This is a genomic window from Aurantimonas sp. C2-5-R2, assembly GCF_036549495.1.
Classification (GTDB): domain Bacteria; phylum Pseudomonadota; class Alphaproteobacteria; order Rhizobiales; family Rhizobiaceae; genus Aurantimonas; species Aurantimonas coralicida_A.
Window position 1 is genome coordinate 56,670 of record NZ_JAZHLJ010000001.1, and the last position, 55,414, is coordinate 112,083.

At 65.2% G+C, this 55,414-nt stretch carries 56 protein-coding genes and 2 pseudogenes (2 of these 58 only partly in view); 21 read left to right on the forward strand and 37 right to left on the reverse strand.

From position 1 onward, the window contains the following. Positions 1-124: the 5' portion of a BrnA antitoxin family protein gene (locus VQ044_RS00280; protein ID WP_327622340.1), read on the reverse strand. The gene continues 116 nt to the left of window position 1, outside the view; 124 of the gene's 240 nt are visible here — the first part of the coding sequence; its start codon is at positions 122-124; its stop codon lies beyond the left edge, outside the window. Next, positions 90-401 carry a BrnT family toxin gene (locus VQ044_RS00285; RefSeq protein WP_327644949.1) on the reverse strand — a complete coding sequence of 104 codons (312 nt, stop codon included), beginning with the start codon at positions 399-401 and terminating at the stop codon, positions 90-92. Before VQ044_RS00285 ends, VQ044_RS00280 begins: the two co-directional genes overlap by 35 nt. A 147-nt stretch (positions 402-548) precedes the next feature. Here VQ044_RS00285 and VQ044_RS00290 point away from each other — a divergent pair, with 147 nt between their 5' ends. The 3 genes from VQ044_RS00290 to VQ044_RS00300 all read left to right on the forward strand — a co-directional run bounded on the left by VQ044_RS00290 (position 549) and on the right by VQ044_RS00300 (position 3,254). After that, positions 549-1,313: a TlyA family RNA methyltransferase gene (locus VQ044_RS00290; RefSeq protein ID WP_327644952.1), complete on the forward strand. Its 765-nt coding sequence runs from the start codon at positions 549-551 to the stop codon at positions 1,311-1,313. After that, on the forward strand, positions 1,310-2,536 hold the full coding sequence (locus VQ044_RS00295) for a class I SAM-dependent RNA methyltransferase (protein WP_327644953.1): 1,227 nt from the start codon (positions 1,310-1,312) through the stop codon (positions 2,534-2,536). Before VQ044_RS00290 ends, VQ044_RS00295 begins: the two co-directional genes overlap by 4 nt. Positions 2,537-2,621: 85 nt before the next feature. Further along, positions 2,622-3,254 carry a DedA family protein gene (locus VQ044_RS00300; protein ID WP_327622344.1) on the forward strand — a complete coding sequence of 211 codons (633 nt, stop codon included), beginning with the start codon at positions 2,622-2,624 and terminating at the stop codon, positions 3,252-3,254. A 19-nt stretch (positions 3,255-3,273) separates the two neighbouring features. Here VQ044_RS00300 and VQ044_RS00305 read toward each other — a convergent pair whose 3' ends face one another. After that, entirely contained in the window at positions 3,274-4,014 is a 741-nt protein-coding gene (locus tag VQ044_RS00305) for a crotonase/enoyl-CoA hydratase family protein (RefSeq protein WP_327644956.1), read from the reverse strand. Positions 4,015-4,022: 8 nt separating this feature from the next. Next, on the reverse strand, positions 4,023-5,819 hold the full coding sequence (locus VQ044_RS00310; protein ID WP_327644957.1) for an acyl-CoA dehydrogenase: 1,797 nt from the start codon (positions 5,817-5,819) through the stop codon (positions 4,023-4,025). A gap of 151 nt (positions 5,820-5,970) precedes the next feature. Between VQ044_RS00310 and VQ044_RS00315 the strand changes: the two genes are divergently transcribed. Next, a complete protein-coding gene (locus tag VQ044_RS00315) occupies positions 5,971-6,813 on the forward strand; it encodes a fumarylacetoacetate hydrolase family protein (RefSeq protein WP_327644959.1) in 843 nt (280 codons plus the stop codon). Here VQ044_RS00315 and VQ044_RS00320 read toward each other — a convergent pair. The 4 genes from VQ044_RS00320 to purD form a co-directional block, all read right to left on the reverse strand. Next, on the reverse strand, positions 6,803-8,923 hold the full coding sequence (locus tag VQ044_RS00320; protein ID WP_327644961.1) for a 3-hydroxyacyl-CoA dehydrogenase NAD-binding domain-containing protein: 2,121 nt from the start codon (positions 8,921-8,923) through the stop codon (positions 6,803-6,805). The two genes, VQ044_RS00315 and VQ044_RS00320, sit on opposite strands and share 11 nt — an antisense overlap. A gap of 124 nt (positions 8,924-9,047) precedes the next feature. Next, a complete protein-coding gene (locus tag VQ044_RS00325) occupies positions 9,048-10,331 on the reverse strand; it encodes an acetyl-CoA C-acetyltransferase (RefSeq protein ID WP_327644963.1) in 1,284 nt (427 codons plus the stop codon). Further along, the gene (locus VQ044_RS00330; RefSeq protein WP_327644964.1) at positions 10,331-12,604 is read right to left on the reverse strand and encodes an acyl-CoA dehydrogenase; all 2,274 of its coding nucleotides are present in this window, start codon (positions 12,602-12,604) and stop codon (positions 10,331-10,333) included. Before VQ044_RS00330 ends, VQ044_RS00325 begins: the two co-directional genes overlap by 1 nt. Before the next feature lie 164 nt (positions 12,605-12,768). Then, complete coding sequence (purD, locus tag VQ044_RS00335) at positions 12,769-14,040, reverse strand: phosphoribosylamine--glycine ligase (protein ID WP_327645140.1); 1,272 nt, start codon at positions 14,038-14,040, stop codon at positions 12,769-12,771. A 165-nt stretch (positions 14,041-14,205) separates the two neighbouring features. On the opposite strand from purD, the gene ubiA reads away from it, so the two are divergent. After that, a complete protein-coding gene (gene ubiA, locus VQ044_RS00340) occupies positions 14,206-15,213 on the forward strand; it encodes a 4-hydroxybenzoate octaprenyltransferase (protein ID WP_327644965.1) in 1,008 nt (335 codons plus the stop codon). Positions 15,214-15,229: 16 nt separating this feature from the next. Here ubiA and VQ044_RS00345 read toward each other — a convergent pair whose 3' ends face one another. The 9 genes and pseudogenes from VQ044_RS00345 to ypfJ all read right to left on the reverse strand — a co-directional run bounded on the left by VQ044_RS00345 (position 15,230) and on the right by ypfJ (position 25,162). Next, positions 15,230-15,805 carry a DUF6101 family protein gene (locus tag VQ044_RS00345; RefSeq protein WP_327622353.1) on the reverse strand — a complete coding sequence of 192 codons (576 nt, stop codon included), beginning with the start codon at positions 15,803-15,805 and terminating at the stop codon, positions 15,230-15,232. Positions 15,806-15,983: 178 nt separating this feature from the next. Further along, positions 15,984-17,411, reverse strand: a complete 1,428-nt coding sequence (locus VQ044_RS00350) for an FAD-binding oxidoreductase (protein WP_327644966.1) — start codon at positions 17,409-17,411, stop codon at positions 15,984-15,986. 57 nt (positions 17,412-17,468) lie between these two features. Beyond that, positions 17,469-18,503, reverse strand: coding sequence for an L-threonylcarbamoyladenylate synthase (locus VQ044_RS00355; RefSeq protein WP_327644967.1), 1,035 nt, complete (start codon positions 18,501-18,503; stop codon positions 17,469-17,471). A 124-nt stretch (positions 18,504-18,627) separates the two neighbouring features. Further along, the gene (locus VQ044_RS00360) at positions 18,628-18,876 is read right to left on the reverse strand and encodes a hypothetical protein (RefSeq protein WP_327644968.1); all 249 of its coding nucleotides are present in this window, start codon (positions 18,874-18,876) and stop codon (positions 18,628-18,630) included. A gap of 125 nt (positions 18,877-19,001) precedes the next feature. Then, complete coding sequence (locus VQ044_RS00365) at positions 19,002-20,510, reverse strand: glycoside hydrolase family 25 protein (RefSeq protein ID WP_327644969.1); 1,509 nt, start codon at positions 20,508-20,510, stop codon at positions 19,002-19,004. Positions 20,511-20,856: 346 nt separating this feature from the next. Continuing rightward, a complete protein-coding gene (gene glyS, locus VQ044_RS00370; protein ID WP_327644970.1) occupies positions 20,857-23,148 on the reverse strand; it encodes a glycine--tRNA ligase subunit beta in 2,292 nt (763 codons plus the stop codon). Positions 23,149-23,441: 293 nt separating this feature from the next. Continuing rightward, positions 23,442-23,591: pseudogene (locus VQ044_RS00375) on the reverse strand (DUF559 domain-containing protein); the annotation flags it as partial. Between the two features lie 209 nt (positions 23,592-23,800). Beyond that, complete coding sequence (locus VQ044_RS00380) at positions 23,801-24,244, reverse strand: endonuclease domain-containing protein (protein WP_327644972.1); 444 nt, start codon at positions 24,242-24,244, stop codon at positions 23,801-23,803. Positions 24,245-24,265: 21 nt separating this feature from the next. Next, positions 24,266-25,162: a KPN_02809 family neutral zinc metallopeptidase gene (ypfJ, locus tag VQ044_RS00385; protein ID WP_327622360.1), complete on the reverse strand. Its 897-nt coding sequence runs from the start codon at positions 25,160-25,162 to the stop codon at positions 24,266-24,268. Positions 25,163-25,330: 168 nt separating this feature from the next. On the opposite strand from ypfJ, the gene VQ044_RS00390 reads away from it, so the two are divergent. Continuing rightward, complete coding sequence (locus VQ044_RS00390) at positions 25,331-25,993, forward strand: DUF433 domain-containing protein (RefSeq protein WP_327644974.1); 663 nt, start codon at positions 25,331-25,333, stop codon at positions 25,991-25,993. 2 nt (positions 25,994-25,995) lie between these two features. Next, positions 25,996-26,325, forward strand: a complete 330-nt coding sequence (locus VQ044_RS00395; RefSeq protein WP_327644976.1) for a DUF5615 family PIN-like protein — start codon at positions 25,996-25,998, stop codon at positions 26,323-26,325. Positions 26,326-26,328: 3 nt separating this feature from the next. On the opposite strand, the gene VQ044_RS00400 is transcribed toward VQ044_RS00395, so the two are convergent. Further along, positions 26,329-27,273: a glycine--tRNA ligase subunit alpha gene (locus VQ044_RS00400; RefSeq protein WP_327644978.1), complete on the reverse strand. Its 945-nt coding sequence runs from the start codon at positions 27,271-27,273 to the stop codon at positions 26,329-26,331. A 191-nt stretch (positions 27,274-27,464) separates the two neighbouring features. Then, positions 27,465-27,779: a YdeI/OmpD-associated family protein gene (locus tag VQ044_RS00405; protein WP_327644979.1), complete on the reverse strand. Its 315-nt coding sequence runs from the start codon at positions 27,777-27,779 to the stop codon at positions 27,465-27,467. 333 nt (positions 27,780-28,112) lie between these two features. On the opposite strand from VQ044_RS00405, the gene VQ044_RS25605 reads away from it, so the two are divergent. Together VQ044_RS25605 and VQ044_RS00415 are read left to right on the forward strand one after the other, a co-directional pair. Further along, complete coding sequence (locus tag VQ044_RS25605) at positions 28,113-28,373, forward strand: chlorhexidine efflux transporter (RefSeq protein WP_442873793.1); 261 nt, start codon at positions 28,113-28,115, stop codon at positions 28,371-28,373. Between the two features lie 175 nt (positions 28,374-28,548). Further along, a pseudogene (locus VQ044_RS00415) lies at positions 28,549-28,788 on the forward strand (PACE efflux transporter); the annotation flags it as partial. A 184-nt stretch (positions 28,789-28,972) separates the two neighbouring features. On the opposite strand, the gene VQ044_RS00420 reads toward VQ044_RS00415, so the two are convergent. From VQ044_RS00420 to VQ044_RS00435, 4 genes are all read right to left on the reverse strand, one after another. Next, positions 28,973-29,155 carry a hypothetical protein gene (locus VQ044_RS00420; protein WP_327644982.1) on the reverse strand — a complete coding sequence of 61 codons (183 nt, stop codon included), beginning with the start codon at positions 29,153-29,155 and terminating at the stop codon, positions 28,973-28,975. 94 nt (positions 29,156-29,249) lie between these two features. Next, positions 29,250-30,125: a S49 family peptidase gene (locus tag VQ044_RS00425; RefSeq protein ID WP_327622363.1), complete on the reverse strand. Its 876-nt coding sequence runs from the start codon at positions 30,123-30,125 to the stop codon at positions 29,250-29,252. Between the two features lie 90 nt (positions 30,126-30,215). Continuing rightward, complete coding sequence (locus VQ044_RS00430; RefSeq protein WP_327644984.1) at positions 30,216-31,028, reverse strand: tRNA1(Val) (adenine(37)-N6)-methyltransferase; 813 nt, start codon at positions 31,026-31,028, stop codon at positions 30,216-30,218. Beyond that, on the reverse strand, positions 31,015-31,233 hold the full coding sequence (locus VQ044_RS00435) for a putative signal transducing protein (protein ID WP_327622365.1): 219 nt from the start codon (positions 31,231-31,233) through the stop codon (positions 31,015-31,017). The genes VQ044_RS00430 and VQ044_RS00435 overlap by 14 nt, the downstream gene beginning before the upstream one ends. Positions 31,234-31,553: 320 nt before the next feature. On the opposite strand from VQ044_RS00435, the gene VQ044_RS00440 reads away from it, so the two are divergent. The 4 genes from VQ044_RS00440 to moaB all read left to right on the forward strand — a co-directional run bounded on the left by VQ044_RS00440 (position 31,554) and on the right by moaB (position 36,003). After that, positions 31,554-32,489 carry a polyprenyl synthetase family protein gene (locus VQ044_RS00440; RefSeq protein ID WP_442872839.1) on the forward strand — a complete coding sequence of 312 codons (936 nt, stop codon included), beginning with the start codon at positions 31,554-31,556 and terminating at the stop codon, positions 32,487-32,489. 200 nt (positions 32,490-32,689) lie between these two features. Beyond that, positions 32,690-34,534, forward strand: coding sequence for a tetratricopeptide repeat protein (locus VQ044_RS00445; RefSeq protein ID WP_327644987.1), 1,845 nt, complete (start codon positions 32,690-32,692; stop codon positions 34,532-34,534). Between the two features lie 17 nt (positions 34,535-34,551). Continuing rightward, a complete protein-coding gene (locus VQ044_RS00450; RefSeq protein ID WP_327644988.1) occupies positions 34,552-35,436 on the forward strand; it encodes a 4-(cytidine 5'-diphospho)-2-C-methyl-D-erythritol kinase in 885 nt (294 codons plus the stop codon). 18 nt (positions 35,437-35,454) lie between these two features. Continuing rightward, positions 35,455-36,003: a molybdenum cofactor biosynthesis protein B gene (moaB, locus tag VQ044_RS00455; RefSeq protein ID WP_327622370.1), complete on the forward strand. Its 549-nt coding sequence runs from the start codon at positions 35,455-35,457 to the stop codon at positions 36,001-36,003. Between the two features lie 3 nt (positions 36,004-36,006). On the opposite strand, the gene VQ044_RS00460 is transcribed toward moaB, so the two are convergent. Continuing rightward, positions 36,007-36,519: a glycosyl transferase family 2 gene (locus VQ044_RS00460; RefSeq protein WP_327622479.1), complete on the reverse strand. Its 513-nt coding sequence runs from the start codon at positions 36,517-36,519 to the stop codon at positions 36,007-36,009. A gap of 139 nt (positions 36,520-36,658) precedes the next feature. Here VQ044_RS00460 and VQ044_RS00465 point away from each other — a divergent pair, with 139 nt between their 5' ends. Together VQ044_RS00465 and VQ044_RS00470 are read left to right on the forward strand one after the other, a co-directional pair. Further along, on the forward strand, positions 36,659-37,816 hold the full coding sequence (locus VQ044_RS00465; protein WP_327644989.1) for a PA0069 family radical SAM protein: 1,158 nt from the start codon (positions 36,659-36,661) through the stop codon (positions 37,814-37,816). 116 nt (positions 37,817-37,932) lie between these two features. After that, positions 37,933-38,643, forward strand: a complete 711-nt coding sequence (locus tag VQ044_RS00470; RefSeq protein ID WP_327644990.1) for a ribonuclease HII — start codon at positions 37,933-37,935, stop codon at positions 38,641-38,643. 104 nt (positions 38,644-38,747) lie between these two features. Here VQ044_RS00470 and VQ044_RS00475 read toward each other — a convergent pair whose 3' ends face one another. The 6 genes from VQ044_RS00475 to VQ044_RS00500 form a co-directional block, all read right to left on the reverse strand. Further along, entirely contained in the window at positions 38,748-39,227 is a 480-nt protein-coding gene (locus VQ044_RS00475) for a F0F1 ATP synthase subunit B (protein WP_327644992.1), read from the reverse strand. Positions 39,228-39,237: 10 nt separating this feature from the next. Then, the gene (locus VQ044_RS00480; RefSeq protein WP_327644993.1) at positions 39,238-39,843 is read right to left on the reverse strand and encodes a F0F1 ATP synthase subunit B; all 606 of its coding nucleotides are present in this window, start codon (positions 39,841-39,843) and stop codon (positions 39,238-39,240) included. Between the two features lie 73 nt (positions 39,844-39,916). Continuing rightward, complete coding sequence (locus VQ044_RS00485) at positions 39,917-40,144, reverse strand: F0F1 ATP synthase subunit C (RefSeq protein WP_327622375.1); 228 nt, start codon at positions 40,142-40,144, stop codon at positions 39,917-39,919. An 81-nt stretch (positions 40,145-40,225) separates the two neighbouring features. Further along, on the reverse strand, positions 40,226-40,984 hold the full coding sequence (locus tag VQ044_RS00490; protein ID WP_327644995.1) for a F0F1 ATP synthase subunit A: 759 nt from the start codon (positions 40,982-40,984) through the stop codon (positions 40,226-40,228). 150 nt (positions 40,985-41,134) lie between these two features. Further along, positions 41,135-41,506 (reverse strand): AtpZ/AtpI family protein, encoded by a 372-nt coding sequence (locus tag VQ044_RS00495; protein WP_327644997.1) that lies wholly within the window; start codon positions 41,504-41,506, stop codon positions 41,135-41,137. 20 nt (positions 41,507-41,526) lie between these two features. Continuing rightward, positions 41,527-42,549 carry a TerC family protein gene (locus tag VQ044_RS00500; RefSeq protein WP_327622378.1) on the reverse strand — a complete coding sequence of 341 codons (1,023 nt, stop codon included), beginning with the start codon at positions 42,547-42,549 and terminating at the stop codon, positions 41,527-41,529. A 378-nt stretch (positions 42,550-42,927) separates the two neighbouring features. Between VQ044_RS00500 and VQ044_RS00505 the strand changes: the two genes are divergently transcribed. The 3 genes from VQ044_RS00505 to VQ044_RS00515 are packed head-to-tail and all read left to right on the forward strand — an operon-like array spanning position 42,928 to position 44,518. Beyond that, positions 42,928-43,386 carry a PepSY domain-containing protein gene (locus VQ044_RS00505; protein WP_327644999.1) on the forward strand — a complete coding sequence of 153 codons (459 nt, stop codon included), beginning with the start codon at positions 42,928-42,930 and terminating at the stop codon, positions 43,384-43,386. Next, complete coding sequence (locus VQ044_RS00510; RefSeq protein ID WP_327645001.1) at positions 43,386-43,988, forward strand: cytochrome b/b6 domain-containing protein; 603 nt, start codon at positions 43,386-43,388, stop codon at positions 43,986-43,988. The genes VQ044_RS00505 and VQ044_RS00510 overlap by 1 nt, the downstream gene beginning before the upstream one ends. After that, positions 43,985-44,518, forward strand: coding sequence for a helix-turn-helix transcriptional regulator (locus tag VQ044_RS00515; RefSeq protein WP_327622382.1), 534 nt, complete (start codon positions 43,985-43,987; stop codon positions 44,516-44,518). Before VQ044_RS00510 ends, VQ044_RS00515 begins: the two co-directional genes overlap by 4 nt. Positions 44,519-44,668: 150 nt before the next feature. Here the strand turns inward: VQ044_RS00515 and VQ044_RS00520 are convergent, their stop codons facing one another. After that, positions 44,669-45,649: an aldo/keto reductase gene (locus tag VQ044_RS00520; protein ID WP_327645002.1), complete on the reverse strand. Its 981-nt coding sequence runs from the start codon at positions 45,647-45,649 to the stop codon at positions 44,669-44,671. 273 nt (positions 45,650-45,922) lie between these two features. Between VQ044_RS00520 and VQ044_RS00525 the strand changes: the two genes are divergently transcribed. After that, complete coding sequence (locus VQ044_RS00525; protein ID WP_327645004.1) at positions 45,923-48,460, forward strand: heavy metal translocating P-type ATPase; 2,538 nt, start codon at positions 45,923-45,925, stop codon at positions 48,458-48,460. A 65-nt stretch (positions 48,461-48,525) separates the two neighbouring features. Then, complete coding sequence (locus tag VQ044_RS00530) at positions 48,526-49,008, forward strand: DUF305 domain-containing protein (protein ID WP_327645005.1); 483 nt, start codon at positions 48,526-48,528, stop codon at positions 49,006-49,008. Between the two features lie 142 nt (positions 49,009-49,150). Here VQ044_RS00530 and VQ044_RS00535 read toward each other — a convergent pair whose 3' ends face one another. The 4 genes from VQ044_RS00535 to VQ044_RS00550 form a co-directional block, all read right to left on the reverse strand. Beyond that, positions 49,151-50,254, reverse strand: a complete 1,104-nt coding sequence (locus VQ044_RS00535) for an alcohol dehydrogenase family protein (protein WP_327645007.1) — start codon at positions 50,252-50,254, stop codon at positions 49,151-49,153. A 121-nt stretch (positions 50,255-50,375) separates the two neighbouring features. Beyond that, positions 50,376-51,236: a 3-hydroxyisobutyrate dehydrogenase gene (mmsB, locus tag VQ044_RS00540; protein WP_327645009.1), complete on the reverse strand. Its 861-nt coding sequence runs from the start codon at positions 51,234-51,236 to the stop codon at positions 50,376-50,378. Beyond that, the gene (locus tag VQ044_RS00545; protein ID WP_327645010.1) at positions 51,233-52,303 is read right to left on the reverse strand and encodes an enoyl-CoA hydratase/isomerase family protein; all 1,071 of its coding nucleotides are present in this window, start codon (positions 52,301-52,303) and stop codon (positions 51,233-51,235) included. Before VQ044_RS00545 ends, mmsB begins: the two co-directional genes overlap by 4 nt. After that, positions 52,300-53,442: an acyl-CoA dehydrogenase family protein gene (locus tag VQ044_RS00550; RefSeq protein WP_327645011.1), complete on the reverse strand. Its 1,143-nt coding sequence runs from the start codon at positions 53,440-53,442 to the stop codon at positions 52,300-52,302. Before VQ044_RS00550 ends, VQ044_RS00545 begins: the two co-directional genes overlap by 4 nt. A gap of 156 nt (positions 53,443-53,598) precedes the next feature. On the opposite strand from VQ044_RS00550, the gene bluB reads away from it, so the two are divergent. Further along, positions 53,599-54,291 (forward strand): 5,6-dimethylbenzimidazole synthase, encoded by a 693-nt coding sequence (gene bluB / locus VQ044_RS00555; RefSeq protein ID WP_327645014.1) that lies wholly within the window; start codon positions 53,599-53,601, stop codon positions 54,289-54,291. Positions 54,292-54,349: 58 nt separating this feature from the next. On the opposite strand, the gene rpe is transcribed toward bluB, so the two are convergent. Together rpe and cbbX are read right to left on the reverse strand one after the other, a co-directional pair. After that, the gene (rpe, locus tag VQ044_RS00560; protein ID WP_327645016.1) at positions 54,350-55,033 is read right to left on the reverse strand and encodes a ribulose-phosphate 3-epimerase; all 684 of its coding nucleotides are present in this window, start codon (positions 55,031-55,033) and stop codon (positions 54,350-54,352) included. Further along, a protein-coding gene (cbbX, locus tag VQ044_RS00565) for a CbbX protein (protein ID WP_327645017.1) crosses the window boundary here: on the reverse strand, positions 55,030-55,414 show its final stretch. 566 nt of this gene lie beyond the right edge of the window; the window shows 385 of its 951 coding nt (coding positions 567-951); the start codon falls outside the window, past its right edge — the gene reads right to left on this strand; its stop codon occupies positions 55,030-55,032. Before cbbX ends, rpe begins: the two co-directional genes overlap by 4 nt.

A 55,414-nucleotide genomic window follows, 5' to 3' on the forward strand; every position in this document is an offset into this window, starting at 1 on the left:
TGACCGGCTGCGTCAAGTCCGGCTCGACCAGCCGAGCCTTGCTCCAGAACGCGTCGTCGAGTTCGGGAATATCGCTGGTGTCGATGTCTTCATCCTTCACCGCCGCCAGATCGGCCGCGGTCATTTCCTTCTCGTATCGCTTCTTCATAGCGGTGCCTTTCTCCGCGCTTCGCAGGACGCGCGGAAATGATACGGATGTTGCCGTCGCGATCGGTATGAACCACCGTCAGGAAAATCGCGCCGCCAATTCGTCCGATGCTGATCTCTCGCGTTTCGCCGTAGTCGCGGCGGTCATCGATGACCGAAAATACAACGCCCTCGAAAATCCGGCTGGCGGTCGCGAAGCTCACGCCATGCTTTTCGATATTGGCCTGATTTTTCGTCTCGTCCCATTCGAACATGCCACATTATTGTTAGTACATATTGTACGTACATTTCAAGATTTTACTTGCACCTCTTGCCGAAGCGATCATTCTCGCCAGGCTCCCACTCCGCTCGCCGTCCAATCGCCGCTTGCCATTTGACCGCGCCGGCCGCATGACCTGCCGATGGCCTCCACCGAAGAACAGCATCTGTCGCGCGTGCGGCTCGACACTCTCGTTTCCGACCGCGGTCTGGCCGCGAGCCGGGCGCGCGCCCGCGACGCGATCCTGCGCGGCCACGTCAAGGTCGACGGACAAATCGTCACCAAGCCGAGCCTCAACGTGCCGCCCGAAAGCGAGATCACCCTCGACGACCCGGCCGCCGATTACGTCTCGCGCGCCGGGCTGAAGCTGGAAGCGGCGCTCGACCATTTCGCCTTTCCCGTCGAAGGCCGCACCGCGCTCGATCTCGGCGCCTCGACCGGCGGTTTCACCGAGGCGCTGCTCAGGCGCGACGCGGCGCATGTCGTGGCCATCGACGTCGGCCACGGGCAGATGCATCCGCGCGTCGGCGCCGACAGCCGCGTCACCCTGATCGAGGGGCTGAACGCCCGCGATCTGACCCGCCTCGACCTCAACGGCCACCGCTTCGATCTGCTCGTCGCCGACGTCAGCTTCATCTCGCTGCGGCTGGCCTTGCCGCCGGCGCTGGAACTGGCCGAGCCGGGGACATCGGCGGTGATCCTGGTCAAGCCGCAATTCGAGGCCGGCCGCGAGGCGATCGCCAAGAACGGCCTCTTACGCGATCCGGATAGCGCGCCGGCCGTCGCCGAGGCGCTTCGCGACTGGCTGGCCGCGCAGCCCGGTTGGCGCGTGATCGGCCTCATCCCCTCGCCGATCGCCGGCGGCGACGGCAACCACGAATTCCTGCTCGCGGCGGAAAAGCCATGAGCGAGCGCGTCACCATCGATCGCCTCGGTGCACAGGGCGACGGCATCGCCGAGACCGGGGCCGGTTCGATCTTCGTGCCGTTCACGCTTCCCGGTGAGACGGTCGAGATCGCCGCCATGGGACCGCGTGCGGAAGCAGCGGCGATCATCGCGGCCTCGCCGCATCGCCAGACGCCGCCCTGCCCGCATTTCGGTACTTGCGGCGGCTGCGACCTGCAACATGCCGACGACGCCTTCTATCGCGCCTTCAAGCGCGATCTCGTCGTCGAGGCGCTGGGCCGCGCCGAGGTCACGGCCGATGTCGGCGACCTCGTCCCCTGCCCGCCGGCGTCGCGGCGGCGCGTGGCCTTTTCCGCCGTTCGCGCCGGCAACCAAGTCATGCTCGGTTTCAATGCCGCGCATTCCAACCGCATCGTGCCGATCGCCGTCTGCCCGATCGCCCTGCCGGAAATCGAGCGCGCCTTGCCGGCCCTGCAAAAGCTGGCTGCGATCCTGGCCGACCGCAAGCGGCCCCTGAAGTTGACCGTGACCGCGACGCTGACCGGCCTCGACGTCGCGATTGCCGACGCGGCGAAACTGTCGGAGCCAATGCGCCGGCAGGCGGTGTCGCTGGCGCTGGGCGAAGGTTTTGCGCGGCTGTCGGTCAGCGGCGAGACGCTGGTGGTGACGCAACCGCCGACCATGGACTTCGGCGGTGTGACGGTCGAATTGCCAGCGGGCGCCTTCGTCCAGGCCGTCGCGGCGGCCGAGGCGACGATGGCGTCGCTGGTGCTATCGCATCTGGCCGGGGCCAAGCGCGTTGCCGACCTCTTCGCCGGCTGCGGAACCTTTGCCCTGCGTCTGGCGCCGCAAGCCACCGTTCACGCGGTCGAGGCCGAAGCGCCGCAGCTCGCCGCGCTCCTCGCCGCCTGGCGCTCGCGGCCCGGCCTGAAGCCGCTGACGACCGAACGGCGCGATCTCTTCCGCCGCCCGATCCCGGCGAAGGAGCTCAAACCCTATGACGGCGTGGTCTACGACCCGCCGCGCGCCGGGGCGGAGGGTCTTGCGCGCGAGCTCGCGGCCTCGACGGTCGGGCGGATCGCCGCGGTCTCGTGCAATCCGGCGACGCTCGCCCGCGATCTCAAAATCCTCACCGACGGCGGCTACCGCGTGACATCGGTGACGCCGATCGACCAGTTCTTATGGTCGCGGCATGTGGAGGTCGTCGCGCTTTTGGAGCGCTGAGCCGGGCGGTGGCGGCGCGAGGCTTGCCGTCATGGGCCATTCGTGCGAGCCAGCGTGGCATCGCAAGTCATGAGACGCCGACGCCTTGACCGAATTTCTCATCCAGTACGGCTACGGGTTCATCTTCGTCGTCGTCCTGCTTGAATCGACCGGCCTGCCGCTTCCCGGCGAAAGCCTGATCGTCGCCGCCGGCATGCTGTCGGGGGAAGGCTCCTTCAACATTCTCGCGGTGCTGATCGCGGCCTTTTCCGGTTCGATCGTCGGCGACAATCTCGGCTATCTCGTCGGGCGCCGCTACGGCCGCAAGATCGTGGTGCGGTGGGGCGCGCATTTCGGCCTCGGCGAGAAGCGTTTCGCCATGGTCGAGGAGCGCTTCCAGACCTATGGCTTCGCCGTCGTTCTCGTGGCGCGTTTCGTGATCATCCTGCGGCAGCTCAACGGCTTTGTCGCGGGCACCATGCGGATGAACTGGCCGGTCTTCCTGTTCTACAACTGCATCAGCGCGGCGCTCTGGGCCGGCGCCTACGGTCTCGGCGCCTATGTCTTCGGCACCGCGTTCCGGCATTTCTTCGCCGAATTCGGCACGTGGCCGATTATCCTGATTGCCGGCGGCGTCTGCCTCGTCGGTGTCGTCGGCACCTATCGCTTCCTGTTCAACGACGCGGATAACGAGGGCGGCAAGGCCGAGGAGCCGACCGCCCCCGACTCGCGTGGCTGACCCGCTGGGGGACGCCCCTCTACCGCGCCATGAACGCCCGAAACGCAGCCTTGGCCTCGTCGGAGGTCATTCGCTCGGAAAAATGTTCGACTTCCAGATCGATGCGCTCGACGATGTCCTCGCGCTGGCCGCGCAGCAGTTCGCGCGCGATCCGGAGCGCCTTCGGCGGCTTGGCCGCGAGCCGCAGGGCGGCATCCCGCGCCCCGGCCTCCACGTCCCCTTCGACGATTTCGTAGACGAGCCCCGCCTCGCGCGCGGCCGCCGCGTCGAAGGTGTCTCCGAGCACCAGCAAGGCGAAGGCGCGCTGGTCGCCCATCAGCTTCGGCGCGATCAGGGTGGAGCCCGCCTCCGGCGTGATGCCGAGGTCGAGAAACGGCGTCCTGAAGATCGAGCCGGGCGAACAATAGGCCAGGTCGCAATGCATCAGGATCGTCGTGCCGATGCCGATGGCGAGCCCGTCGACGGCGGCGACCAGCGGCTTGGAAAAGGTCGCGATAGCCCGCAGGAAATCGTGGACCTCACCATGGCGTGTGCCGCCCTCGGCGATGGCGATGAAATCCTTGATGTCGTTGCCGGCGGTAAAGGCGCCGGAGCCGCCGCACAGCAGCACCGCCCGGACGGCATCGTCGTTCCTGGCCGCTTCCAAAGCATCCGCCATCGCCCGGTACATGTCGCGGGTGATGGCGTTCTTCTTTTCCGGCCGGTTCATGCGGATGGTGAGGACGCCGGACTGGGTGCCGGTCTGAATGAATTCGCTCATGATGGGACCTACTGGAGAATCGCGTGGGCGGCGGCGAGGCTGGCGGCGCCCGCAACGACTTGGCGCTTCAGCGCACTCGTTTCGGTCAGGAGATTCTCGGCCATGAAGCGGGCGAGATGCGTGCGCTCCGTGCGGCTGGTGTCGGCCAGCGCGCCCTTGGCGAGATAGACGGCGCCGGCGGTCAGGCCGAACAGCCTGAGATAGGACGTCGCGCCGGCGAGCGCGGTATCCATGTCCTTGGCGGCGAGCGCCTTTGCGAGAAATGCCGTCGTCTCCTTCAGATCGTCGAGCGCGGCCGCCAAAGCCTCGCCGGTGACGCCGAAATCCGCCGCGTTCCGGCCGCGCACGGCGTCGACCGTCTCGGCGAGTTCGGCCAGATACGCACTGACGGCGGCCCCGTCCGACTGGCCGATCTTGCGGGTGACCAGGTCGATCGCCTGGATGCCGTTGGTGCCCTCGTAAATCGGCGCGATGCGCGCGTCGCGCAACAGCCGCGCGGCGCCGGTCTCCTCGATGAAGCCCATGCCGCCATGCACCTGGATGCCGAGCGAGGCGACCTCGACACCGATATCGGTGGCAAACGCCTTGGCGATCGGCGTCAAGAGATTGGCGCGCTCCTTCCAGGCCTTTGCCTCGGTGGCGTCGTCGCGGGTGGCCCTGGCCATGTCGCTCGCATGGCCGCAGGCATAGGCGATGGCACGCGCGGAACCGGTCAGCGCCTTCATCGTCAGCAGGGAGCGGGCAACGTCCGGATGCTCGACGATCGGGCTCATCTGCCCAGACGGCTCGGCGTCCTTGGCGAGGCGCGTCGAGCGGCCCTGGCGGCGCTCGCGCGCATAGTCGAGCGCCATCTGGAAAGCTGCTTCGGCGACGCCGACGCCTTGCACGCCGACCAACAGCCGCGCGTTGTTCATCATCGTGAACATGCAGGCGAGGCCGCGATTTTCCTCGCCGATCAGATAGCCGACCGCGCCGGCCTCCTCGCCGTCGACACTGCCGTCGCCGTAGATCATCGTGCAGGTCGGCGAGCCGTGGATGCCCAGCTTGTGCTCGACGGAATGGCAGAAGACGTCGTTGCGGCGTCCGAGCGACCCGTCGGCCTCGACCAGAAATTTCGGCACCAGAAACAAAGAGATCCCCTTCACGCCGGCTGGCGCATCGGGTAGCCGCGCCAGCACGAGATGCACGATGTTGTCGGTGAAATCGTGCTCGCCATAGGTGATGTAGATTTTCTGGCCGAAAATTCGGTAGCTGCCATCGCCGGCCCGTTCGGCCTTGGTCTTCAGCGCCGACAGGTCGGAGCCCGCCTGCGGCTCGGTGAGGTTCATCGTACCGTTCCACTCGCCGGAGACGAGCTTGGCCAGATACGCCGCCTTCAACTCATCCGAACCGTGCGTCTCCAGCGCCTCCACCGCTCCGACGGTCAGCGTCGGACCAAGGGCAAAGCCCATCGACGCCGAGTTCCACATCTCGAAAACGGCGGCTGACAACGATGTCGGCAGGGCCTGACCGCCATATTCCTCGGGGCCGGTCAGGGCGTTCCAGCCGCCGGCGATCCAGTCGGCATAGAGCTCCTTCCAGCCCGTCGGCGTCGTCACCACACCGTCGGTCACGGAGGTGCCCTCGCGGTCACCCACCTCGGCAAGCGGCGCGACCTTTTCGCTGGCGAAGCGGCCCGCTTCCTCGAGAACCGCGTCCAGCAGGTCGGGGGTCAGTTCGCCGAGCAGGCCTTTTTCCATCGCAGGCTCCAGACCGGCCACTTTCTTCAGGGCGAACGCGATCTCCTCGATGGGCGCCTTGTACATGAAATCTCCTTCAAAAACGGCCGTTGGAGCAGGCAATCACCGCATAACGAGCAATTCCACCCCATCGCATCTTACGTAAAAGTCAACTTTACGCAAGGAACCGAACCTTGGTCTCGACCATTTCCATGTAACAGTATTGGGGAGGAATTTGATGCGGTTTGTACGCTTTGGCCACCGCGGTTCCGAGCGGCCGGGCTTGATTGACGACGACAACCGCATTCGCGACCTTTCCGAGCATGTTTCATCGTTATCCGGGGCCTCCCTGGACCCCGACGAACTTGCTGCCTGCGGGCATCTCGACCCCGCCTCGCTGCCGCTCGTGCCCGAAGGGGTTCGCTTGTGCCGTCCCGTCCAGAAGATCGGCAAGATCGTCGGTATCGGGCCAAACTATCACGACAGCGCCAGCCTTGCGGGCTTCAAGGTCAATCCGGAGCCGACGATCTTCCTGAAGGCGGCGACGGCGGCCTGCGGACCCACCGATCCGATCGAGTTGCCCAAGCTGTCCACCCGGGTCGACTGGGGCGTGGAACTCGCCGTGGTGATCGGCCGCAGGGCAAAATATGTCAGCGTCGAGGATGCGATCCGGCACGTCGCGGGCTTTACGCTCTGCAACGACGTCACCGAGCGCAGTTTCCAGCTCCAGCGCGGGGGCCAGTGGTCGAAGGGCAAGTCGCACGACACCTTCGCCCCGCTTGGCCCGTGGCTGGTCCCACCCGACCAATTGCCCGATTACGGGGAGATCGACCTTTGGCTCGACGTCAATGGCGAGCGCCAGCAGTCGGGCAATACGGCGGACATGATCTTTAAGGTGCCGTATCTCATCTCCTACATCTCGCGCTTCATGCGGCTCGAGCCCGGCGACGTGATCCTGACCGGAACGCCCGGCGGCGTCGGACTTTCCTACGACCCGCCACGTTTCCTGAAGTCCGGCGACCGGGTGACGCTCGGCGGCACCGGGCTCGGGTCGCAGGATTGCCCCTGCGTCAGCCTGTAGCGGCGGCTGATTCTTCCTTCAGGCGGTCCCAACCCGCATCGGGCTTGAAACGGGGTCCGTGTTTGTCCGCCAATGCCTTCAGCCTTGCGACGATCTCGTCGACGCCGCGCTTCTTGGCGTAGTGGATAGGCCCACCCCGGAACGGCGCGAATCCGGTGCCGAAGATCATTGCCCCGTCGGCAACATCCTCGCTCTCGACGACGCCCTCGCGCAGGCACGCAACGACCGCGTTCAGCATCGGCAGGATCAGCCGGTCCAGGATGTCGGGGTCGCCCTTGGCCGAATCCGGCAGGGCGTCGACCGTCTGCTTCTTGGACTTGCCGTCGGAGTCGTACTCGTAGAGCCCGGCGCCGGTCTTGCGGCCGAGCGTGCCGTCCGCGACCATCTTCTCCAGCCAGTCCGGCGTCTCCGGAAAGTCGCTGTCCAGCCGCTCGCGCAGCGAGGCGGAAACCTCGACGGCGATATCGAGCCCAACCTGATCGGCCAGTTCGACCGGCCCCATCGGCATGCCGAATTCCTCGGCGATGCGATCGATCCGCTCCTTGGAGATGCCCTCGTCCACCATGATCAACGCCTCGGCCATGTACGGCGTCAGCGCGCGGTTGACGAGGAAGCCCGGCGCCGAGGCTACCGGAGCCGGCAGGCGCGATAACTCGACAGCGAAGGCGGTGGCCCGGCGTGCGGTCTCGGGACTGATCCTGTCGTGGCTGACGATCTCGATGAGCTGCATCCGGGAGACCGGGTTGAAGAAATGCAAGCCGACGAGGCGCGATGGATCGGCGAGCCCCTCGGCGAGGTCCGCCAGCGGCAGCGCTGAGGTATTGGTCGCGAGCAACGCGCCCTCTTTCAACCTGGGTTCGATGTCGGCGTAAATCTTTCGCTTCAACTCCAGCTTTTCGGGCGCCGCCTCGATGACGAGGTCGGCGCGGGCAATTCCGAGGCCAGCCGGGTCCGGCGTCAAGCGGTCCAGCGCGTCGCGGACCTTTAGCGGGTCCTTGAGCGTCGCGGTCAGCATCTTCGTCGCCGCGCGGATCGCCTTGCCGATCGGCTGCGTCGCGACATCGCCGAGCGTCACATGAAAGCCCTCGCGCGCCGCCCAGGCGGCGATGTCGCCGCCCATGGCGCCGGCGCCGATGACATGGACGTTCTTGATCGCCGAATCGCCCTGCTTCAGCCCGCGCATCGTCTCGCGCAGGAAGAACACCCGGACGAGGTTCTGGGCGGTATCGGTCTCGATCAGTTCGGCGAAGCTGTCGATCTCCGCCTCCTGCATCGCCTTGGCACTGCCGCCATGGGCTTCCCACAGGTCGATCAGCCGGTGCGGCGCCGGATAATGCGTCTTGGCGGCCTTCTCCGCCGTCTTCTTGCGCATCTGGCTCGCCGCCAGCGCGCGGGCCGGGCGCAACGAGAAGGCCTGGGTCTTGAAGCCGCCCCCAGCGGTCTTGAGCTCGTTATAGAGCGCCGCCTGCACGGCCGCCCCGACATGCCGCTCCTCGACCACCGCGTCGACGAGGCCGATAGCCTTGGCCTTCTTCGCGGTGACCGATTTGCCGGTCAGCATCATTGTCATCGCCTCCAGCGGGTCGGCGATCGCTGTCGAACGATAGGTGCCGCCTAGGCCAGGATGCAGGCCGAGCATTACTTCCGGAAAGCCCAGGCTGGCGTCGGAGACCGCAATCCGAAGGTCGCAGGCCAGTGCCAATTCGAGCCCGGCGCCGAGGCAATGACCGTTGATCACCGCGATCGTCTTCGCCTGGACCTTGGCCAGACGGTCGAGGACCAGATGCGCCTCCTTCAACATGCCGCGGATCTCGCCGGTCGAAGCGCCGGCGAATTGCTGGATGTCGGCACCGGCGGCAAAGCCGGAAGGCTTCGCCGAACGGATCACCACGGCCGAGGGCTTCTGATCGATAATCCTGTCGACGTGCTGCGACAGCTCCTCGATAACGCTCCGGTCGATGGTGTTGATCGCCTTGCCCGGACGGTCGAGCACCAGCCAGTAGACGTAATTCTCGTCGGTGGCGGCCCGCCAGTTACCGTGCTGCTCGGCTGCGCGTGCCGGCCCGAGTTCGAGGGCGCGATCGGAAAGTGCGTTCAGCATTCTGCCCATGGTTCTGATCTCGTCTTCTTGTCGGAACGCGCCGCGAAGAGTTTGGGACCTCGCGGCGCCGAATCGGGTTTCGGGCGAACAGCCGGCGCGAAACCCCGCGCCGGCATGGTGTCTCGTCGCGCGCTCAGGCGGCTTCCAGCAGCATCGCGCCGCCGAGGCCGCCGCCGATGCATTCGGTCGCGATGCCGCGCTTGCGGCCGAGCCGCCGCATGGCGTTGGCCAGATGCAAGGTGATGCGATTGCCGCTGGTGCCGACCGGATGACCGAGCGAGATGGCGCCGCCGTCGACATTGATGTTGGCGTGATCGATCCGACCGCCGCGACCTTCCAGGCTGAGCACCGGATCGACCAGGCTCGGATCGTCGAACGCCGCGAGGCAGGCCAGCACCTGGGTCGCGAAGGCCTCGTTCAACTCCCACAGATCCACGTCGGCCACCGTCATGTTCTGGCGCTTCAGGATCGGCGCCGTCGACACCACTGGGCCAAGACCCATGATCGACGGGTCGAGCCCGCCCCATTCTGAATCGACGATGCGCGCCAGCGGCGTCATGCCATGACGCGTGACGGCCTCCTCCGACGCCAGCACGACCCACGAGGCGCCGTCGGTGATCTGCGAGGAATTGCCGGCCGTCACCTTGCCGTAAGGCCGTTCGAAGACCGGCTTCAGCTTGGCGAGGGACGCGGCGGAGGAGTCCGGCCGCACCCCGTCATCGTGATCGAAGACCTCGCCGTCGCGGGAGAAGGCCGGCAGCATCTCGTCCCGCAGCCAGCCCTGCTTCGTCGCGTTGGCCAGCCGGTTATGGCTTTCGGCCGCATAGGCGTCCGCCTCACGCCGGGACACGTCGAAGAGATGGGCCAGCACTTCGGCGGTCTGGCCCATATTGAGATTGGTGATCGGGTCGGTGAGACCGCGCTCCAGCCCGATGACCGGCTTGAGGAACTCCGGCCGCAAACCGGTGAAGGCCTTCAGCCGGTCGGTCGTGGAGCGGGCGCCGTTGAGCGCCGCGAACCAGTCGACGGCGCCGCGCCTGAGGACGAGCGGCGAATGGCTTAGCGCCTCGGCCCCGCCGGCCAGCACGATGTCGGCCGTACCGCGCTCGATATAGCGAAACGCCGTGTCGATCGACTGCATGCCGGAGCCGCAATTGATCTGGACCGTGAAGGCCGGAATCTCGTCCTTCAGGCCCAGACGCAAGGCCGCGACGCGCGCCGGGTTCATCTCGTCCGCGACGACATTGACGCAGCCGAGGATAACCAGATCGATCGCATCCGCTGCAAAGCTCTGCCGCATCAACAGCGGCCGGCCGCACTGGACCGCGAGGTCGACGGGCGAGAACGGACCCGGCTTGCCGCGTGCCTTGATGAACGGGGTGCGGGCGCCGTCGACCAGATAGACCGCTTTCGCCATTATTCCGCTGCCTCTCGCTGTTCGCCCTTGCCGCCATTTTTGGCCGGACGATCATGTTGGGATGCGATCGGAGAGACCTCCGCCATCGGGAAAGCGTCGACCGCGATGACCTTGTCCACCGCCTCCTTGGCCTCCGCCAGCCGCACGAACTCCGCATTGGAGATCACGCCAGCCTCCCTCGCTTCCTCGGGATCGCGGATGTTGGCCTCGCGCAGCTTCTTCTCGATCGGCGCGGCCTCGCTCACCAGTTCAAAGGCCAGTTCCAGATCCTTGATCGGATGCTGGGCGTGCCCCTCGCCGAGATAGAGGTCCGGCGTCAGCCGGTCGCGCTGCGAGGACGGACGCATCAGGATCGCCGCGACCTCGCTGGTCAATTCGTCCGACGGCTCGTGGTAGGGCACGCCCAGCGGGAAGGCGATCGCCCGGGTCAGGATCGTCGCCCAGCGCGCCGGCAGATTGTCGAGGACGCCGTTGAAGGCAAGGGCCATGCGATTGTAGCCCTTCTCCATGATGTACTCGACCAGCGGCTTGTCGGCCTCCGGCCGCCCCTCGGTCTCGAAACGCTTCAGGACGGCGCCGAGCAGATAGAGTTCGGAGAGAATGTCGCCGAGCCGCGCCGACAGCATTTCCTTGCGTTTCAGCGCGCCGCCCAGCGTCAACAGGGCCAGGTCGGACAGAAGCGCGAACGCCGAGGCATTGCGCGACAATTGCCGCCAATGGCTGGTGAAAGCCGCATTCTTCGGCGCCGGGGCGGCCAGACCGCCGGTCCAGCCGCGCACGAAGCAGCGCAGGGCGTTCTTGGCCGAATGGCCGACATGCGCCCAGAAATGTTTGTCGAAGTCGTCCAGCCCCTTCTCCTCGTCCTCGTCGGACAGGGCCAGCAGTTCCTTCAGCATGTAGGGATGGGCGCGGATCGCCCCCTGGCCGAAGATCATCAGATTGCGGGTGAGGATGTTGGCGCCTTCGACCGTGATGCCGATCGGCACCGACCGGTACTGAGAGGCGAGATAGTTCTTCGGGCCGTCGATGATCGCCTTGCCGCCATGAATGTCCATGGCCCGCTCGATCGACTCGCGCATGCGATAGGTCGCGTGCGCCTTCATGATCGCCGACACCACCGACGGCTTATGGCCTTCATCCAGCGCGGCAACGGTCAGCCGGCGGGCGGCGTCGATGAGATACGCATTGGCGGCGATGTCGGCGAGCGGCTGTTGGATGCCCTCGAACATGCCGATCGGCACGTTGAACTGGGTGCGAACCCGCGCATAGGCCCCAGTGGTACGCGCGCAGATGGCGGCCGCGGCGGAGGATTGCGAGGGCAGCGAAATGCCACGGCCGGCGGCAAGCGCCGTCATCAGCATCGTCCAGCCCTGGCCGATCTGGTCTGGCCCGCCGAGAATCCAGTCGAGCGGAATGAACACGTCGTCGCCGTAGAGCGGGCCGTTCTGGAAATAGGTCAGCAGCGGGACATGCCGGTCGCCGTGGCGCACACCCTTGGTCGCGGTCGGCAGCAGCGCGACCGTGATGCCGAGATCCTCGCCCTTGCCGAGATGGTTCTGCGGATCGAACATCTTGAAGGCGAGGCCCATTACAGTCGCGACCGGGCCGAGGGTGATGTAGCGCTTGTGGAAATTCAGCCGGATGCCGAGAACGCGTTCGCCTTCATGCTCGCCATATTCGACCATGCCGGTGTCGAGCATCGCCGCCGCGTCGGAGCCGGCTTCCTGCGAGGTCAGGCCGAAGCACGGAATCTCGCGCCCGTCGGCGAGACGCGGCAGCCAGTAATCGCGCTGCGCCTGCGTGCCGAAATGCAGCATCAACTCGCCCGGTCCGAGCGAATTCGGCACCATCACGGTGACGCCGGCGACGACCGAACAGGAGGAGACCTTGCGCACCACCTCCGAATGGGCGGTGTTGGAAAAGCCCAGGCCGCCGTATTCCTTCGGGATGATCATGCCGAAGAATTTCTTCTTGCGCAGGAAGTCCCAGACCTCGGGCGGCAGATCGCGATCTTCCCAGACCAGCTTCCACTCATCGATCATCGCGCAGAGTTCGTTGACTGGACCGTCGAGAAACGCCTGTTCGTCCGGCGACAGCCGCGCCGGGGGCATAGCGAGCAACTTGTTCCAGTCGGGATCGCCTGTGAAGAGTTCGCCGTCCCACCAAACCGTGCCGGCGTCGATCGCCTCCCGCTCGGTTTCCGAGATCGGCGGCATGACGCCCTTGGCCCATCGATAGATCGGCCGTGTCAGCTTTTCCTGACGAAATGACATGGCTTCGCTCCGGGGTTCGCCGCATTGTTAACGAGGAATGTATGGCCCCGTGGATGGTTTCCCACCCACGGGCCAAGACATTTCCCACATTTTACGTAAAGGTCAATGTCAGCGACACGATCGGGATCGGCTCCGAACGCCGAAAACCCGGCCCAACGGAGACTTCAGACGCTTTCGGTCATGATCGCGCGGTGGCCGATGTCTGAACGCCAAAATCCCTCGTCCCATTCGACGGCTTCGACGACCTCATAGGCGCGGCGCGCGGCTTCCTTCACGCTGGCACCGGTGGCGGTGACGTTGAGGACACGTCCCCCGACGGCGAGCAGCCGGTCGCCATCGCGTTGCGTCCCGGCCTGGAAGATACGAGTCGTTGCACTCGCCGCTGGCAAATGGCGGATCGCGGTGCCCTTGGCATGGGCGCCCGGATAGCCCTCCGAAGCCATGACCACGGTCAGGGCCCGCTCTTCCGACCATTGCGGCACGACGGCCGAGACGTCGCCCTTGGCGGCGGCGAGAAGAATCGGCAGCAGATCGCTTTCCAGCCGCATCATCAGCACCTGGCATTCCGGATCGCCGAAGCGGACATTGTATTCGATCAGCTTGGGACCGGACTCCGTCAGCATCAGCCCGGCATATAGAATGCCCTGGAACGGGGCTCCGGCCGCCTTCATCCCGGCGAGCGTTGGCTCGACGATCTCGCGCATCGCCCGGCGCACCATCGCATCGTTCATCGGCAGCGCCGGCGAATAGGCGCCCATGCCGCCTGTGTTCGGGCCGCGGTCACGGTCGAAGGCGCGCTTGTGATCCTGCGCCGTGCCGAAGAACAGCGCCCGCTCGCCATCGCAGATGCAAAACAGGCTCGCCTCCTCGCCCTCGAGGAACTCCTCGATGACGACCTCCGCGCCCGGCCCGCCGAAATCGCCCTCGAAGCAGGCGTCGATGGCCGCAAGCGCGTCCTGACGCGTTTCGGCCACGGTGACGCCCTTGCCGGCGGCAAGCCCGTCCGCCTTGATCACGATCGGCAGGCCGCCAGCGCCGACATAGTCGCGCGCGGCGGCCACGTCGTCGAAGCGACAGTAGCGCGCCGTCGGAATGTCGTGGAGGGTGCACAGATCCTTGGTGAAGCCCTTCGAGCCCTCGAGCCGCGCCGCGGCGGCGGAGGGGCCGAACACCGGAATACCGGCGGCGGCAAGGCTATCGCCGAGGCCGGCGACGAGCGGCACTTCGGGACCGACGATTACAAGGCCGATCGCATTGGAGCGACAGAACGCCACGACGGCCGCTTGATCCAAGATGTCGAGTTCGACGGTCTCGGCGTGCTCGGCGATGCCGGGATTGCCCGGCGCGGCGTAGAGGCGCCCAAGATCGGGCGATTGCGCGAGTTTCCAGGCAATCGCGTGTTCGCGGCCACCGCCGCCGATGAGAAGAACGTTGATCGTCATGGCTTCGCCCCTGTCAGCGCATTTCTGCCGCCCAGGCCGGCCGACCGCTGCCGATTACGGGGGCGCAACGGCCGCGGTCAAGTTCGGCGCGGCGAATCTTAAGCGTTGATAAAGCGGAAAACCCTTGACTGCGGCCTTTCGGCCATCAATCTCGGTGCCATGTCGAATCTGAAAGGAAGCCTCGCGGACCAAATCGACCGCGTGGCGGATGCACCGTCCAACAATTGGGTCTACCGCACGTTGCCGCGCGGCCTCTGGCCCTATGCGCAGTTGGCGCGCTGGGACCGTCCGATCGGCTGGCAATTGCTGCTGTGGCCGTGCTGGTGGGCGGCGGCGCTGGCGCCGCAGGCGGTGCAGACGGGGGCCGTTCACACCGGCCTTCCCAGCCTCTGGCAGCTCTTCCTCTTTTTGGTCGGTGCGATCGCCATGCGCGGCGCGGGGTGTACCTATAACGACCTCGTCGACGAGACGATCGATACGCTCGTCGCACGCACCCGGTCGCGTCCGCTGCCCTCCGGCCGGGTTTCGCGCCTCCAGGCCAAGCTGTTTCTCGTCGTCCAGGCGCTGGTCGGGTTCCTGGTACTGATCCAGTTCAACCTGTTCGCGGTCCTGCTCGGGGTCGCCTCGCTCGGCGTGGTGGCGATCTATCCATTCCTGAAGCGCTTCACCGACTGGCCGCAGTTGGGGCTCGGCCTCGCCTTTTCCTGGGGCGCGCTGATGGGATGGGCGGCGTATTGGGGCACGCTGTCGCTCGCTGCCGGCCTGCTTTACGCCGGCAGCATTCTCTGGACTATCGGCTACGACACGATCTACGCGCATCAGGACAAGGAAGACGACGCGCTGGTCGGCGTCCGTTCCACGGCCCGGCTGTTCGGCGAGCGAACCAGACTGGCGCTGACAATTCTCTATCTCGGAGCAATCGCCCTGTTCGCTGGCGCCTTCGTGCTGACCGGCTATGGCACGGGGGGCGGACCCGAATGGCCCGCCTATGCCGGCCTTGCCGCCGGCGCCTTCCAGATGATCTGGCAGATCCGCACCCTCGACATCGAGGATGCGGACCAGTGCCTGAGGCTGTTCAAGTCGAACACGGTGTTCGGCTGGATCATCTTCTTCGGCTTGATCTTCTCGTCCCTGTGGGCGCTGTCCTTCCCGCTGGCGGGAATCTGACGCCCACCGCCCGGCGCTACTGACGGGCGATGATTTCCTCTCCGGCAACCACCATGCGCATCCCGAGCCCACCGGGCTTGCGACGCGCCAGGAAGCGCGGCCGGCGCTGGCGGTTGGGCGACCGGCGACGCGGCGCCGGCGCGGCAGCCCGGATGTGCCCGAGCGTCTCTTCAAGCGTGCGCAACGCGCCATCCGCCTCGATCATCAGCATCGGCAGGTTGAACAGTTCCGCCCATCCCCGCCAGTCGGCGGCGACATCGTAGAGGTCGCTGGCAACCAAGAGCGGCACCGTGCAGCGCGGATCGCTGTGATGCAGCTCAAGCGTCACCGTCACCTCGCCGTTGCCGTCTTCCATGGCGCGGGCCGCGACACCCCGAAAGGCGCGTGGCGGCAGCGCGATCGAAACCGGCAATCCGGATTTCTCCAGGCGCCGATGGACGACGGCCCCGCGGCGGTCGACCTTGTAGGTAATCAATTCCCCGTCCTCGACCATTTCGATCGTCTGGCGACGATCGCAAGCAGCCGGGTCAAGGCGGACCGGGACGTTCGCCCATTCGGGCTTGGTCGCGAGTGGGTTCGGAGCAATGCTCATGAAATGACGCCTTCTGCCTCTCCTGAGAGCCGATGTTTCGGTCTCTCGTTCGGGCCGATGTAATCCCGGCCTTCGATAAGGATGACAGTAGGGGCGCCGCCTTGAAGTCGCGCTAAGAAAGTCGGTTAAGTCTTCATGACGGAAAAGACGGTTAGCAAGTCGAAAACTTGAATCAAGTCTAAACGAGCTTGCCGGGATTTAAGATGTTGTCAGGATCGAAGGCGGCCTTGGCCCGCCGCATCAGGTCGATCTCGACGCCCTCTTTGGTCCGGGCGAGCTCGTCGCGCTTCAGCTGGCCGATGCCGTGCTCGGCGGAAAAGCTGCCGTCCAGGGTGCGGACGATCCCGTGGACGAGATCGCTCATCTCGTGCCAGCGGGCCAGAAAGGCATCCTTGTCGGCCCCGACGGGCTGCGAGATGTTGTAATGGATATTGCCGTCACCGAGATGGCCGAACGCCACGATCCGCGCCTGCGGTATCGCCCCGAGCACCGCCTTGTCGGCGGCCTGAAGAAATTCCGGGATAAGGGCGACCGGCACGGACACATCATGCTTGATGGATCCGCCCTCGGGCCGCTGCGCCCAACTCAATTCCTCGCGCATGATCCAGAAGCTGTTCGCTTCGGCGAGCGATTTGGCGATCGCCGCATCGGCGACGACATGGCTCTCGAATCCGGCCTCGAGGATTCCCTCCAATGTCTCGCGCGCGTCGCCCTGCGAGCGGCCGGAGGAGATTTCCATGAGAACGTACCAGGGGTGCGGCGCCTCCAGCGGGTCGCGGGAACCGATCGTATGGCGGAGCGTGAACTCCATGCCGAGGCGCGGAATCAATTCGAAGGCGGTGAGCTGCGCTCCCGCCCGTCGCTCCGCCAATTGCAGCAGCGTCAGGGCGGCTTCAGGCGACGCCAGCCCGACATAGGCGACTTCGCGGCCGGCGGGCTTGGGGAACAGCTTGAGCACGGCGGCGGTAATGATCCCCAGCGTCCCCTCCGACCCGATCAGCAAATTGCGAAGATCGTAGCCGCGGTTGTCCTTCTTCAGGCGTCGCAGCCCGTGCAGAACCTCGCCCGACGGCAGCACCGCCTCGATGCCGAGGCAGAGCTCGCGGGCGTTGCCATAGGCCAGAACGCCGGTTCCGCCGGCATTCGAGGCGAGATTGCCACCGATCTGGCAGGAGCCTTCCGAGCCGAGCGACAGCGGAAACAACAGGTCCGCCTCGTCCGCGGCCTCCTGGATTCGCTTCAGGACGACGCCCGCCTCGACGGTCGCCGTGCGGCCGATCGGGTCGACATCGCGGATACGATCGAGCCGCGACAGGCTGACCAGAACCTCGGATTGCGAGCGGGGTGATTGTCCGCCGACAAGGCCGGTATTGCCGCCCTGGGGCACGATCGGCGTCCGCGTCTCGCTGGCGAGGCGCATGATCGCGGCAACCTCCTCGACATTGCCTGGCCGCAGCACCAATCCCGCGCGGCCATGAAACAGGTCGCGCGGCTCGTTGAAGTAGGCCTCCATCATGTCGGCATCCCGCAGGGCGTTGGCGGAACCGACAATGGCCGCGAAACGGGCCAGGAGGACGGCAGGGATTTTCGGATCGGTCTCTTGCATAAGATCGAGACATAGAAGGCCGGCGACGATCCGTCGAGCCGGCTGTCATTCGCGGCGTCAGTCCCGCGGCGCGGCGGCGCGGCGAAGCCGGTCGTTGATCGCCTCGCCCAGCCCCTCTTGCGGGATCGGCGCCACGGCGATGCGCGCGATCTCCGGCCGGTCGAAGCGGGCCAGCGCCGCGAACAGATTCGCCGCCGCCTCGCGCAGATCGCCGGACGGGCTGAGATTGACGATCTCGGCCGCCCCATCCGCGCCGGGCACAGGCGCATCACCAAAGGCAATCAGATAGTCCCCCGGCTCCACCTGAGTCACGTCGAGCCGGACCGAGCCGTGCGGCGCGTAATGGGACCGAAGCTGGCCGGGCGCCTCGATGCCCGAACCCGCGTCCGGCGCGACGACGGCGAGCCCGGTCGCTTCGTGTAAGGCCTCTCGACCGACAAGGCCGGCGCGCAGGAGCACCAGGCGGCCCCGCTCCAGCTTGACGATGGTCGATTCCAGGCCGAGCTCCGACGGACCCGCGTCGAGGATCATTTCGATCCGACCGCCGAGGCCACGCATCACCTGACCCGCGCTGGTGGCGCTGACCCGCCCCGAAGGATTGGCGCTCGGCGCGGCGAGCGGGCGGCCGAGGCGCGCGATGATGTCGCCGGCGATTCCCTTCGGCTGACGCAGCGCGATGGTGGCAAGGCCGCCGGTCGTCAGAGGATGAACTGGCGTTCCCTCCGCCTGCGGCAGGACGATCGTCAGCGGCCCGGGCCAGAACCGCTCCGCCAGCGCCCGCGCCATGTCGTCGAAGACGGCCAGGCGTGCCGCCATGTCGCGGTCGCTGACGTGACAGATGAGCGGGTTGAAGCGGGGACGGCCTTTGGCCTCGAATATCCGTGCGACGGCCTCGCCATTGGTGGCGTCGCCCGCCAGCCCATAGACGGTCTCGGTCGGCAGGCCCACAAGGCCGCCGCCGCGAAGGCAGGCGACCGTGCGCTCGACAGCGTCGTCGCTTTCGGCCGGAAGGCAGGTCGTCTCGATCGCACCGGCACGAGCTTCGCCCAAACAGACCGAAGCGACATCGGGGGCAGCGCGTTCAGACGTCATGGCCGGCTTCCAAACGAGACCTCATGCGGCCCCAAATGTGGAGCAGCCCGAAAATAAAAAAAGCAGTGGCTTTCGCCACTGCCCTTTAGGGTTCTTACTGGAACTGCAGGCGGCTCGCCAGAACTTAGTTGGCGGGCTTGTCGCTCTCCGGAGCCGGCTGGACGTCGATCGTCGGAACCTCGATCGTCTTTTCTTCCGTGCCGACGTCGATATCGCCCGTCGTGACATCTGCCTTGGGCAGCTGACCGCCTTCGACGCTAACTTCCGGCAACGCGCCTTCCTCGGTCACATCCACATTGATCATCGTGAAGGCGAACCAGACCACGATCAAAAGGACGATGATACCGACGACCCAGCCAATTGTTTTATTCACTTGAAGCACCCGTACTCTAGCATGTTGGCGTAATTGTTCGGGTCTGAAACGGTTGTCTTGAGCTTTGGTTCCACGTTGATCCGATAAAATTTTGCTGAACGCCTAAAAAAGAGAAGAGCGCGGGATCAGCGCGTCGCTTCGAACGCCGCGTCGATGCGGCGGGCGGGAATGTCGAGCCCGGCAAAGCGTTGCCCAGCACCGGGTAGAGCGACGCGCGGCCCGCGGTCGCCGCCCTCGGCGCCCAGCTGCGACAGAATTCGCGCCGGCATCGGCAGGGCACCGGCCTTCTTGGCCGCTTCCGCCGCTTTGACGATTTCGGCGAAACGCGAGCGCTGACGGAAATCCAACCCCGCACTTTCGTCGTCGCCCTTGATCGGCCGTGCCTCTTCCCGGCGCGTCGCCGCTTCCGCGCGGCCGATGAACAGCCGGTCGACTTCGTTGGCGGCGTAGGCAACCGTCTCTTGCAGCGCGGCGAGATGGGTCTGGAACTCGCGAACGGCCTCACCCGACGGCTCCTCGGCCGGGGCGACGGCGTCTGCCACAAGCGCCGGCTTGTCAGCCTTCGTTGCGCCACGGGCGACGTTGGTCAGGAGTTTCAGCGGGTCCAGCCGCGCGTGCTGCTCAGCGGGGCCATAGGCGGCGACCAGCGGGCTCGTCGTCGGCTTGGCACCAGGCTTGGGCGGGGTCGTCGCGTCGGCTTCCGTCGCGACAGCAACCTTGGCCACCTCCGCCTTGGTCGTCTCGTCCAGCGAGGCGATCATCATCGCCGGATCGTCGGCATCCGGCGCCCGCTCGATCAGCTCGTTGAACGGCCAGGCCGCCTGGAGGCCGGCGACGTCCATCGTCGAAACATTGACGTCGATATCGGTCTTGGCGCCCTTCACGCGGTACGGGCAGCTACGGCTGTCGCAATTGTGCATCGAGGAGAACTGCCACAGGGCATAGCTCGGCCAAGTCTCCTCTGGAAACTTGCCGGTGATATCGTCGCGGTAGCGGGCATACCAGAGCGGCAGACGCGACAGCAGCGGATATTGCGCCCGCTGGGCGGAGATCGCCTTGGCGGTCGAGCCGTTGGTGTAGAGCACGGGATAGCGGCCGGTACGGATCTTGATCTGGTCGGCAAAGATCTCGGCGTCGGCGAGGCTCATCCACTCCTCGGAATTGTCCTCGATGTCGAGCGCGATCAGATCGTCCCCGGCCGGCTCGGCGAAATCGACAAAATGGTCGGCCTGCTCGCGCGGATTTCCGGGACGACCGAGATGATAGGCGCCCCAGAGGAGCCCCTTCATCTTCGCCATCTCGCGGCGGGTCATATAGAGTTCCTTGGTGACGGAATATTTCCACCAGCGGTTCTTGCACAGCTTGTAGTCGTCGCCGTCGGCCTTGCCGCAGCTCCACGCCGGCGGCAGGCCGTCGGAGGCCTTGTTGATGAAGCCGGCGATGCGCTTGTCCGAGGTCAGTTCCTGCCAGTTGATCGGGTTGAACTCGTAGGCATCGATCACAAGCGCCTTGTCGTCCGATTTCCACGGAGCTTTCCATTCGGCATGAGCCGAACTGCTGATCAACAGCGTGCCCGCGACGATGGCGCAGGCAAATTTCACGGCAGCCGTCGTAACGGCGCTGAGCTTCATCATTCGCTGGTTTCCCCTCGAAGTCGCTCGAAGTCTGGTTTCGGGACGGCCCCCTGAACCCGAAGGTTCAAATCCGTCCCAAGCGGCTGAGCGCAGCTATCCCCTTCAAATCTGGCGGGTTCCGGGCAAAGCCGATCACGAAATGTTTCAGTCAGGCGTTCAGGAAGCCACAGTAAAGGCAAGACCTGACGATTTTACCACAAAGTCCCGGAAACCCTCAACTTTGAGTTAATTTTTGGTTAACGCTGCCCACTCCATCGAGCCTCGAAACACGGGGATGTGATCGCGTCGCCTGCCCCGGTAAAGGCGTTCGGGTTGAATGAAGCGCCGAATGTGGCGCCTTACCCGCTCAGCCAGCGATCTTGCCGAAATCGGCGACCTTGCGCGTCGCGGCGCGGATGCGGGCGAGCAGCGTCAGCCGGTTGGCTCGCACGGCCTCGTCCTCGGCGTTGACCAGCACCTTGTCGAAAAAGGCGTCGACGGGAATGCGCAAGTTCGCGAGCGCGGCCATGGCGTGTTCGTAATTCTCGCCCGCCAGCGCCTCTTCCAACTCCATCTCGGCCCGGTCGACGGCGCCGGCCAGCACCTTCTCCTCGTGCTCGCTCAACAGGTCGAGATCGACGGCGTCTGCGATACGGGTGCCCTTCTTCTCCTCGGCGGCGAGAATGTTCGCCGCGCGACGGGTACCGGCGAGGAGATTCTTGCCGTCCTCCGAGTCGAGGAATTGGCCCAGCGCCTCGACGCGGCGGGTGATGTCCAGGAGATCGTCATTCGGCGCGGCGCCCTCGCCCCCCGACAGCACGGCATCGACAAGATCGTGACGCGCGCCCTGGTCGCGGAGTTGGACCTTCAAGCGATCGTGGAAGAAGGAGAGGAGGTCGTCAGTCTGATTAAAACTGCCTACGGCTCCATGCGCTTGCGAAATATACCGCAGCCCATCTTTCAGTTTCTGCTTTAAGTCGACCCCATCGATATGGTCGTTCATTACATCGAAAGATAACGTTGTAAGCGCGCCTAGAGGCAGGGAATGAGCGTTTTCCACCACCATCCGGATGACGCCCAGCGCCGCCCTTCTGAGCGCATAAGGGTCCTTGGACCCCGTCGGTTTCTCACCAATCGCCCAAAAGCCGACCAGCATGTCGAGCTTGTCGGCCAGCGCCACGCAGATCGCCACCGGGTCGGATGGCACCGTGTCCGTCGGCCCTATCGGCTTGTAGTGCTCCTCGATCGCCGCCTGCACCGACGGATGCTCGCCCTGCAGTGCCGCGTAATAGCGGCCCATCAGCCCCTGCAGCTCGGGAAACTCGCCAACCGCCTCGGTGGTCAGATCGGCCTTGGCCAACACCGCCGCGCGTTTTGCCAGCGCCGCCAGTTCGTCGGCCGAAACCGCCTCGCCGCCGAACCTCGCCCCCTCGGGATAGACCGTCCGCGCGATTTCCTCGGCCAGTGTCGCGATGCGGGCGACCCGCTCGCCCTGCGTGCCCAGCTTGGCGTGGAAGGTCACGCCCAGCGCATCGAGCTTGGCCATGCGCTGGTCGAGCGGCTTTGCCAGATCGAGGTCGAATTTTTCGGCCGACGCCTCGAGGCTCTCCAGGTCGGGCAAATCGGCCTGGTCGGTCTGCCAGAAATACAGCGCGTCCGACAGCCGCGCCCGCACCACCTTGCCGTTGCCGCTGGCGATCGCCGCGCCGCCGTCGCTCGCCTCGATATTGGAAACGAGGACGAAATGGTTGGAGAGTTTGCCGTTGCCGCCGCCATGCGGCCGCAGCACGAAACACTTCTGGTTGGCCTTGATGGTCGAGCGGATGATTTCCGGCGGAATCTCGAGAAAGTCCGGCTCGAATTCGCCCATCAGCGTCACCGGCCATTCGACCAGTCCCGACACCTCTTCCAGCAGCCCGTCGTCCGGCACCACTTCGAGGCCCTTGGCGAAGGCGAGGTTTTCCGCGTCGTGGCGGATCATGTCCTTGCGCCGCTCGGCGTCGAGCACGACGAAGGCCTTTTCGAGCTTCGCCGCGTAATCGTCGAAGCGGCGAACGGAGAATTCCTCCGGCGCGTGAAACCGATGACCGCGCGTCGTGTTGCCGGCCTTGATGCCGTCGACGTCAAAATCGACGATCACCGGCTCCTCGGTCTCCGGACCGAAGGTGCACAGGATCGATTGCAGCGGCCGCACCCAGCGCAAGGAACCCGGCTCGCGCGAGGCGGCGCCCCAGCGCATGGATTTCGGCCAGGGAAAGCCCTTGATGATGCCCGGCATCGCGTCGGCGATGATCGCCTCGGCCGGCCGTCCGGGCTTTTTGATCGTCGCGACGTAAAAATCGCCCTTCTTCGGGTCCGAACGAATCTCCGCATCGTCGATCGAGGCGAGCCCCGCGCCGCGCAGGAACCCTTCGATGGCCTTTGGCGGCGCGTCGGTGCGCGGTCCCTTGCGCTCCTCGGCGACGTCCTTCGAGCGCGCGTCGACGCCGCGAATGTCGAGGGTCAGGCGCCGCGGCGTCCAATATTCCCGCGCGCCCTCATAGGTCAGCCCGGCGTCGACCAGCGCATCGGCGACCAGCTTTTTCAGATCGCCCGCCGCCTTGCGCTGCATGCGGGCGGGAATCTCTTCGGAGCGCAGTTCAAGCAGAAGGTCGGGCATCAGTGTCTCTCCGCCCGCATGCCATTCGCCTGGTTGCGCTTCCTCGCGCCGATGGCGCTGCGGGAGCGCGGGCGGGCGAGAATCTCTTCGGAGCGCAGTTCAAGCAGAAGGTCGGGCATGGCTCGGCATTTCTCCACCCTCCCCTCGATGGGGAGGGTCGGCGCGTCAGCGCCGGGGTGGGATGGAATGAACAGTCGAGAGCCCTCCACCCGCCGTGGCGTCTGTCCTCGGGCTTGCCGAAGGCAAGACCCGGGGGCGGCGACCTCCCCACCAAGGGGAGGTTGGGAGCATGATCATCGATCGTCCCGCATTTGGCGACGCTCTTCGACCACGGCAAAGATCGTGTCAAGGACGGCATCCCGTTCAAGCCGGACCTCGTCGTTCCAGAAGCGCAGCACCCGGTAGCCTTGCGAGCCGAGCCAGTCCTCGCGTTGCCGGTCCTTGGCCTGGCTGGCGTGCCAGCGTCGACTTGCCGGCGCCGGGGCTGCCGACGATCATCACCGAGCGACCGATGGCTGGCACGCGTCCCTCCCCGACAGCGTTCTCACTGATGCGATCGAAACCCAGTTCCGGCCGCCGATCAACCGGCGATCGGATCGCCCCAATGGGGGAGGGTCGAACAAGGATCCTGCCCGATCCTCGACGATCCACGTCAGGACGTTCCGGGTTTCGGCCGCGGGCGCTTCTTGCCGAGAACTTTCGGCTTGGCCGGTTCCTCCCCGGGTGGCAAATGCCGCCGCTCGTCGACCACGGCACGGATGGATTCGAGCACCGCGGCGGAATCGGCGCGGACCGTATTATTAGCGAAGCGCACGACCAGATAGCCGCACTCGCCGAGCCAGCGGTCACGCGCGGCGTCCCTAGCCTGCCGGTCGGCGCGCGCATGCTGGGCGCCGTCGACCTCGATGATGAGGCGCAGGCGATGGGAGACGAAGTCGGCGAGGTAAGGGCCGATCACCACCTGCCGATGGAAATGGCCGCCCTCACCCGGGATCGCGCGGATACCGCGCCAGAGGTGCTCCTCCAGCGCGGTTGTCTGCGCGGCGATGGCGCGGCGCGCGCGATGCGCCTTCGCCTCGAGGCGGGTCATCGCCATCACTGCGACGCCCGACGCGCCTCAGATCGCACCGCTCAGCGTATCGCAGGCGCCGAAATCGCCGCTATCGAAGCCGCGCCGGAACCACTCCTGGCGCTGCGCCGACGTGCCATGGGTGAAGCTGTCCGGCACCACGGTGCCCTGGCTGCGCTTTTGCAGCGTGTCGTCGCCGATCTGCTGGGCGGCGTTCAGCGCCTCGTCGATATCGCCGGCCTCCAGATATCCGGCTTGCTGACTGCCATTCGCCCAAATGCCGGCATAGCAATCGGCCTGCAACTCCACCCGCACCGACATGGCGTTCGCGTCCGACTCGCTCATGCGCGAGCGCGCCTGGTTGAACTTCGGCAAGACACCGGTGAGGTTCTGGATGTGGTGGCCGACCTCGTGGGCGATAACATAGGCTTGGGCGAAATCGCCCGGCGCGCCGAGCTGGTTGCGCAGTTGGTCGAAGAAGCCGAGATCGATATAGAGCTTGGAATCGGACGGGCAGTAGAATGGCCCGGTCGCCGCGCCGGCGATGCCGCAGGCCGAATCGACCCGGTCGGTGAACAAGACGAGGGTCGGCGCCGGATAGGTTTCGCCCGCCTCCTGGAAGCGCTGGGTCCAAACATCCTCGGTGTCGGCAAGGACGGTCGCGACGAAATCATCGGTCGTGTCGGCGGTGCCTGCGACGCCCGGGCCGGTGCGCTGGCTGGTCTGATAGCTGCTGCCGCCGCCATCCGCCATGCCGAGAAGCTGCAATGGGTTGATCCCGAAGCCGAGCCACAGCACCGCCGCCACGATGAGCAGGCCGATGGTGCCGCCGCCCCCGGCCCGTATCGGCAGCCGCAAGCCCCCGCCACCGCGCCGGCCGAAGCCGCCGCCAGAGCCCCGCCTGTCCTCGATATTGCTCGACTGTCTGCGTCCGCGCCACTGCATCGCGACCTCTCGTGATTGAAAAGCTTCTCCGTATGACAGGGGGAAATAAGCCGTCCGGTGGAAAAGCAAATGCGATGTCGCATCCGGTGACACGGATACAGCGTTGGACCGAAAGATTATTATGGTGTATTAACGTGCATATCTATTTTACCTGAATGGATGACAAACATGTCGAAGCCTTTGCCGAAACCGGTGGTTTCCCTCGATCAAGCGCAAACGCAGATCATCCGCTACGGTGACGCGCTGGATCGGAGCCCGGAACTCCTACGCCGCGTGTCTTTCACCCGCTCCTGGTACGCCCTGCGCGATGGCGAAACCTGGCGCTTCGCACCCAGCAAGTTTCTTCGCCGGCAATTCGAAAGGGCTGAGGACTATCTCGCAGTCAAAGGTCATCCGGACGCTGAACCGGACGGCGATCGAACCGAAAAGATGCTCAGGCAATGGTTCGCCGTCGTGCCACCGGACACGCGACTGGCGAGCGAGGTGACCGTGGCTCTGGAGGCATTTCTCGCAGCCTACGGAAAGCGAAGACGGGAAGAAGACCGGATCAATGTTCTGCATGACGAGTTTGAACAAATCCGACCCGGCGTACTCCGCCGCGCCGATGATGACAGAGCCGGCCGCATTGTCTCGGATCCCGCCATCTGCGGAGGGCGGCCGACGATTCGCGGCACGCGCGTGTGTGTTACCGATATCCTCGAAATGCTGGCCTCGGGAGCGGCACGCGGGGATATTCTAAGAGATTTCGACTATCTCTCGGAGAAGGATATCGACGCGGCGCTGGGCTATGCCGCCGGAATGATCGACCACCGCGTCATCCGAGCGGCCTAGTCGTGCGTTTCCTGGTGGATGCGCAGTTGCCCCCCGGCTTGGCTGATTACCTGCGGGAGGCTGGACACGAAGCCGATCATGTCAATCGAATCGGCCTTGGCGCTTCCGACGATCGCTTGATTTGGGATCACGCGTGCCATACCAGAGCGGTCCTGATCACTAAGGACGCTGATTTCCTCAGCCTGGCCAACGACGAGGAGCCCGGTGCTCCCGTCGTTTGGGTGAGATTGGGAAACGTAAGCAATCCGGTCTTGCGCCACGTCTTCGAGGCTGCCTTGCCGGAACTGGTCGCGGCGCTGGACGCCGGAGAGCGAATTGTCGAGATCCGGTAGCCGTCAGGCGGCCGCGGACAGTGCCCCGCCCGCGTCGGTCAGCAAGAACGCCTCGCCGCAGGCCTTGGCGAGGGTGCGGACGCGCAGGATGTAGCTCTGGCGCTCGGTGACCGAAATGACGCCGCGCGCGTCGAGCAGATTGAAGACGTGGGAGGCCTTGATGCACTGGTCGTAGGCCGGCAGCACACAGCGATGCAGTGCGCCCGGATCGCTCGGCGCCCCCGCCTTCAGGAGCGCCAGGCATTCGGCCTCGGCATCGTCGAAATGCTTGAGCAACATCGCCGTGTCGGCGAACTCGAAATTGTAGCGCGAATATTCCTGCTCGGCCTGTAGGAAGACGTCGCCATAGCTGACCTTTTCCTCGCCCTCGCGGCCGTTGAAATTGAGGTCGTAGACGTTGTCGACATTCTGCACATACATGGCGAGACGTTCCAGGCCATAGGTCAGTTCGCCCGCCACCGGCGCGCATTCGATGCCGCAGACCTGCTGGAAATAAGTGAACTGCGACACCTCCATGCCGTCGCACCAGCACTCCCAGCCGAGGCCCCAGGCGCCCAGCGTCGGGCTTTCCCAATCGTCCTCGACGAAGCGGATGTCGTGCAGCAGCGGGTCGATGCCGATCGCGGCGAGCGAGCCGAGATAGAGCTCCTGCAGGTTCGACGGGTTCGGCTTCAGGATCACCTGATACTGGTAATAATGCTGCAACCGGTTGGGGTTCTCGCCGTAACGCCCGTCCTTGGGCCGCCGCGACGGCTGGACATAGGCCGCGTTCCATCGCTTCGGCCCGAGCGCGCGCAGCGTCGTCGCCGGATGGAAGGTACCGGCGCCGACCTCCATGTCGTAGGGTTGCAGCACCACGCAGCCATAGTCGGCCCAGTAGCGGTGGAGCGTCAGGATCAGCGCCTGGAAGGAGCGGCGCGGGTCCATGTGGGAGGGCGTGTCTGACATGATAGGAGCGGTCCGGATTGGGGCCCGCGGGCGATCGCGGCGGGCGGAAACGATTGCCCGCGAGTTGCCACGCGGGCACGAGGCCGGTCAAGGTTTGGGTGGGCCGCGTCTCGGTGCGCCTGACCCGGACAGGGAATCCCGACACTAGCGTTTCCCGGGGGACGGTAGATCGGAGAGGTCGCCCAAGCCGGCTACGGACCCTTCTTCTCTTTCCGATTGATCAGGACAGCCTGCTGCCAACGGCCGGGCGCCTTGTCGGTGCGGTGAATGCACCCCGCCCAGCAGCAGGGCCGCTTCTTGCCCTCCAACAGTTCCTCACGGGTTCGCTCGATGCGTCGCCGGCGCGTTTTCGGCTGTTTCGCGTCCTCGACCCAGCAGATGAACTCGTTGCGACCGAGCGGCGTCAGGCTTTCCCACAGCGCGAGGATTTGCGGATCCGACCGCAGCGCCGCCTGAAGATCTTCTCCTGCGTCATGGACGGTGCCATGGGAAAAGGGGTTTGCCACGAGACCTCCCGGCGCGTCGCCCCGACTGGCGAGTTCGCCAATCCGCGGAACCATGGCGCAAGCTTGCCCACTGGATAAAAGAATGTCCACGATGGAGCGCGGGCATTCCGGGGAATCTGCAACAGAATTATGCATTCTGTTTCAGATTTGGAGAATACGAGGCCCTTCAAGAATTTCGCCAAAATGGCCATATGAAGTTTTGTTGTAGGACGACCTCCCCCCGTAAAGGGTAGAACTGCCGGGACGGCCCGGTTTGTCGCAATAGAGGGGAGTCCCATGCGATCGACCAGCGACCGAGTTCGCCACGCGCTCAGTTTCGAAGTCATCGGCTTGATGATTGTTACGCCGCTTGGCGCTTGGGCTTTTCACCTTCCCACCTCGCAGATCGGTGTCGTGGCTCTTATCGGGGCGACAATCGCAACGCTTTGGAATTACGCCTACAACCTCGGGTTCGACCACATGATGTGGCGCTTTTACGGGCGAACTTCTAAGAGTCCGTTTCGAAACTCACTGCGGCGGGTTCAAAGGCCCCTCGGATGGTCGCTCCGCAATGACATGATACCCGATTTCCGCGGGTTTGGGCGTCCCGGGTGAACCATGGAGGCTGGTCGTGGCAGGGTTTCGAAACGGCCTCTAAGAGTCCGTTTCGAAACTCACTGCGGCGGGTTCAAAGGCCCCTCGGATGGTCGCTCCGCAATGACATGATACCCGATTTCCGCGGGTTTGGGCGTCCCGGGTGAACCATGGAGGCTGGTCTTGGCAGGGTTTCGAAACGGCCTCTAAGACGTTGAAATTGCGGGTAGTTCATGCATTCGCCTTCGAGGCGGGATTGCTCGTTTGGGTGCTTCCTCTGTTCGCTTGGTATCTTGGCGTCGGGTTATTTCAGGCGTTCCTGATGGACGTGAGTTTCGCACTTTTCTACCTCGTTTACGCGTTCGTTTTTAACTGGGCATACGACAAGATTTTCCCACTTCCCGAGTGGAATCAGGCCGCCGAAGGGTCGATTTAAAAACTTGTGATCCGCTCAGAACTGAAACAGAATCACTGTATTCTGTTTCAAATCGCGGACCCCCGCTCGCGGCCATGCCTGGCGAGGTCCTCAACCGCCCAAACTGAACCGGATCAGAGTCGACATCCCGTCGGCCGCCGCGGTCAAAGCAGGCTTTTTGTCTCCGATCACGCGGGACGCCCGCTCAATCCTTCTTGATGCGATAAATCCCGTCGTCGCCGCGCACCAGCGTGCCTTGCGCGCCGGTCTTCATTTCGGATTCGGCGCGGCGATTGCGCTCAGCCAGACGATCGGCGTCCCGCTTCATCTGCTTGTAGCCAAACAAGGCGGCGGCCCCGACGAGGCCAAGAAGAAGAAACTGCGGCATCTTCGACCATTCTCCTGAAGGTCCGGCGATTATGCGCTGAGGCGCGCGCCTCGGCAATAGAAAGGAACCGCGCGCCCCGCGGTTCCCGCCCGTTTCAAAGCCCGAAGCGAGCCCACAGGGCGCGCTCCTCGGCGGTGCTCAATATTTCCGAAGCGAAGCCGGCGCCGATCGAGGCCAGCCCGGCGCCCGCGACCATGTCGGCGCGAATGCCCGGCTGCTTGCGGCCGAACAGGCTGCGGCTCGCCTGGATCAATACCGGTTTGACCTTGTCGCCGAAGCGGGCGCGCAAGGTGCCGCGCAGGTCGCCGATCTGATCGACAAGGCCGAGGTCGCGCCCGCGCAGTCCCGACCAGAACAGGCCGGAAAACAGGTCGTCGTCTTCGACCAGCCTAGCGCCGCGACTTTGCTTGACCAGATCGATGAAGGTCTGGTGGACCTCGCGTTGCAGCGCCTTCAGATGTTCGACGTCCTCGGCTTTTTCCGGCTGGAACGGGTCGAGCGTCGCCTTGCTGGTGCCGGCGGTATGCACCCGGCGTTCGATGCCGAGCTTGGCGATCGCCTCGACGAAGCCGAAGGAGCCGGAGACGACGCCGATCGAGCCGACGATGGAGGAAGGGTCGGCGATGATTTCGTCGCCGGCGCAGGCGATCATGTAGCCGCCGGACGCCGCGACATCTTCGACGAACACGAGAACCCGCTTGCCCTTCTCCTCGGCGAGATCGCGAATCCGCTGATGGATCAGCCGCGACTGTACCGGCGAGCCGCCGGGCGAATTGACGACGATCGCCACCGCGGGCGCCTTCTTGTAATCGAAGGCCTTCTGCAGGACCGGCGCGGCGGTTGCCAGCGACAGCGTCGGCCGCAGCGCGCTCTGCGAGGTCATGATCGCACCCGACAGCCGAACCACGGGGATCACGGTGGCATCGGAGCGGAAGCGCTTGGGAAGGATTTTCTGGAGGGGATTCGCCAACGGAAGGCCTTTGTTGCTGGGACAAGATCAGGCTTGGCATGTAAGCGCGATCGGCCGGTTCGCAACGCGCCGACCGCGCGTTCCGTCGAATCAGCAATCGAGCGCGATATCCGCCGTGCCCGCCGCGATCGCCTCGGCGAAGGGCTCCAACCCGCCGTCGGGCGCATGCAGCGTGCGGCCGGGCAGCACCGCGAGGGGTACGCGTGATCCCTTGCGCCCGGCAACCATCAGGCGAATCGCCGGCGCCGCGGAGCGTGAATGAATGGGCAACACGCGAATCCCGCCGAGCCGGCCTTCGCTCGCCTGTAGCATCGCGGGCAGCGCGTCCGGCCGCACGATGGCCGTGAACCGACCGCCATGGCCGAGCAGGGCGGCACAGGCGCGCACCCAGCGCGGCAGGAAGTCGGCGTCTGTGGCAATGAGGGCCTCGGCGCGCAACGGGTCGGGCGAGGCGCGGTGGCCGTGCGGATAGAACGGCGGATTGGTGAGAACATGCTGAAACGCGCCGTCGCAAAGGCCGGCGGCCTCACGACCGGCACGACCCGCGAGGATGTCCGCCGCGACGACGCGCACGCGATTTTGATGAGCCACGTTCTCCGGCAAGGTCAGTCCCCGTCGTGCAAGGTCGGCCATGGCCGCGCTCTTCTCGACCAGCGTCACCTCGACCCGTTCGGCCCGGCAGGCCGCGGCGAGGCCGACCACCCCTGCCCCGGCGCCGATATCGGCAACACTGCCCGTCGCCGATTCGGGCAGCGTCGCGGCCAGAAGCATCGCGTCGAGACCCGACCGGTAGCCGCCGCGCGCCGGCTGCAGCACCACGAACCGGCCACGATAAAACGCGTCGCGGCGAACCTGCGACGGGTCCGTGTCGTCGGCGGTGGATGCCCGATCAGGACAGTTCATGGCCGAGTTCGGCGTCTTTGAGGATTCTGCGGGCCTGGTCGAGGTGATCTGGGTCGACCAGAACGCGGCGCGGCAGCACGCCGATCGACCCATCGAGAATACTCATGTGGACATCGGCGACAAAATGCGGAATGTCCGCGTCATTCAGGAGAGCGTCGACAAAGGATATGAGAACGGCGTCATTGGAACGCATGAGTTCTTGCATGATGTGAACCGCTTCGAAAAAAGGGGCGACCGATGCCGGGGAAAGGTGGGGCCGCATGCGGGCCGACCGGGATATAGGTGCCCGAATTGCGCCGGTCATAGCAAGGGCTGGGGCGAAACCGACGCGCGTTCTCCCGGCGTGGCGGGGTCGAGGCCTTTATATCGGCGGCGCCGACGCCATCTTCGGGATCGATGTTCGGCAACACCCTCGCGGCCCGCGAGGGAAACCAACGGAGTGACATGGTGAGCTTGGCCAGCCCCGTCGGGCGAACTGATACCCGCGGTTCGATCGAACCGATCCTCGCGGTCACGGCGTCCGACATGACCCGCGTCAACGAGTTGATCCTTTCGATGGCCGGCTCGAATGTCGAGCTGATTCCAGAGATCGCCGAGCACCTGATCTCCTCTGGCGGCAAGCGGCTGCGGCCGATGCTGACGATCGCGTCGGCGCTGGCGCATGGCTATGACGGCGACGCGCATGTGAAACTCGCCGCGAGCGTCGAGTTCATGCACACGGCGACGCTGCTCCATGACGATGTCGTCGACGAAAGCGATCTCAGGCGGGGCAAGAAGACCGCCCGTACGATCTGGGGCAATCAGGCCAGCGTTCTCGTCGGCGATTTCCTGCTCGGCCAGGCCTTCAAGATGATGGTCGAGGTCGGCTCGCTCGCCGCGCTCGACATTTTGTCCACGGCGTCGGCTGTCATCGCCGAGGGCGAGGTCTGGCAGCTTTCGGCGGCCAAACACATGACGACGAGCGAGGCCGACTATCTCGCGGTCGTCGACGCCAAGACCGCGGCGCTGTTCTCCGCCGCGGCGGAGGTCGGCCCGGTCGTTGCCGGGGCCGGCATGGCCGAGCGCGAGGCGATGCGCCGCTATGGACGCAACCTCGGCCTCGCCTTCCAGCTGGTCGACGATGTGCTCGACTACGATGGATCCGCCACCGATCTCGGCAAGAACACCGGCGACGATTTTCGCGAAGGCAAGATCACCCTGCCGGTGATTCTCGCCTACCAGGCGGGTGACGAGACGGAGCGGGCCTTTTGGCGCGACGCCATGGAGGGCGGTCGCAACGACGACGAGGCGCTTCGGCAGGCCAAGGGGCTGATTCGCGCGCATGGCGCACTGGAAGCGACGATCGCCCGGGCCCGGCTCTACGGCGAGGCGGCACACGAAGCCGCGACCTCGCTGCCGGCCTCGCCAAGCCGCGAGGCGCTTCTCGGCGTCGTCGCGTTCTGCATCGACCGTGTCAATTGATACGGGCGAGCCGCCATTGCCCACCGCCGTCGCGCGGGCCGCAATCCCGACAATCTCTCGGTGCAACACCGTATTGACCCTGCATTCGCGACCGTCGCGGCTTCACCTCGGTAAGCCGCTGGACTAAGGTCAGCCAGGATTTCGGCAAGAAGTCGCCGCGCTTCATCACCGGTCGGCGTGGCCCGGAAAGAGGATTTTACGTGCAGACATCGCGCTTTCTGACATTGCTGACAGCAACCGCCCTCTTCGCCGCCACGGCGGCTCCCGCCGCGCGAGCCGCCGGCGATGGAGCGAAGGCGAAACCGGCCTTGGCCCAGGCCCAGTCGCTTTCGGGCGCCTATCTCGCCGCCAAATCGGCACAACGCGACGGCGATCTCGAGGCCGCCACCGATTTCTTCGCGCAAGCCCTGTCGATGGACCCGACCTCCGACCTGTTGCAGCAGGACGCAATGTTCGCCTTTATCGCCGACGGGCGCTTCAAGGACGGCGTCGACATGGCCGCGAAGCTGCGCGCCGCGCCGGAGGCCAGCAAGGTCGCGCGCATCGCGCTGGGTATCGATGCCCTGAGCAAGGGCAATTTCGATGCCGCCATCGCCGAATTCGATCTGCCCAAGCCGAGCGATCTCGATGCCCTGCTGATCGGCCAGCTGATCGCCTGGTCCGAGCTTGGCGCCGGGCGGACCGACGCGGCATTGTCGCGACTCGACACGCTCACGGGGGCGCCCTGGTTCGCGATCTTCAACGATTACCAGAAGGGCCTCCTCGCGGATGTCGCCGGGCGTCCGGACGTTGCACGCATCGCGCTTCGCAAGGTCGTCGATGACGAGGAATCGGCCCGGACCTCGCCGGACGCCTATCTCGCCGCCGCCGAAGCGCTGGCGCGGCTGGAGACTCGCGCCAGCAACACCGACGCCGCGCTTCAGGCGATCGAGGCCGGGCTGAAACTCGTGCCGACCTACGACCCATTGCTGCATCTGAAAGAACGCGTCGAGAAGGGCGAGACGATCGAGCCCGCCGTCGCGAGTGTTCAGGAAGGCGCCGCCGAAACGCTCTACATTCTCGGGCAGGCGATCAATCGCGGCGACGGCCAGCAGGTCGCGCTCCTGTATTTCCAGTTGGCCCGCGCCGTCGCGCCGCGCAATCCGGCGCTGCTGACCGCCCTTGCCGGGATCGCCGAGCGCTCCGAACGGCTGGATCTGGCGATTTCCTATTATCGGGAAATCCCGGAAAACTCGGCCTATCGGCGCACCGCGGAACTGCAGATCGGTCTCGATCTTTGGTATGCCGAGCGCAAGGACGAGGCCAAGGCCCATCTGACGCGGGCCGTGCGCGACTATCCGGACGACATCAAGGCCCATACCGCGCTCGCCGACGTGCTTGCCGCCGACAAGGAATTCAAGGGGGCCGCCGACGCCTTGAACAAGGCGATCGCCCTTTCCGAACCCGGAAAGACGGTGAACTGGAACCTCTATTACCAGCGCGGCATCGCCTTTGAACGGACCAAGCAATGGGACAAGGCCGAGCCCGACTTCAAGACGGCGCTCGAACTTTCGCCGAACCAGCCGCAGGTCCTGAACTATCTCGGCTATTCCTGGGTCGACATGAACGAGAACCTGAAAGAGGGCCTCGACATGATCAAGAAGGCCGTCGAGTTGCGCCCCAATGACGGCTACATCATCGATTCGCTCGGCTGGGCCTATTTCCGCCTCGGCCGTTTTGAAGAGGCGGTCGAGCAACTCGAACGCGCGGTGCTGATCACGCCGATGGACCCGACCATCAACGACCATCTCGGCGACGCCTATTGGCGGGTCGGCCGCGCGCGGGAGGCCAGGTTCCAGTGGGAGCGCGCCCTCGTCGGCGAGCCGAAGCCGGAGCAGGAGGCCGCCAAGACCATCCGCGCCAAGCTCGCCCGGGGTCTCGATCCGACGGACGTGAAAGCGAAGGCACCCGCCGACGGTGCGGCAACGGACGTCGAGCGGGCGGCCCGCAACAGTTCCTCTGGCGGTCCGATCAAGGCGCCCGGCTCCGACACCAAGGCCGATTGAGCCCGAGCGGCGGGTTCTTGCCTCCTCTCGCCATACCGCCGACCCGGCTGCTCGCCCCAGCGAAGATCAACCTGGCCCTGCATGTCGTCGGCCGCCGCGCCGACGGCTACCACTGCCTGGAAAGCCTGGTCGTTTTCGCCGCCGATACCGGCGACAGCATCACGGTCGCGCCATCTCCAGATGCGCTAGATCGACTGGAGGTCGGCGGCCCCTTCGCCGTCGACGTGCCGGTCGGCGCCGACAACATTCTGCTGCGCGCCGCCAGTTTCGCCAGAACATTGCTAGCCGAACGGGATTTGGCGCTGCCGCCGCTGGCGATCCACCTCGACAAGCAGCTTCCGGTCGCCGCCGGCATCGGCGGCGGATCGGCGGATGCGGCGGCGCTTCTTCGGATGATCGCGGATCGTGTGCCCGATGCGGCGGAGCGCCTCACCCGCGAATCGATCGCGCTCGGCGCCGACGTGCCGATGTGCCTCGACGGGCGGGCCGCGCTGGTTACCGGGATCGGCGAAACCGTGTCGCCGCTGGCGGTTCTTCCTCCCCTGCCCCTGCTGATGGTCAACCCGCGCGAGCCGGTGTCGACCGCCGCGGTGTTCGCGAAGCTGCCACGTTGCGACAACCCGGCCTTGCCCCCGTTGCCGCCGGGCGGATTCCCCGATATTGCGGCACTCGCCACATGGCTTTCGCAGACCCGCAACGATCTGGAGCCGACGGCGGTGGACATGGTCCCGACGATCGACGCCGTGCGCGAACGGCTTATCGCCGAAGGTGCCCGCTTCGCCCGCATATCCGGCTCCGGCGCGACGGTCTTCGGCCTCTTCGAGGACGCGGGACACATGCGGCGGGCGCGAAGCCGGATCAAAGCCGCCTATCCTGAATGGTGGGTGTCGGGACCGAACTGAGATGAGGATTTGCGCGACATGAGCACGGACAAACCCTTCATTCCTCTGTCGATCGCGGTCCTGACCGTGTCCGATACGCGGTCCATCGACGACGACAAGTCCGGCTCCGTGCTCGTCGCGCGGCTTGAAGAGGCCGGCCATCGTCTCGCCGACCGCAAAATCGTCCGCGACGAGATCGAGGAAATCCGCAACGTCGTCACCGCTTGGTGCGAACGCGACGACGTCGACGTCGTCATCACCACCGGCGGCACGGGTTTCACCGGCCGCGACGTCACGCCGGAGGCTCTGGAGCCGCTGTTCGAAAAGCGCATGGATGGCTTTTCCGCCGTCTTCCACCGGATTTCCTACGACAAGATCGGCGTCTCGACGATCCAATCCCGCGCCACTGGCGGAGTCGTCGCCGCCACCTTCGTCTTCGCCCTGCCCGGCTCGCCGGGCGCCTGTCGCGACGGATGGGACCATATTCTCAAGGCGCAGCTCGACTACCGGCACAAGCCATGCAACTTCGTCGAGATCATGCCCCGACTCGACGAACATCTGCGCCGTGGCGGCGGCGGCAACGCCTGAGAGCTATTTTGTCTTGAGCGCTGGCCTGATCTCCACCGCCAGACGCTCGACCGCCACGCCCTTGGCGACCTCCTCCAGATTGAAGGCGAGCCTGGAGAGGCCGATCGCCTGTGGCTTTTGCACAAGGAAGCCCTCGGCGAGCGCGGTGCGAATCTGCCGGAACCGCTGCAGGAAGCTCGGCCGGTCCATCCGCGCTCGGCGAAAACGCGCCGTCGCGATCTTCGCCGTTCCGCGCGCCACATCCTCGCCGTGGTCCGTTACGGCGCCGATCCATCCTGGCATCAGCCGGGCGCCGGGCTCCATCAGCAGCAGCCAATCCCCCTTGGCCGTCTCGATCGCCACGCGGAACTCCTCCTCCGCGACCACCCGGCAGCCGGCGTGATCGGCGACCTTGCGCGCCGCAGGCCCCATTCCCCGATCGACCAGCACGACCTCGCGAACGACGCCCTCGACCGCGCCCGGGATAAGCGTGGCGAGACTCGCCGCAAGCTGTCTGTCGTCCGGTCCGCAGTCCATCAACACGCTGAGCATATCCCCGCTTAGCCGAGCCTGCCCCCAAAAACCAGCGGTGGAACTTTTTTGTTCTTGTATTGTTCTCATTTCCGAATTAGGACTCTATTCATACATCGAACGAGCGAGCCGGAAGGTTCCGACCATGCAGGACATCAAGAGCGCCGATCGCGCGGCTTTCGCCGCCCCTGACGGCATAGATATCGCCAATCACATCGTCGCCGAATCGGGTCTGCGGATCGGCTTCGAGCGGCGGCGCGGGCGTGGCGCGGGGATCAATCCGAGCGGCCGTTACGAGCCCTTCGCGCGCAGCGCCGTCGACGACGGGTGGAACAGTCTCGACGAACTTCCGGCGTTCAAGACCGACGTCCAGGTCGAAAAACCCAAGACGATCATCACCCGCAACAGTTCGCCCGACATCTCGTTCGACCGTTCGGTGAATCCGTATCGGGGTTGCGAGCACGGCTGCGTCAATTGTTTCGCGCGGCCGACCCACGCCTATATGGGGCTCTCCGCCGGGCTGGACTTCGAATCCAGGCTGTTTGCCAAGCCGAATGCCGCCGAGCTTCTGGAAAGAGAGCTTTCCAAGCCAGGCTACGAGGTGAAATCCATCGCCATCGGCACCAATACCGACCCCTATCAGCCGGTCGAGAAGACCTGGCGGATCATGCGCGAAATTCTCGAAGTGCTGGAAGCCGCCAACCATCCCGTCGGGATCGTCACCAAGTCCGCCCTCGTCCTGCGCGACATCGACATTCTCCAACGCATGGCGGCGAAGGGATTGGCGAAGGTCGCCCTGTCGGTGACCACTCTCGACCGGACCCTTGCCAGGGCGATGGAGCCGCGCGCGGCGACGCCGGCCAAGCGGCTCGAGGCGGTCAAGGCGCTCAGCGAGGCTGGCATTCCGACGATGGTGATGATGGCGCCGATCATTCCCGGCCTGACCGATTCGGAGATCGAGCGGGTGCTCGAATCGGCCAGCACGGCCGGCGCGCGTGAGGTCGGCTACGTGCTCTTGCGCCTGCCGCTCGAAGTCTCGCCGCTATTCAAGGAATGGCTGCTGCGCCATTACCCCAATCGCTACCGGCACGTCTTGGCGCTGCTGCGTTCGATGCGTGACGGCAAGGACTACGACGCCGAGTGGAACAAGCGGATGCGCGGCACCGGACCCTATGCATTCCAGATTCGGCGACGCTTCGAAATGACGGCCCGGCGGTTGGGTCTCAACGAAACGCGCACCGAACTCAGATGCGACCGGTTCACGCCGCCGAAGGGGGCCGGCGTCCAACTGGCGCTGCTCTGATCCCACCCCGGGGAGACTTTTCCCCGCTCGATCGTCTGGCCGCCAGCCCCTCGCGGTCCGGCGCACTCGCCGGTTCTTCCCCCCGGAACGCGGCGAGACTTGTGGAGAATCGGAGAATGCGCGAGTCTTGCCGCATCATGGCTCGCCGTTCCTCCGATTCTCCCGCTCCTTCCAGACCAGCCCCGCGCCGCAAGGCCGCGAGACGGGCAGGTCCCGACTATGTCCGGGAAGCGGGGCTGATCGAACGTGGCATGCGGCGCATCGCCGGCATCGACGAGGCGGGGCGCGGCCCGCTGGCGGGGCCCGTGGTGGCCGCGGCCGTGGTGCTTGACCGCGACCGGCTGCCGGACGGCCTCGACGATTCCAAGAAGCTGGATGCTGCCAAGCGCGAGTGGCTGTTCGCCGAAATCCTCGCATCGGCCCATGTCGGCATCGCTTCGGCGAGCGCGGCGGAGATCGACCGCTTCAACATCCGCGGCGCGACGCTGATCGCCATGCGGCGCGCGCTGCACGCGCTACCTCAGGCGGCCTGCCATGTTCTCGTCGACGGCCGTGACATACCGCCGCTGTTGCGCTGTCCGGGCACCGCAGTGATTTCCGGTGACGCGCTGTCGCTGTCGATCGCGGCCGCCTCGATCGTCGCGAAGGTCACTCGCGACCGAATCATGTGCCGCGTCTGCCGCGCCTTCGACGGCTACGGCTTCTCCCGCCACATGGGCTATGGCACGCCCGAGCATCTCGCGGCGATCGCCCGGTTGGGTCCGACCCCACTCCACCGGATGAGCTTCCGGCCGTTGCGCGCCGATCTTCTGGACGCCGCCGAATAGAGCGTTCGTCCGGTCGTGGAGGACCATCCGGAACGAAAAAGGGCCGCCAATGGCGAACCCCTTCGTCAAAGTCTTTCCGCGCGCCGCGGGTGTCGCGGCAGCGGTCAGTTCAGATGCTTGCGAACTTCGCCGATCGATTCGTCGATGAATCGGCCGGCCTCGCTTCCCGAATTGCGGTCCGCCAGAACCTTGGCGGCCGCGGCGACGGCGAGATTGACGGCCGATGCCCGCACCTCGGCCACGGCGTCGCCTTCGGCCTGGGCGATCTTGGTCTCCGCCATGGCCGTGCGACGGGCGACATATTCCTCGTTCTTGCGATTCGCGTCCTCGAGCAACAGCGTCGCTTCCCGCTTGGCGGCGGCGACGATGTCCTTGGCTTCCTGCTCGGCTTCCTGGCGACGACGCTGATATTCGGCCAACTGCTGCTTGGCCTCCTCCTTCAGCTCGCGCGCCTCCTCGATCTCGTTGCGGATCCGCGCCGCCCGGTCGTCGAGCGACTTTCCGACCTTGGTCGGCGCCTTCAGATACCAGACCAGCGCCAGAAAGATGACGAGGGCGACGAAGGCCCAGAATGAATTGTCCATCGTCGTCTCCTCAGCTCCGAACGGCCGTCACGGCGCCGGCGATCTCGTCGCGCGAGACCTCGAGCTGTGCGACTTCGCGCAGGATGGTCTCGGCGGTGTCCTCGGCGATCACGCCGACATCCTTCATCGCCTCAGTCTTGATCTCGGCGATGCGGATCTGGGCCGCTTCCAGTTTTTCGTCCAGCTGCTGGTCAAGGCGCTTGCGCTCCTGCTCGGCATCTTCACGTGCCGAGTCGCGAGCGTCATGGGCGATCTTGTGGGAGCGATCGCGCGCCTCCGCCAACTCCTGCTCGTAGGCAGCCTGGGCTTCGTCCGCATCGGACTTCATCCGCTCGGCGGCCTCGAGATCGAGCGCGATGCGATCGCGCCGATTTTCCAGGACGCCCGCGATCCGCGGCAGAATCACCTTCTGCAGAACCAGGTAGAAGACGCCGAAGGTGATCGCCAGCCAGAGCAGCTGCGAGGCGAAGAATTCGCTGTTGAAGGGCGGGAAAACACCTTCGTGTTCGCCTTCGATGGCGATCGTCTCGCCATGCGCGGCCGCCGTGTCGCTGGCGGGAGGCAGATCGACGGCGTCTGGGTTTTCAGTCTGCGCCAAGGCTTGACTTACGAACATCGGTGGCTCCGGCAAAGCGGACCGGCGGCAGGATTTGCCGCCGGTCGTCTCGTCTCAAATTGGCGAATGCCGATCAGACGGCGAACAGCAGCAGAAGCGCGACCAGCAGTGCGAAGATGCCGAGCGCTTCCGTCACCGCGAAGCCGAAGATCAGGCGGCCGAACTGGCCGTCGGCGGCCGACGGATTGCGCAGCGCGCCCGCCAGATACTGACCGAAGATGTTGCCGAGGCCAATGGCCGCGCCGCCCATGCCGAGCGTTGCAAGACCTGCGCCGATGAACTTTGCTGCGTCCGCTTCCATGTCAAAACTCCTTTGAAATTGTCCGATTGCGGTGGATGTCGGCGACCTCGCGGCCGCCATGGGTTATCTGGAGGCCGGTTCTCAGTGGCCCGGATGTATCGCGTCGTTCAGATACATACAGGTCAGAACGGCGAAGACGTAGGCCTGAAGCGCGGCGACCAGAAATTCGAGCGCCGTCAGCGCGACCGCCATGGCCAGCGGGAGGATCGAACTGGCGATCCCGAGGGCGCCGAAGGCGCTCAGCGACACGACGAATCCGGCAAATACCTTCAGCGTAATGTGGCCCGCCAGCATGTTGGCGAAGAGACGAACCGAGAGTGAAACCGGCCGGGACAGGAACGAGATCACCTCGATCATCACCACCAGCGGCATCAGGATGCCTGGCACGCCCTCCGGCACGAAGAGTTTGAAGAAGCCCAGCCCGTGCTTCATGAAACCGTAGACGACGACGACGCCCATCACCAGCATCGCGAGCGCAAAGGTCACGATCAGATGGCTGGTCACCGTAAAGAAATACGGCACCATTCCCAAAAGGTTCGCGACCAGAATGAACATGAACAGCGAGAACACGAAGGGGAAGAATTTCATGCCCCCGGTGCCCGCCGCGTCACGCAGCATGTTGGCGACGAACTCGTAGGAAAGTTCCGTCATCGACTGGACGCGGCTCGGCACAAGGCCGCGACCACGCGTCGAATAATACAGGAAGGCCGTCGTGATCGCGACGGTCAGCACCATGAACTGCGCAGAATTGGTGAACGAGAAATCCAGATTGCCGATCTCGATCGGAACAATCTTGGAAATCTGAAACTGGTGGATCGGATCGGTCGGATCGGTTTCCAAACTCTCGGGCCCTTCATCAATTCACAGCGTGGCCCGGCGAGGGCCGCCATGCCCATAGCGTCCCCAACCGCGCTTCGCAACTCCCTAGAGCATCAGATGAGAATATGGACGCGAGTTTGTGAGGAGGAATCCATAATCAGAGGTGTCCGATCAGAGCTGGCCGGGGTCGCCGGGTGAGCCGTTGCCGGAAATCCCCCGGATCACATTCAAGACGCCCGCGGCAAATCCGAGCAGCAGAAAGACGATAAGGCCGAAAGGGCTGGTGCCGGCAAGCTGATCGATGAAATATCCGATCGCCGCCCCGACCAAAATGCCGGCGACGAACTCGCTGGCGACCTTGAGGCCCTGGGCCGCACCGCGCATGCCCTGGGAGCGGTTCGCCGGCTCGCGATTTTCCGGAAGACGCCGACGTTGTTCGGCCAGCCGTTTCGACAGGTCGTCACGTCGCGCCGCCCACTCGGCATCCTCGCCCGGGGACGTCGTCTCCGGCTCGACGCTGGTCGGGTCGCGTTCCGATGGCATTGGCAATTCCCCGTTTTCGGTCAGGCTTGCTCTTCGGCCCGTTCCGCATGCTTGACCGATTTCGATCCATTCCGGCTCGCGACGAGACTCGCGATCGTCGTGATGGCGAGAATCGACACGATGACCGCAAGCGACAGCCACGTCGAGATGTGGGGTACCGCCTCGATGCTGTCGCCCCCGTTGATGAACGGCAGCGTATTGGTTTCCATCGCGTGGAAGATCAGCTTGACGCCGATAAAGGCAAGGATCAACGCCAGACCCGCGCCCAGATAGACAAGCCGATCGAGCAGCCCGCCAATCAGGAAATAGAGCTGCAGAAGTCCGAGCAGCGCGAAGGCGTTCGCCGTAAAGACGATATAGGGCTCCTCGGTCAGGCCGTAGATCGCGGGAATGGAATCGAACGCGAACAGCAAGTCTGTCACGCCGAGAGCGACGATAACCACGAACATCGGCGTCACCAGCAGCCGTCCTTTTTCACGGACAAAGAGGGCGGCGCGCCGGTAATCGTCGGTGACCGGAAACCGCCGCTCGATGAATTTGACCACCGCGTTGGGCTCATAGTCCTCACCCTGGACATGGCCGCCGGTCAGGCTCTCCTTGGCCAGGGTATAGGCGGTCCACAGAAGGAAGATGCCGAAGAGATAGAATACCCAGGAAAATTGCTCGATCGCGGCGGCACCGACGGCGATGAAGACGCCGCGCATGAGAAGCGCGATCACGATGCCGATCAGAAGCGCCTTCTGCTGGAAGTTCGCCGGCACCTGAAACTTTGCCATGATGATGACGAAGACGAACAGATTGTCGACCGACAGGCTCTTTTCGGTAATGTAGCCGGCCAGATATTCTACCCCGTGGTCGTGTCCCCACACCCACCACAGCCCCGCGCCGAAGATGAGTGCGACGACAACGTAGAAGGTCGACCAGATGCCGGCTTCCTTGAGCGAGGGGTGATGAAGCTTGCGGACGTGGACAAGAAAATCGAACAGGAACAGAGCGGCGATCCCTCCGATCGTCGCCAACCACACCCACATCGGCACATCCATGCCATCACCTTTCACGGCCGTCGCACAATTGATCCGACGGCGTCATCCGTCCGGACCGTCGATCGAAACAGCCGGCACCGCCTATCACCCCGGAACGCTTGGCTCCACCGCCGCGCCGCCCGCTCGCCCATTGCATAGATGTGACGCCGGAGGCGGGTTTGAAAGGCATGCGCCGGCGATTTCGCCGGGCCCTCGCGGATCGCGGGTCTTCCGTCTGTCGAGAGCGGCAAGCATTGGTCCTGTGCGAGGGGAGGTCGTAAGCGGCCGCTTACCCGGTCCTTCATACGCGCCTGTCGGATCGCGCCCGTCCGCTTCAAGGGCCAATGCTGGATCATCGGTGGAGCCTTTCGCCGTTGGTCCAGAATTGAGGAGATTGACATGAAACGCATTGCATTCGGAGCGATCGCCGCCTCGGTGGTTCTCGCGGGCACCGCTTTCGCCGCCGAACCGACGATGGGCGCAAAGCTCGGTGTCTCCGCGCAGGAGATCGGACAAGCCCTCGCGGAAAGCGGCTATGACATGACCCGCTATGAGCAGGAGAACGGCCGGATCGAAGTGACCGCCGCCAAGGAGGACCGGCGGCATGAGCTGTATGTCGACGCAGTGACGGGCGAAGTTGTCGAGATCGACGACAGCGTGCGGCGCGGTCCATGGCCGCGCCCCGGCGCCAAGGATGCCGACATCCGCGCGTCCCTGGCCGCGGACGGATATGAAATCGTCAAGTATGAACGTGAGCGTGGCGAAATCGAAGTCTATGCGCTCAAAGGGGGGCGTCGCTGGGAGATGAAGATCGATCCCGCGAATGGCCAGGTTCTGCGCGTCGAGGAAGAGGACTGATGGCCTCTAAAATCGACACGTCGGAAGGCGAGCGGGTGTGGGACCCGCTCGTTCGTCTGACGCATTGGACGATCGCCGCAGCGGTGCTGCTCAACGGGATTTTCATCGAAGCGGAGTCGCTTGCGCATGTTTGGATCGGATACGCAGCGTTCGGCCTGTTGGCGCTGCGGCTCGTCTGGGGTGTGATCGGCACGGAGGAAGCGCGGTTTTCGTCCTTCCCACCAAGCCTTTCCGCCGCGTTCGGTCACATCCGCGATATGTTTTCCGGCACCCGACACACGCATCGCTCGCACAATCCGCTTGGCGCGTTGATGGCGTACGCGCTCTGGGGCATGCTTTTGACCGTGTCGGTCACCGGGGTGATGCTCGAAAGCGCTCCCTTTCCTGATGGCGAAACAGGCGAGCATATTTCGCAATCCTACGGCGAGCGCGAGGAGGAGGGTGAAGAGTTCGTTGAAGAGATTCACGAGGTGGCGGCGAATTTGCTATTGTTGCTCGCCGCGCTCCATGTCGGCGGCGTTGCGCTCGAATCTCGCCTCTCCGGCAGAAATCTCGTGGGCGCCATGGTAGCGGGCGTGAGAAAGCGAAAACACCGCAGTTGACCAAGTCTTCGCAATCAAAATCCTCGCAATCCAGTTCGCGGAGAGCCGTCCTTCTCGCCGCCTTGCTCGCCATTCAAACGCTCTGCGCCGTCTTTTTCGTCGCCGATGTGGCGAGCGATCTGCGATGGGGTGGTCTTACCGCCCACACCGCGCTCGAGGGCGCTGTCGCTTTCGCCCTTATTCTCGGGATTGCGTTCGCCGCCTTCGAAATGCGTCGCACGCTCGAACGCAACCGGCGCGCGGAAGCCGCCCTGTCGTCCGCCTCTGGCGCTTTCGCGGAGTTGATCGACGCCTACTTCGAAGACTGGGGGTTGACGCCAGCGGAGGCGGATGTCGCGCTGTTTGCGCTCAAGGGCCTGGATGTGGCCGAGATAGCAGCTTTTCGCGGCGCGGCTTCGGGCACGGTCCGGGCACAACTCGCCCGTGTTTATGCCAAAGCCAAGGTCTCGAACCGGCCTCAGTTCATTTCGCTGTTTATCGAGGAACTGCTTTGCGCATCGATCGTCAAGCCGTCCGCCTCGGCCAATTAGAGTATCGGGCTTTGTGAAGCCGGCTGCCCGCTTATGCACAGCCGTCCTTCCCCGCCAAGGCCTTGATCGACAGGGCACTGCGTCGGCAATCTCGGCCGCATTCCCTGGCCGTCGCCAAACGACCGGGCAACGCCGGCGGGCCGATTTCCGCTATTTGAAACCGGCCACCGCACGCGGCTGATAGGGCGCTTCCAGTGCGGCGATCTCGTCCGCGGTCAGTTCAATATCGAGGGACGCCACGGCATCGTCGAGATGTTGCATCTTGGTCGCGCCGACGATCGGCGCGGTCACGCCCGGTTTCTGGCGGGTCCAAGCCAGCGCCACCTGCGCTCGAGCCACTCCCCGCGCCTTGGCGATCTCGCCAACCGCGTCGATGATCGCCTTCTCGGCATCCTCGTGGACGCGGTACAGCTTCTTGGCGACCTCGTCGGTATCGAAGCGGTGGGTGGTCTCGTCCCAAGCGCGAGTCAGGCGCCCACGTGCCATCGGCGACCACGGGATGACGCCGATGCCTTCATCCCGGCACAGCGGCAGCATCTCGCGTTCCTCTTCGCGATAGAGCAGGTTCAGATGGTTCTGCATGGTCACGAATCGCGTCCATCCATGCTTTTCCGACAGATGCAGCGCCTTGGCGAACTGCCAGGCATGCATGGAGGACGCGCCAATGTAGCGGGCCTTGCCTGCCTTGACGACGTCGTGCAGCGCCTCCAGCGTTTCCTCGATCGGCGTGCGGTAGTCCCAGCGATGGATCTGATAGAGGTCGACATAGTCGGTGCCGAGCCGTTTCAGGCTCTTGTCGATCTCGCTGAAGATCGCCTTGCGTGACAGGCCCATGCCGTTCGGGCCGTCATGCATACGGTTGAACACCTTGGTGGCGATGACCAGTTCGTCGCGGTTGCCAAAATCCTTCAGCGCCCGCCCGACGATCTCCTCGCTGGTGCCGGCCGAATAGGTGTTGGCGGTGTCGAAAAAGTTGATGCCAAGCTCGATCGCCCGGCGGATGAACGGCCGGCTTTCCTCTTCGGGCATCGACCAGGAATGCGTCCCGGCGTCGGATGCACCGTAGCTCATGCAGCCGAGGCAGAGCGGCGTGACATCGAGGCCGGTACGGCCGAGCTTGATCGTCTTCATGGCGGATTCCTTGCGAGGCGCTAGCTGTACGCGGGATCGAACAGCCCCGCCGGCGGGACCATACAACGCAATTCGCCGAGAAAAAGTCCGGGCCGGCCACAAACCGACCGACGACAACGCTCGCGACCGGCCAGCGATGGGGAACTTCGGGCCTCACGGCTGGGCTGACGATCGTGCCTCTTGACCTTCCAGCTACTGGAAGGACCAAATAGCCTGAACGACCCATCGATCCTAATTTCGCCAGCCTTCCTCTTTTCCAGAAGGACTCCCCGCATGTCCGACACCAGCACCCGCGACGGCACCGCCGTCTCGCATGGCGATCACAGCCATGATCATCCGGAATCCGCCGATCCCGGCGCAAACGCCGAGACCGCTCTGTTCCGTGATCCGGTCTGCGGCATGACGGTCGATCCCGAAGCCGGCAAGCCGACGGCGACCCATGACGGCCATACGTTCCACTTTTGCAGCGAGGGTTGCCGCACGAAGTTCGAGGCGGCGCCCGAAGACTATGTCACCGCCAAGGATCCGGTGTGCGGCATGACCGTCGAGCGGGCCAGCGCCAAGCACATGGCCAAGCACCAGGGCGAGCGATTCTATTTCTGCTCGCAGCGCTGCCATGAAAAGTTCGAGGCCGAGCCCGAGAAATATCTCGGCGATCGACCCGCCCCGGAGCCGATGCCGAAAGGCACGATGTACACCTGCCCGATGCATCCCGAAATCGTCGAGGACCATCCTGACGACTGCCCGATCTGTGGCATGGCGCTGGAGCCGATGGGGGTGCCGACGGGCGATGAAGGCCCGAATCCCGAATTGGTCGATTTCACACGGCGGTTCTGGGTCGGCGCGGTGTTGACCGTTCCGTTGCTCGTCATCGCCATGGGGCCGATGCTAGGTCTACCGGTCGGCGAATGGATCGGCGAGCGTGCCGCTCGCTGGATTGAACTCGTCCTCGCGACGCCGGTCATCCTGTGGGCCGGCTGGCCGTTCCTGGTGCGCGGCTACAAGTCGTTCAAGACGATGAACCTCAACATGTTCAGCCTGATCGGCATGGGCGTCCTGGCGGCCTATCTGTTCAGCGTCGTTGCCGTTCTGTTTCCCCAGATCTTCCCAGCCGGCTTCCGCACCGCCGAAGGCACGGTCGGCGTCTATTTCGAGGCCGGCGCGGTGATCGTCGTCCTGGTCCTGCTCGGTCAGATCCTCGAACTGCGCGCTCGCGAGCGCACCGGCTCGGCAATCCGTGCGCTGCTCGACCTTGCCGCCAAGACGGCGCGCGTTATCCGCCCGGACGGCACCGAGGAAGAGATTCCGCTCGAAGAGGTCGTGCTTGGCGACCGGCTGCGCGTGCGCCCCGGCGACAAGGTGCCGGTCGACGGCACAGTCGTCGACGGCCGCTCCTCGATCGACGAATCGATGCTCACCGGCGAACCGATCCCGGTGGAGAAGACGCCGGGAGACAAGGTCACCGGCGCCACCATCAACAAGAACGGCAGTCTGGTGATCGAGGCGAAGCGGGTCGGCAAGGACACGATGCTCAGCCAGATCGTCGAGATGGTCGCCAACGCCCAGCGCTCGCGCGCGCCGATCCAGAAGCTCGCCGATGCGGTGGCGGGCTATTTCGTCCCGGCGGTGATCGCGGCGGCGGTCATCGCGTTCGTCAGCTGGGCAATTTTCGGGCCGGAGCCCGCGCTGGCCTACGCCCTGGTCTCGGCGGTCGCGGTGTTGATCATCGCCTGCCCCTGCGCGCTGGGGCTCGCCACGCCGATGTCGATCATGACGGCGACCGGGCGCGGCGCCCAGGCCGGCGTCCTGATCAAGAATGCCGAGGCGCTGGAGCGCTTCGCCAAGGTCGATACGCTGATCGTCGACAAGACGGGCACCTTGACCGAGGGCAAGCCGAGGTTGGTCGCGGTGATGCCGGAAGCCGGCCATGACGAGGCCGAAGTGCTGCGCCTCGCCGCCTCGCTGGAGCGGGGCTCCGAACACCCGCTGGCCGAGGCGATCGTCGCCGGCGCCGAGGAGCGCGGCGTCGCCCTCGCCGAGGCGAGCGACTTCGAGGCGGTCACCGGCATGGGCGTCAAAGGCGTCGTCGACGGCAAAGCCGTCGCGCTCGGCAACAGCCGTTTCATGGCCGAACTCGGCCTCGACGGGGCCGCGTTGATCGAGACCGCCAATGCCCGCCGCGATCAGGGCGAGACGGTGATGTTCGTCGTCGTCGAGGGAAAGATCGCCGGCCTCGTCAGCGTCGCCGATCCGATGAAGGAGACGACACCGGCGGCGATCAAGGCGCTGCACGCGGAGGGATTCCGAATCGTCATGGCGACCGGCGACAACGAGCGCACGGCCAAGGCGATCGCCGGCCGGCTCGGCATCGACGAGATTCGCGCCGAGGTGCTGCCGGAGGACAAGGCGCGGATCATCAAGGAAATGCAGGCGGAAGGCCACAAGGTCGCGATGGCCGGTGACGGCGTCAACGACGCACCGGCGCTGGCCCAGGCCGATGTCGGCATCGCCATGGGCACTGGCGCCGACGTCGCCATCGAGAGCGCCGGCATCACCCTGGTGAAGGGCAATCTCGACGGTATCGTGCGGGCCCGGCGGCTGTCGCAGGCGACCATGCGCAACATCAAGCAAAACCTGTTCTTCGCCATGGTCTACAACGCCGCTGGCGTGCCGGTGGCGGCGGGTATCCTCTACCCGTTCCTCGGCATCCTGATCTCGCCGGTCTTCGCGGCGGCGGCGATGAGCCTGTCGTCGGTCTCGGTGATCAGCAATGCGCTGAGGCTCCGGTCGGTCCGTCTTGACGCGCGCTGACGGCGCTCCGTCGCCAACCGTCCCTTTCGTTACCCCACCCCAGAAAAACTAGGAAAATTTATCGTATGTCGCCATATCTCAAGCTGTTCCTCATGGTCGGAACCTCCGTCGTTCTCATGTTCGGCATCACCTACCTAACGAGCTTCGACATCGTCGATCATGCGTTCTTCAGCGAGACGCGCGGTTACGTCGCCTTGTTGATGGGGTCGACGATGTTTGTCGTAATGCTGGCCTATATGATCGGGATGTTTCCCAATAAGGGCGCGAATATCGGCATCTTCGTCGGTGCGTTCCTGGCCTTCGCGGCCGTGCTCTATCTGGTCCGGAGCCAGGTGACGGTGGACGATGTCGATTACATGGAAGCGATGATTCCCCACCACTCCATCGCCATCCTGACCAGCGAGCGGGCGAAGATCACCGACCCCCGCGTTCGCAAGCTCGCCGACGAGATCATCAAGGCGCAGGTGCTCGAGATCGCCGAGATGAAGGCGCTCATCGCCGATCTCAAAGGTGGGCCGAAGGCCACTCCCGAGAAAGACGGCAAGTAACACAACGCGCCCGCCGGCCGGCTTAGATCAGCCGGCCGTAGCGCAACCTGTCCCAGATCGCCGCGTGGATATTGCGCGCGGCGATCGCGTCGCCGATCCGCAGGCGATAAGGTGATTTAATTGACGCGGAAATCGGTCATCTTCATGCATCGTGCGCCGGCGGGATCAGGACGATCTTTCCCGGATAGGTCTTGGCCATGAAGGCATTCTGCGCGAGGCGGATCTCCGAAAGCGGATAGGTCTTCGAGACCAGCGGCCGCAGCCTGCCGGCATTCACATGATCGACTATCGCCGAGAAGACGGACGCCGGTTGGTAGGTGCTGCCAAAAAGCGTCAGGTCCTTTAGATACAGATCGCGCACGTCGAGTTCGACGATGGGTCCAGCGATGGCCCCCGCCGTGACGTACCGGCCACCGCGTTTCAACAATGCAATCGAGGTCGGGAAACCCTGCCCGGCCACCACATCGACCACCACGTCGATGCTCTGCGCGCCAGGGTGCGTCAGCAGATCGGCGTCGCGGTCGACGACCTCATCCGCGCCGGCCTTGTGAACCGCGGCAGCTTTGCTGCCGCTCGCCTGCGCGACGATATGCGCTCCCCGCAACCGCGCCAGCTGCACGGCGGCCATGCCGACGCCGCCAGACGCGCCGGTGACGAAAATCCGATCCGCGCCGGTTACCCCGGCCCGCTGTAGCATGCCCTCGGCTGTCGAGAAGGCGCAAGGGATCGCACCGAGTTCAATGTCGCTGAGTTCGGTCTCAACGGCGTGGGTTTCAGCGGCCAGAGCGACGCAATACTGTGCGAACGCGCCATCGCGCTCCGAACCGAATGTTCCGAAGTCGTAAGCGCCGCCTTCTCCGAGCGAAGCCTGCATTGTCGCAACGATGACCCGTTCTCCGACCCGTGCCTCGTCCACCCCCTCGCCGACCGCGACGATCGTACCGCAGCAATCCGCGCCCTGTATGCGGGGCAGTTGCAGCGGTGTGCCTGACCACGAGGCATCCTCGGCCTCTCCGGTCCCGCCTTCATCGCCGCTCGCGCCGGTCACGGCCTTGGAGTACCAACCGGTGCGGGTATTGATGTCGGTGTTGTTGACCCCGGCCGCGTGGACCCGGATCAGAACCTCTCCGGCGCCCGGCCCCGGCACGGCCAGGTCGGTGCGGTAGTGGAGCTTGTCCAGGCCACCGTGTCCGGTCAGCAAGACACCGTGCATCGTTTCAGGGATAGGTCTCGTTGTCAGTACCATGCATTCTCCGTTGAGCGCCTCTTGCGCTCGGCAAACTCCGTCAGCGCCCGCGACTGGCTGGTGGCACTCGGCAAGCGCGAACGCGCGGAAACCAGCGGCGCGTAAGGGCGGCCCGTTCGCCTCAGCCCTTCGACAGCTTGTCCAAGATCGCGGAAAAATCGCGGCCCTTGCCGCCCGCGGCGACGAAGGCGTCGTAGATGTCGCGGGCGTGACCGCCGAGTTCGGTGGTCGCGCCGGCGCTTTCGGCCGCTTCCTGCGACAGATTCAGATCCTTCAGCATCAATTCGGCGGCGAAACCGGGCTTATAATCGTTGTCGGCCGGGCTCTTCGGGCCGATGCCCGGCGCCGGGCAATAGGTGTTGATCGACCAGCACGAGCCGGACGAGGTCGAGGCGACGTCGAACATCGCCTGCCGGTCGAGGCCAAGCTTGTCGGCGAGATGAAACGCCTCGCAGACGCCGATCATCGAAATGCCGAGGATCATGTTGTTGCAGATCTTCGCCGCCTGCCCGGCGCCCGCGGCGCCGCAATGCACCGCCTTCTGGCCCATGATGTCGAACAGCGGCTTGCCCTTGGCAAAGGCGTCCTCGCCGCCGCCGACCATGAAGGTCAGCGTACCGGCCTCGGCTCCTCCGGTGCCGCCGGAGACCGGCGCGTCGAGCGACAAGAGCCCCGCCGCTTCGGCGAGCTCGTGAACCGCGCGGGCACTGTCGACGTCAACCGTCGAACAATCGATGATCAGCGCGCCCTTGTCGGCGAGCTTGACGATGTCGGCATGCACGGCGCGGACGATCGCACCGTTCGGCAGCATGGTGATCATGGCGTCCATGTTCCGCACCGCGCCCTCGGCGGAATCCGCCGACGCAACGCCGTCGACGCTGACCCCCGCCGGATCGAAGCCGGTGACGTCGTGGCCGGCCTTGGCCAGGTTTTTCGCCATCGGCGCGCCCATATTGCCGAGACCGATGAAGCCGATCCTCATGCCCGTTCCTCCCATGTGAGTTCGTTATCGCCGAGCGGCGCCAAGATCGCGTCCACCCGCTCCTGCGGCAGGTCCTCGATGCGCGCCACGGACCATTGCGGCTGGCGGTCCTTGTCGATCACCGCCGCGCGGATGCCTTCGAGGAAATCGCCCTCCTGCTGGCTGCGGAAGGTGAAGCGGTATTCGCGGGTGAGCGCGTTCTCGATCGTCGGGTCCTCGCGCACAGCGCGCACGATCGCCAGCGTCGCCGCCACCGAGATCGGCGACCCGCGCCGGATCGCCTTAAGCGTCGTTTCGGCGAATTCACCGCCATCGACTTCCAGCGCGGCGACGATCGCGGCGGCGGAGGACGCGCCGAACAAGGCGTCGATCGCCCCGCGCCGCCCGGCCAGCTCACCTTCGGGCGGCATCTCGGCGAAGGCGTCGATCACCGCCGGATCGCCTGTCTCGACCAGCCGGGCAACGAGGTCGGCCAAGCGCTCGGACGGCACGTAAACATCCGCGAAACCGGCGAGGATCGCGTCGGCGGGGCCCATGCGAAAGCCGGTCGTGCCGAGATATTCGCCGAGCCGCCCCGGCGCCGTCGCCAGGATCAGCGAGCCGCCGACGTCGGGCACGAGACCGATGCCGCATTCGGGCATCGCCACCATCGAGCGTTCGGTCACGATGCGGTGGCCGCCATGGGCCGCCAGTCCAACGCCGCCGCCCATGACGATGCCGTCCATCACCGCGACATAGGGCTTGTCGTAATGGGCGATCAGCCGGTTCAGCCGGTATTCCTCGGCCCAGAAGCGCTGGCCGTAGGCGAACTCGCCAGCGCGGCCGTGCTGGTAAAGCTCGGCAATGTCGCCGCCGGCACAGAATGCCCGCTCGCCCGCCGCGTCGATGATCACCAGCGCCACGGTCTCGTTCACCGCCCAATCGCGCAACGCCGCCTCGATCGCCCGCGCCATCTCCCAGGTCAGCGCATTCAGCGCCTTCGACCGGTTCAGCGTGATCCGCCCGGCCCACCCCTCGACCCGGATCAGCACGTCGTCGATCGTCGTCTCGTCCCGCACCGCGCTCACCCGTGCTCGGCCAGAAGCGCGCGGGCGGTGATCATCCGCATGATCTCGTTGGTGCCCTCGAGGATCTGATGGACGCGGAGATCCCTCACGATCTTCTCGATGCCGTAATCGGCGAGATAGCCGTAGCCCCCATGCAGCTGCAGCGCCATGTTGGCGACGTTGAAGCTGGTGTCGGTGACGAAGCGCTTGGCCATGGCGCAGTGCTTGGTCGCGTCCGGCGCCTTGGTGTCCAGCTTCCACGCCGCCTGGCGCAGGAAGATGCGCGCCGCCTGCAATTCGGTCTCCATGTCGGCGAGCCGGAATTGCAGCGCCTGGAACTCGGTCAGATTCTTGCCGAAGGCCTTGCGCTCCTTCATGTAGGCGACCGACTTGTCGAGCGCGGCCTGCGCCGCGCCGAGCGCGCAGGCCGAAATGTTCAGCCGGCCACCGTCGAGCCCCATCATGGCATAGGCAAAGCCCTTGCCCTCCTCGCCGAGCAACGCGCCGCCCGGCACCTTGCAGTCCTCGAAGCGCACTTCGGCGGTCGGTTGGGCCAGCCAGCCCATCTTCTTTTCCTGCGCCCCGAACGACAGACCGTCCGCTCCGTTCTCGACCAGAATCGCCGAAATGCCCTTCGGTCCCGCCTCGCCGGTCCGCGCCATGACGACATAGAAGTCGGAAAAACCGGCACCCGAAATGAAGCTTTTGGTGCCGTTCAGCACATAGCCGTTGCCGTCGGGCTTGGCACTGGTTCGAAGCGCCGCCGCGTCCGAACCCGAGCCCGGCTCGGTCAGGCAGTAGCTCGCGACCTTGTCCATGCTGCTGAGCTTCGGCAGCCACTCGGCCCGCTGCTCCTCCGTCCCGAACGAGTCGACCATCCAGGCGACCATGTTGTGGATCGACAGGAACGCCGACACCGACGGGTCGCCATAGGACAGCGCCTCGAAGATCAGCGCAGCGTCGAGCCGCGTCAGGCCGGAGCCGTAATCGTCGCGCACGACGATCGCCGCCATGCCGAGGCCGGCGAGTTCCTTCAGGACGTCGCGCGGCAGTGCCTTGTCTTCCTCCCAGCTTGCCGCGTGGGGCGCCATCTTCTCGACGGCGAAATCCCGCGCCATCGCGAAGATCTGGCTCTGCTCGTCTGTCAGCGCAAAATCCAAGCCGGTTCCTCCCCTGTCGCGGCCGGAGTGCGCCGCTGCCGAGCACAGGTCTAGAAGGCTGTGGGCAGCGCTTCAAGGGCGGGTGGAAAGCACCATTGCCAACAGCCGCGAATCCGGAGCATAGCTGCGCCTCGACCCAAAGCCGAAGGAGCAGAGATGCTGGAAAAGCCAAGCCCGCGACCGGCCGGAGCCTTCGACGATGCGGAGCGCGCGGCGGTCTATCGCGCGATCGAAACGCGGCGGGACGTGCGCGACGAGTTCCTGCCGCGACCATTGCCCGACGACGTGGTCCGCCGGCTGCTGGAGGCCGCCCATCACGCGCCCTCGGTCGGCTTCATGCAGCCGTGGAACTTCGTTCTGGTCCGCGATTCGGCGGTGCGCCACCGCGTTCACGCCGCCTTCAGCCGGGCGAACGAGGAAGCCGCGGAGATGTTCACCGACGGGCGGCAGGCCACCTACCGGACGCTGAAGCTCGAGGGTATCCGCAAGGCGCCGCTCAATATCTGCGTCACCTGCGACCGGAGCCGTGGCGGCCCGGTCGTCATCGGCCGCACGCACAATTCGGAAATGGACCTTTATTCGACCGTCTGCGCCGTCCAGAATCTGTGGCTCGCGGCGCGGGCCGATGGCGTCGGCGTGGGCTGGGTGTCGATCTATCACGAGCCGGAATTGCGCGATATCTTGGAGATCCCGGAAGAGATCAGCGTCGTCGCCTATCTGTGCGTCGGCTATGTCGATCGGCTTTACGACGAGCCCGAGTTACAGGCAAAGGGCTGGCGACGGCGCCTCGATCTCGACGACCTCGTCTTCGACGATGCTTGGGGGCAAAGGGGTGACGGCTTGAAATAAAGACCGCGCGGGCCTTTTCGACACCGCGCGGCAACAGGGCATCCTGAGAGGGAAGAACTCAGGCGGCCTTCGACACCGCCCCCGCCGCCGCGCGGATCGCTTTCATGTTGGCTTCGTAATGCGCCGGCGTGCCGCCCTTGAAGATCGCCGAGCCGGCGACGAGCACGTCGGCGCCGGCCTCGACCACCAGCGGGGCCGTCTCGGGAGTCACGCCCCCGTCGATCTCGATATGGATGTCGCGGTCGCCGATCATCGCCTTGACCCGGCGCACCTTGTCGATGACCGAGGGGATGAAGGCCTGCCCGCCGAAACCCGGATTGACCGTCATCAGGAGAACGAGGTCGAGCCGGTCGAGCACGTATTGGATGACGCTTTCCGGCGTCGACGGGTTGAGCGAGACGCCGGCCTTCTTGCCGAGTGCGCGGATCGCCTGCAGTGAGCGATCGAGATGCTTCGTCGCCTCGGCATGCACCGTGATGATATCGCAGCCGGCCTCGGCGAAGGCCTCCAGATACGGGTCGCACGGCTCGATCATCAAATGACAGTCGAACACCTTCTTCGAGGCGCCGCGGACGGCTTTGACGATCGGCGGGCCGAAGGTGATGTTCGGCACGAAATGCCCATCCATCACGTCAAGATGTATCCAGTCGGCGCCGGCCTTGTCGACCGCCGCGACCTCTTCGCCGAGGCGCGAAAAGTCCGCCGAGAGGATCGAGGGGGCAATGATGACGGGCTTGGTCATGGGGTCTCCTGCGTGCTGTCGTCGTCCCGGCCGGGCGGGTCGTTGAAGACGCGGCTGGCGGAAATGTCCACCGCCTCGATGCGCGAAAGCGCTTCGGCGTTCAAGGGCCCCTCGGCGGTTTCGAACAGCCGGTTGGCCTGTCTGAGCCGCGCCCGGTCGAGGGCATTGCGGATCGAGCGGGCGTTGGCGAAATGCGGCTGCGCCCGGCGCCGCTCGACATAGCGCGCCAGCACCGCCTTGGCATCGTCGGCGAGGTGATAGTTCTGCCGCTCCAGCATACCGACCGAAATGCGCAGGAGCTCGTCGTCGGAATAGTCGGGAAAGTCGATGTGGTGGGCGATGCGCGAGCGAAATCCGGGATTCGACTCGAAGAACGTGTCC

Bases quoted from the DNA above. Each gene is read 5' to 3' on its own strand.
- VQ044_RS00285 (WP_327644949.1), bottom strand. From the start codon at position 401: ATGTTCGAATGGGACGAGACGAAAAATCAGGCCAATATCGAAAAGCAT.
- VQ044_RS00290 (WP_327644952.1), top strand. From the start codon at position 549: ATGGCCTCCACCGAAGAACAGCATCTGTCGCGCGTGCGGCTCGACACT.
- VQ044_RS00295 (WP_327644953.1), top strand. From the start codon at position 1,310: ATGAGCGAGCGCGTCACCATCGATCGCCTCGGTGCACAGGGCGACGGC.
- VQ044_RS00305 (WP_327644956.1), bottom strand. From the start codon at position 4,014: ATGAGCGAATTCATTCAGACCGGCACCCAGTCCGGCGTCCTCACCATC.
- VQ044_RS00310 (WP_327644957.1), bottom strand. From the start codon at position 5,819: ATGTACAAGGCGCCCATCGAGGAGATCGCGTTCGCCCTGAAGAAAGTG.
- VQ044_RS00315 (WP_327644959.1), top strand. From the start codon at position 5,971: ATGCGGTTTGTACGCTTTGGCCACCGCGGTTCCGAGCGGCCGGGCTTG.
- VQ044_RS00320 (WP_327644961.1), bottom strand. From the start codon at position 8,923: ATGGGCAGAATGCTGAACGCACTTTCCGATCGCGCCCTCGAACTCGGG.
- VQ044_RS00325 (WP_327644963.1), bottom strand. From the start codon at position 10,331: ATGGCGAAAGCGGTCTATCTGGTCGACGGCGCCCGCACCCCGTTCATC.
- VQ044_RS00330 (WP_327644964.1), bottom strand. From the start codon at position 12,604: ATGTCATTTCGTCAGGAAAAGCTGACACGGCCGATCTATCGATGGGCC.
- ubiA (WP_327644965.1), top strand. From the start codon at position 14,206: ATGTCGAATCTGAAAGGAAGCCTCGCGGACCAAATCGACCGCGTGGCG.
- VQ044_RS00345 (WP_327622353.1), bottom strand. From the start codon at position 15,805: ATGAGCATTGCTCCGAACCCACTCGCGACCAAGCCCGAATGGGCGAAC.
- VQ044_RS00350 (WP_327644966.1), bottom strand. From the start codon at position 17,411: ATGCAAGAGACCGATCCGAAAATCCCTGCCGTCCTCCTGGCCCGTTTC.
- VQ044_RS00355 (WP_327644967.1), bottom strand. From the start codon at position 18,503: ATGACGTCTGAACGCGCTGCCCCCGATGTCGCTTCGGTCTGTTTGGGC.
- VQ044_RS00365 (WP_327644969.1), bottom strand. From the start codon at position 20,510: ATGATGAAGCTCAGCGCCGTTACGACGGCTGCCGTGAAATTTGCCTGC.
- glyS (WP_327644970.1), bottom strand. From the start codon at position 23,148: ATGCCCGACCTTCTGCTTGAACTGCGCTCCGAAGAGATTCCCGCCCGC.
- VQ044_RS00380 (WP_327644972.1), bottom strand. From the start codon at position 24,244: ATGGCGATGACCCGCCTCGAGGCGAAGGCGCATCGCGCGCGCCGCGCC.
- ypfJ (WP_327622360.1), bottom strand. From the start codon at position 25,162: ATGCAGTGGCGCGGACGCAGACAGTCGAGCAATATCGAGGACAGGCGG.
- VQ044_RS00390 (WP_327644974.1), top strand. From the start codon at position 25,331: ATGTCGAAGCCTTTGCCGAAACCGGTGGTTTCCCTCGATCAAGCGCAA.
- VQ044_RS00400 (WP_327644978.1), bottom strand. From the start codon at position 27,273: ATGTCAGACACGCCCTCCCACATGGACCCGCGCCGCTCCTTCCAGGCG.
- VQ044_RS25605 (WP_442873793.1), top strand. From the start codon at position 28,113: ATGATTGTTACGCCGCTTGGCGCTTGGGCTTTTCACCTTCCCACCTCG.
- VQ044_RS00420 (WP_327644982.1), bottom strand. From the start codon at position 29,155: ATGCCGCAGTTTCTTCTTCTTGGCCTCGTCGGGGCCGCCGCCTTGTTT.
- VQ044_RS00430 (WP_327644984.1), bottom strand. From the start codon at position 31,028: ATGAACTGTCCTGATCGGGCATCCACCGCCGACGACACGGACCCGTCG.
- VQ044_RS00435 (WP_327622365.1), bottom strand. From the start codon at position 31,233: ATGCAAGAACTCATGCGTTCCAATGACGCCGTTCTCATATCCTTTGTC.
- VQ044_RS00440 (WP_442872839.1), top strand. From the start codon at position 31,554: ATGACCCGCGTCAACGAGTTGATCCTTTCGATGGCCGGCTCGAATGTC.
- moaB (WP_327622370.1), top strand. From the start codon at position 35,455: ATGAGCACGGACAAACCCTTCATTCCTCTGTCGATCGCGGTCCTGACC.
- VQ044_RS00460 (WP_327622479.1), bottom strand. From the start codon at position 36,519: ATGGACTGCGGACCGGACGACAGACAGCTTGCGGCGAGTCTCGCCACG.
- VQ044_RS00465 (WP_327644989.1), top strand. From the start codon at position 36,659: ATGCAGGACATCAAGAGCGCCGATCGCGCGGCTTTCGCCGCCCCTGAC.
- VQ044_RS00470 (WP_327644990.1), top strand. From the start codon at position 37,933: ATGCGCGAGTCTTGCCGCATCATGGCTCGCCGTTCCTCCGATTCTCCC.
- VQ044_RS00475 (WP_327644992.1), bottom strand. From the start codon at position 39,227: ATGGACAATTCATTCTGGGCCTTCGTCGCCCTCGTCATCTTTCTGGCG.
- VQ044_RS00480 (WP_327644993.1), bottom strand. From the start codon at position 39,843: ATGTTCGTAAGTCAAGCCTTGGCGCAGACTGAAAACCCAGACGCCGTC.
- VQ044_RS00485 (WP_327622375.1), bottom strand. From the start codon at position 40,144: ATGGAAGCGGACGCAGCAAAGTTCATCGGCGCAGGTCTTGCAACGCTC.
- VQ044_RS00495 (WP_327644997.1), bottom strand. From the start codon at position 41,506: ATGCCATCGGAACGCGACCCGACCAGCGTCGAGCCGGAGACGACGTCC.
- VQ044_RS00500 (WP_327622378.1), bottom strand. From the start codon at position 42,549: ATGGATGTGCCGATGTGGGTGTGGTTGGCGACGATCGGAGGGATCGCC.
- VQ044_RS00505 (WP_327644999.1), top strand. From the start codon at position 42,928: ATGAAACGCATTGCATTCGGAGCGATCGCCGCCTCGGTGGTTCTCGCG.
- VQ044_RS00510 (WP_327645001.1), top strand. From the start codon at position 43,386: ATGGCCTCTAAAATCGACACGTCGGAAGGCGAGCGGGTGTGGGACCCG.
- VQ044_RS00520 (WP_327645002.1), bottom strand. From the start codon at position 45,649: ATGAAGACGATCAAGCTCGGCCGTACCGGCCTCGATGTCACGCCGCTC.
- VQ044_RS00525 (WP_327645004.1), top strand. From the start codon at position 45,923: ATGTCCGACACCAGCACCCGCGACGGCACCGCCGTCTCGCATGGCGAT.
- VQ044_RS00530 (WP_327645005.1), top strand. From the start codon at position 48,526: ATGTCGCCATATCTCAAGCTGTTCCTCATGGTCGGAACCTCCGTCGTT.
- VQ044_RS00535 (WP_327645007.1), bottom strand. From the start codon at position 50,254: ATGGTACTGACAACGAGACCTATCCCTGAAACGATGCACGGTGTCTTG.
- mmsB (WP_327645009.1), bottom strand. From the start codon at position 51,236: ATGAGGATCGGCTTCATCGGTCTCGGCAATATGGGCGCGCCGATGGCG.
- bluB (WP_327645014.1), top strand. From the start codon at position 53,599: ATGCTGGAAAAGCCAAGCCCGCGACCGGCCGGAGCCTTCGACGATGCG.
- rpe (WP_327645016.1), bottom strand. From the start codon at position 55,033: ATGACCAAGCCCGTCATCATTGCCCCCTCGATCCTCTCGGCGGACTTT.